This is a genomic window from Desulfotruncus alcoholivorax DSM 16058, assembly GCF_000430885.1.
Classification (GTDB): Bacteria; Bacillota; Desulfotomaculia; order Desulfotomaculales; family Desulfallaceae; genus Desulfotruncus; species Desulfotruncus alcoholivorax.
On the sequence record NZ_KE387267.1, the window covers coordinates 57,672 to 115,342 of the forward strand.

The window sequence follows — 57,671 nt, forward strand, 5'->3', positions numbered from 1 at the left end:
TTCGGTAATTTCCCCGAATAACAATTTGTTTACGGGGCAAATTGAAGCGCAATTGTCCTGGAGCCCCTGTCCAAAAATTTCATGGCACTTTTTGTTCACAATTGAGTTAACGCACCAGCCGGTGCATTGCTCGACAGCTTTATTGGCATACAGTAAAGTAAAATTGTTGTCAATAATGTAAATAGGCTCTACTATGCTGTCAAAAACAGAAAAACTTAGAGCGGTCATTGCTTACCCCCCAATAAGTATAACATTTTAATATTAAACATATTACGTAATTTTCCTTCATTTGTGCCCGAACTTTCAAATTTATCTGACAAGCATCATACCGGATAAAATATACAATTTCTAGCAATAATATATAGTAATAATAGTAACTACTCAGGAGTCAGGAATCAGAATGAGAAAACGGTTTATCGTCACGAAATATTATGAATTCCGACTGCTGAATTATGACTACCTTAATAGTAACCAATAATATTTTTACTGGAGGACCATAATGGAACTGTCAGGTGGAATTGCGAGTTTCATAACATTTATCCAGGTTTTCTTCGCTGTTATTATCGGATTGTACTTTTGGAATTTGCTTAAAGCCCAGCAGGGCAATAAGTCGGCGGTGGACCGGGAGTCACGCAAGGAATTGGAAAAACTGCAGGGATTGCGGCAGGTCTCTTTGACCGAGCCCTTGGCGGAAAAAACCAGACCCCATACCTTTGAAGAAATCATCGGGCAGGCGGAAGGACTGAAATCCCTGCGGGCGGCACTTTGCGGGCCCAACCCGCAGCACGTTATTGTGTACGGCCCGCCGGGGGTTGGGAAAACAGCCGCGGCACGGTTGGTGCTGGAAGAAGCCAGGAAGAACCCCGCCTCACCTTTTAAGGAAAAAGCGCGGTTTGTTGAAATTGATGCCACCACCGCCCGGTTTGACGAGCGGGGGATCGCCGATCCTCTGATTGGCTCTGTGCACGATCCGATATACCAGGGCGCAGGCCCCATGGGCATGGCGGGCATCCCCCAGCCCAAGTCCGGCGCTGTTACCAAGGCTCACGGCGGTATTCTCTTTATTGACGAAATCGGTGAACTGCATCCGATTCAAATGAATAAGCTGCTGAAGGTTATGGAGGATCGCAAGGTGCTGCTTGAAAGCGCCTATTACAGCTCGGAGGATGCTAACATACCCAGTCATATTCATGATATCTTTCAAAACGGGCTGCCTGCCGATTTTCGCCTGGTGGGCGCGACAACCAGAATGCCGGAAGATATTCCCCCGGCCATTAGGTCGCGCTGTTTGGAAATTTTTTTCCGGCAGCTGACGCCGGATGAGATAGAGCAAGTAGCGGTTAATGCAGCAAAAAAAATTGAATTCCCTTTGGAGCCGGAAGCGCTGGGAATTGTCAAAAAATATGCCGTCAACGGGCGCGAGGCGGTGAATATCATTCAGTTGGCGGCCGGCATTGTGATAACGGATGGCCGGAGTGAGATCAGGGCATCCGATGTTGAATGGGTGGTGAACAGCGGGCAATATGTTCCCCGGCCGGAAAAAAAGATCCCTTTAAAGCCCCAGGTGGGTTTGGTCAATGGCCTTGCAGTTTACGGGCCCAATATGGGCATGCTGCTGGAAATTGAAGTTGGTGCCATACCGGCCCCCAGAGGCCAGGGTAAAGTGGTGGTTACAGGGGTAGTGGATGAAGAGGAATTGGGGGGCCGCGGGAAAACCATTCGCCGCAAAAGTATGGCCCGGGGATCGGTCGAAAACGTGCTGACAGTGCTCAGACGTACCATGGATGTTGACCCGCGCGATTACGACCTGCACGTTAATTTTCCGGGCGGCGCCCCGGTGGACGGCCCCTCTGCAGGTGTAGCCGTTGCCACCGCGGTTTATTCGGCCATAACCGGTATTCCCGTCGATAATACGGTGGCGATGACCGGTGAAGTATCGATCCGTGGTTTGATCATGCCTGTGGGCGGCGTGGTGGCCAAAGTGGAGGCGGCCAAGCATGCCGGGGCACAAAAAGTTTACATTCCGTCGGACAACTACCAGGAAATTTTTAAGGATATGTCCGGTATCCGGGTAATTCCCTCGGATAGCCTGGCAGAGGTCATCAGGGGGGCGCTGTTGGCCGCCCCGGAAAAGAAACCGATGCCGGCCGATCAACGGGAGCCCGTTGGGCCGGGGGTTTTTGTTTCGGCGACAGGGGCACCGGCTGACATCTAATCAGAACTTTATGCATTGCGGAGTGGAACGCAGCGCCTTTGTTATTACGAGCGCAGCTCATTTGTCATTACGTATTTTTTTTTGTCAGGCGTACACAGCACTTTTGCATCGTGGTGTGTGCAACGAGTGATAATTGCTAGCGGATCAATCTTGATGAATACTTTGGCTAGATGAAAACCAGGTTCGGAAAAAACGGAAAAAGAGAGTTGAAACTACAAAAAACACGGGTTTTGCCTGTATTTCTCTGGATGCTCACATTTAACCGGTTTCCTTGTGGCTTGGGACTTATTGCTATGGTAGCACCCGTTGTGTTATGTTACAATAAACTAGTATCTGCACATGCAAGTGTTATAGCAATGGTTAAAACTTTCAACAAGGAGGTGCTTTATGAATCCGGTTCAAACACGGGTTTTACCTCTGTTGCCGTTAAGAGGTATTTTGGTTTTTCCCTATATGGTAATCCACCTTGATGTAGGCAGGGAAAAATCGGTTCAAGCTATAGAGGAAGCCATGATCAACGAAAGGGCAATCTTTTTGGCTACCCAAAAAGAAGCACAGACTGATGATCCTGGCGAGGAAGATATCTATAATGTCGGTACCGTGGCGGAAGTCAAGCAGTTGCTCAAGCTGCCCGGAGGAACCATCCGGGTGCTGGTTGAAGGCATCGCCAGGGCCGAGATTAAAGAATACGTCAGCAAAGAACCGTACTTTAAGGTTGAGATCAACCAGTATTCCGAGGAATTCGCCAAGAATCCCCAGATTGTGGCATTGATGCGTAATCTGGTTACACAGTTTGAGCAATATGTTAAGCTGAGCAAGAAAATTCCTCCCGAAACTGTTGTTACAGTTGTTAATTTAGAGGAGCCGGGCCGGCTGACGGATATCGTAGCTTCACACCTGACCCTGCGCATTGAGGATAAACAAGAAATCCTTGAAGCAATTGATATTGTTAAACGCCTGGAAAAACTCTGCGCTATTGTGGCCAGGGAACTTGAAATTGTGGAGCTGGAACGCAAGATTAATGTCCGTGTCCGCAAACAGATGGAAAAAACCCAAAAAGAATATTACCTGCGCGAGCAAATCAAGGCAATCCAGCGTGAATTGGGCGAAAAAGACGACCGCATGGCCGAGGGCGAGGAATTAAGAGAAAAAATAGCCAAAGCAAAACTGCCTAAAGAAGTTGAGGAAAAGGCATTAAAAGAGCTGGAACGGCTTGAAAAAATGCCCCCCATGGCCGCCGAGGCCGCTGTGGTCAGGAATTATTTGGACTGGCTGCTTGCTTTGCCGTGGTCCAAAGGCACCAGGGATCGTCTGGATATCAATGTGGCCGAAGCCATTCTGGATGAAGACCACTACGGGCTTAAAATAGTAAAGGAGCGCATTCTGGAATACCTTGCTATTCGCAAGCTGGCCAAGAAAATGAAGGGTCCCATACTTTGCTTTGTTGGGCCTCCCGGTGTCGGTAAAACATCGCTGGGCCGTTCTATCGCCCGCGCCCTGGAGCGCAAATTCGTCCGCATTTCCCTGGGAGGTGTGCGTGATGAGGCAGAAATCAGGGGACACCGGCGCACTTACGTTGGAGCCTTGCCCGGCAGGATTATCCAGGGCATGAAGACCGCCGGTTCTAAAAACCCGGTTTTCCTGTTGGATGAAATTGATAAAATGAGTATGGATTTCCGCGGCGACCCGTCTTCTGCTTTACTGGAGGTATTGGATCCCGAACAAAACAATACATTCAGTGATCATTTTATTGAGGCCCCGTATGATTTGAGCAATGTCATGTTTATTACCACCGCCAACGTGCAGCATAACATCCCCAGGCCGCTGCAGGACAGGATGGAAATTATCCATATCTCAGGTTATACGGAAGTTGAAAAAATTCAAATTGCATTGCGGCACTTGCTTCCTAAACAGATTAAAGAGCATGGCCTAAATGATAGCATGGTGCAGATATCAGAGAATACCATTAAGAGGGTAATCAGGGAATACACCAGAGAAAGCGGTGTCCGTAACCTGGAACGCAATATTGCCTCACTGTGCCGCAAGGCGGCCAAGCATATCGTTTCCGGTAAAGCTGATAAGGTTAAGATAACCGCACAAAACTTAGAACAGTATCTAGGTAAACCAAGGTTCCGCTACGGCATGGCCGAACTGGAAGACCAGGTCGGCGTGGCAACAGGTTTGGCCTGGACTGAAGTGGGCGGCGATACGCTGGCCATTGAAGTTACTATATACAAAGGCAATGGAAAGCTTACATTAACCGGTAAGCTCGGTGAAGTAATGAAAGAATCAGCTCAGGCCGGTTATAGTTACGTGAGAAGCAGGGCTGCCCAACTTGGCATTAAGGAAGAAATGTTCGAAAAATTTGATATCCACGTCCATGTTCCCGAAGGTGCGATTCCCAAGGATGGCCCATCCGCCGGGATTACCCTGGCCATAGCTCTGGCTTCAGCTTTAACCAACCGTGAGATCAGGCACGATGTGGCTATGACCGGTGAAATAACCTTGCGGGGACGGGTGCTGCCTATCGGCGGCCTAAAGGAAAAAATTCTGGCGGCTCACCGTGCCGGGATTAAGACTGTAATCTTTCCGGTTGATAATAAAAAGGACCTTGAAGAGATTCCGAATAACGTGAAAAAACAACTGGAACTAATACCGGTAGAACATATGGACGAAGTGCTCAAGATTGCCTTGCGGGAGTCAAAGTTTTCGCCCGAGCCGGCAATAATTGACCCGCCGCCGGAGGTCTCTTACGGGTCTGTGATGGAAACGGATAGGGGAACTGAGTTACCCAATGAAAATAACTACAGCTGATTTCGAAACAAGTGCAGTAAAATTAGAGCAATGTCCGGCCGGGGACTACCCTGAGGTGGCCCTGGCCGGTCGTTCCAATGTCGGAAAATCCAGCCTTTTAAACTCTTTGGTTAACCGCAAGCGTTTGGCCAGGACCAGTAATACGCCGGGCCGTACCCAACTGATTAATTTTTTCCTGATTAATGGCAGCTTTTATCTGGTTGATCTGCCAGGCTATGGGTTTGCAAAGGTGCCGGCCCGGGTCAAGGCCGAATGGGGCCAAATGGTTGAAGGCTACCTTTCCCAAAGAAAACAACTGCGCGGCGTTTTGCAATTAGTAGACGTCAGGCATGCTCCAACTGCTGATGACCTGCAAATGTATAACTGGCTGAAGTACTATGGTATTCCTACTGCCGTTGTGGCCACCAAGGCCGATAAAATTAGCAGGGGGCGCAGTGTGCAAAACCTTGCCGTAATCAGGAAAACCATATCTATCCGTGAGGAGGACCCGTTACTTCTTTTTTCCGCTGTTACGGGGCATGGAAAAGACGAGGTCTGGAAGGTAATTGGGGAATGGGTGCATATTGGAAGTTAGAGGTTGGAGGTTAGAAGCATTGTTGTTGTCATTCCGAGGAGCGAAGCGAAGTTGCAACCCCGGACCCCAAAGCTACAACCCCAAAGTAACATCGAGCACAAGATAGGGGCGGACAGGGTCGTCCCGGGCGGACAGGGTCGTCCCGGGCGGACAGGGTCGTCCGCCCCTACGATACTTTGGCAACCCTTTTTCATCCTGCTGGTAGAGCGCTAGAGGCATAGTGATCTGCTCTATTTAACTTGCAACTTCAAACTTCTGATTTTATCAGTGCCATTCAACATCAATAGCTTTATGCTGCCCGGGGGTTTCCTTGGGCATTTTTATTTCCAACACCCCGTTGCGGTAGCTTGCCTTTACGCCCTCGGGGCGTACTTTTGTAGGCAGGGTTATGCTCCGCTGAAACCTTCCGTAGAAACGCTCGGTGCGGTGGACTTTGTTTTCGTCTTTGATTTCATTGGTCCGGTTAATTATACCCGAGACAGCCAGGACGTTATCATGAATATTGATATTGATATCGTCTTTTTTTTCAACGCCTGGTATCTCACACAGGGCTACAACATCATTTTCGGTCTCGTAAACATCGATCCTTGGGCCACCGCTAAACTCTTCTCTGAAGCCGGTAAATATGGGAGAGAAGAACCTGTCCATTTCTCGCCTCATTAAATCTACAGCATGAAAAGGATCGTATGGAACCAGTGCCATAATTAATCATCTCCTTTTTTTCAATTTTCAATATGTTATTATCTCCAGCACAAAAATAAATATTTTATGATATGGTGAAAGAAAAAAGTAAAACAAATCGTCACAGGAACAGTGGATCGTAGCATTTTTGCCATTGCGAGCGCAGCGAAGCAATCTCAAAGTAAATTATTGGGGGACATTCCTCCGCCCCTAAAAAAACCAACCATAAAAAGAGGTGTGTTCCTTTCTATTAGTTAAGATCTAAAAAATTCTTTTGATTCTTCTTATTAACCAATTTCAACCAATTTTGCTCTTTTTCCTCTTTGGGAATATATTTAACCGTTTCTTTGGCGCCAAGCGAAAATCTATTGTCCACCGCTGCGGAGAATGTTGCAGTTGCCGGTAGCAGACCTGCAGTGTCTAACATTTTTTGTAACTCTTGAAAAAGGCTCTTTTCGAATACAGGATCTGGCTGCCACATTTTTATTTGGATATATTTTTTTAATACTTTACTGCGAACTTTTTTATCTATAGTTTTCAAATGGCTGTCTGCGGATCTGGTACATAATTCAGGTTCATGTTCCATCCAGAGCTGGGCTTTATAAACTGCGTTAACGAAGCCTTGAATCGCCCCTGGTTTTTGCTTTAGAATTTGGGGCCAAGCAGCGCACAGCACGGAGGGGTATCTCCCGATTTCCTCGCCTACAGATGCGGCGACGTACCCTGTGCCGTTTGCTTCGGCCATATATGCTTCAGGGCCTTTGAGCTGAATGTAAGATCCGCTGCCGGCTTTGAAGGCTCCAAGCCGCAAATCCAGCGGGATTCGGTTGTACAAGCTGAGGTCATGCATTGGCTGAAGTTCCTTTTGGCGCAGAATTTTTTCCAGCGCAAATCCCGAGCTGGTTTCCGGCGGAAAGGAAATTAAATTAAGGTCTTTGAGCTTACCCCAGGCAAAGGGCTCTTTTTTTCTGCCAAGCAAGAATGTGTCGTCTCTGGCGGCAATAACTGCAATTATTTTAGGCGCCGCCGGATTTAACGATTGCCGGTAAATATGTTCAACCGGATCGGTGAGGATCAAATCGGCGACACTTTTAGCGAATGGATCCGTGGCTGGTTGGTCCTTCCGGGAAATTATTTCTAATTTGATGCCTGCTTTAGTAAAGAAACCCTGGTCCATAGCAACATATATGGGAAGGTGCTGCAATGATTTTTCATTTTCCCAAACTTTAAGTACTGTAAGCTCTTTTCTATTCCAGCTCATTATTTTGCTAAAGGTGAAAGCGCCGCTGCCCAGCAGAACTACGGTTATAATAAGTAAAATTATTTGCCTTTTTCGGTTAAACATTTAATCACTCCTTGATAGACAAGGTTAAACTATATTATAGCTATTCACCTGTATAGAATTAATGACTTTAAATATAATAATAAACCAGTCTCAATAACCATATTATCTGCTGGGTACCTATTTTTTGCATATTATAAAATTTTCGCAGCAAAATATTGACAGTGTTAGATAAAAAAATTAATATAAGTGGTAGTCGCTATCAGCTGTGATGGGGAGTTTGACTGGTAACCGCGGCCTTAGAGAGGAAATGCCCGTGGCTGAAAGGCTTTCCGGTCGCGCCGGTCATTGTCGCCCCGAAGCTGCCGGAACGAACGGTCCGTTAACCGTTAGGCCTGTGCCGGGTAAGCCCGTTAAAGCTGTCAAGCGCCGTGCGAAATTTATTTCTTGCCGGAATTAAGGTGGTACCGCGGAAACTCCTTCCGTCCTTAAATACGGAAGGTTTTTTTATTTTTAAAAGGTATGTTAGGAGGAGAACAATATTATGGCTGAAAAATTTGACATGCCTACCACATATGACCCCCATGCCGTAGAGGGAAGATGGTATACATACTGGGAGGACGAAAAGTTTTTCCGGTCCACGGTGGACCCGGACAAAAAACCTTTCTGCATTGTGATTCCACCACCCAATGTTACCGGGCAGCTGCATATGGGACACGCTCTGGACAACACCCTGCAGGATATTTTAATTCGCTGGCGCCGCATGCAGGGTTACAACGCGCTCTGGCTGCCCGGCACAGACCATGCAGGAATTGCCACTCAGGCCAAGGTTGAAGAGCAGCTGCGCAACGAGGGCTTAAGCAAGTACGACTTGGGGCGGGAGAAATTTTTGGAACGGGTCTGGAAGTGGAAAGAGCAGTACGGTGGCCGTATTACCACCCAACTTCGCCGCCTGGGCGCTTCCTGTGACTGGGACAGGGAACGTTTTACCATGGATGAGGGCTGCTCCGAGGCGGTGTTGGAGGTTTTTATCCGCCTTTACGAGCAGGGCTTGATTTACCGTGATTATTACATTACCAATTGGTGCCCCCACTGCCAGACCACCATTAGCGACATTGAAGTGGAGCATAAAGATAAGCCGGGCCAGCTGTATTACATCAAGTATCCTGTAAAAGACAGCCCCGGTGAGTTTATTACCGTGGCTACCACCAGGCCCGAAACCATGCTGGGCGATACAGCGGTGGCGGTACACCCGGAAGATGAACGTTACCGGCATCTGGTCGGCAAAACTGCAGTTTTGCCGCTGTTGGAGCGGGAGATCCCAATAATTCCAGATGAATATGTCGATCCGGAATTCGGCACCGGTGCGGTAAAGATCACCCCTGCCCACGACCCCAATGACTTCGAGGTTGGCCGTCGTCATAACTTGCCCTCGGTTCAGGTAATAGATAAAGAGGCCAAAATGACCCGGGAGGCCGGCCAGAAGTATATGGGGTTGGACCGGTGGGAATGCCGCAAACGTATTGTAAAGGACTTGCAGGCCAGGGATTTGTTAATTAAAATCGACGACTTGTCTCACGCGGTGGGGCACTGCTATCGCTGTTCATCGGTCATTGAGCCCATGCTGTCCAAACAATGGTTTGTGCGCATGAAACCGCTGGCAGAACCGGCTATTGCAGCGGCTAGGGAAGGCAGGGTTCGGTTTGTGCCCGAACGTTTCACCAAGATTTACTTGAACTGGATGGAGAATATCAGGGACTGGTGCATCAGCCGCCAGCTTTGGTGGGGGCACCGTATTCCCGTTTATTACTGCCAGGACTGTGATGCGGTAATTGCCAGTAAAACACAGCCGGAAAAATGTGAAAAATGCGGCTCCACCCATTTCGAACAGGACCCCGATGTGCTGGACACCTGGTTCAGTTCCGGACTGTGGCCTTTTTCAACGCTGGGCTGGCCCCGGAAGACGTTGGACCTGGCATACTATTATCCCACTTCGGTGCTGGTTACCGGCAGAGATATCATTTTCTTCTGGGTTGCCAGGATGATTTTCAGCGGGCTGGCCTTTATGGACGAAGTGCCCTTCAAAGAAGTGTTTATCCACGGACTGGTGCTGGACGCCCTGGGCCGCAAGATGAGCAAGTCCCTGGGCAACGGCGTGGATCCCATAGATGTAATTGAAAGCCACGGGGCGGATAGCTTGAGATTTATGCTGGTTACCGGAAATACCCCGGGAAACGACCTGCGCTTCCATTTTGAGCGGCTGGACGGAGCCAGAAACTTTGCCAACAAGATTTGGAACGCCTCCCGCTTTGCATTGATGAATTTACAGGATTACAGGCCGGAAGCTGTTCCTGCCCCAGAACAGCTTACCCTGGCTGACCGTTGGATTATGAGCAGATTTCAGAGGGCGGTTAAGGAAAGCACAGGTTATCTTGAAAAATATGAATTGGGAGAAGCTGCGAGGGTACTATACGAATTTACGTGGAATGAGCTTTGCGACTGGTACATCGAGCTGGTGAAGCCAAGATTGTATGGTAAAACCAACCCCGCAGACAGGGAAGTTGCCCAGCATGTTTTGGCGGCTGTGCTTCGGGGTGCTCTGGAATTGCTGCACCCGATTATGCCTTTTATTACAGAAGATATTTGGCAGCGCTTACCGCACCGGGGACGTACGATCATGCGGGCCCCCTGGCCGGTTTTTAGAGAAAACCAGGTGGATAAAGCAGCTGAGGAACAGATGGAAATAATAATGGAGGTCACCAGGGGGATCAGGCAGATCCGCAGTGAGATGAACGTGCCTCCTGGCAAAAAGTCGAAAGCACTAATTGTTTCCGGGGTTGACAATATAAGAACAGTATTAATGGATAACCGTTCATACGTGGAAAGCCTGGCCAACTGTCAAGCAGAAGTGCTTTCCGTATTGGAGGAAAAGCCTGGGCAGGCGGCCACAGCGGTGGCTCAGGATATTCAGGTGTTTGTGCCGCTGCGCGGTTTGATCGACGTTGACAGGGAATTAGCCCGTTTAAACAAGGAACTGCAGGCTTTGGAAAAAGATCTGGGACGCGTGCAGGGCAAGTTAAATAACAGGGGCTTTTTAGATAAAGCTCCTGCCGAAGTGGTCGAGAAGGAGCGGGGCAAGGAAACCGAGCTTACTTCCAAGATAAACGCCATCAAGGAGCGGTTGGTTATGTTTGGGGCCTAGCAGAGAAAAATGAAGAATGTTTAAGGCACCATCACAAGTTTAGTGATGGTGCCTTAAATTTAATCTGACCTAGTTCTTGTTGCATTTTTTAATGCTGCTGCATTTGCTGCAAGATCCGGAGCATCTTAAAGCGATGAGAACCGGTTCGTAACATCTCGGGCAGCGGAAGGATTGTTTTATATTAAAGCTGTTTCCGCAACGGGTACACCGGTATTGTTGATTTTCCATGCTCATATCCCCTAAGTTATATTTGGGCTGTAATTGTTTTGTAAAAACGTTTGAAAAGCCTTGAAACTATGGCAATTAAACCAAAGAAAGCAAGTACAACGGCAATTCCCTCGGTATTGCTGGAACGACCAAATACATTAAGGACCTGGGCTACCAATCCTCCGACAAAAAATGCAATTACCCAGGTGGCGATCCACATGATAATAGCTTCTTTTCGGCCTCGTTCTTTAAAAAGCACCAGCACTGAAGCTATACATGGCACGAACAAGGTTAGAGTAACCAGGGCAACTAGAGTATCTCCGGGAGTCAGTGTCATATAGTTCAGCCCGGCGGCTCCGAAGTCGCGGCGCACAATGCCCATGATAAAAACTGTGGCTATTTCCGGAGGCAGTCTAAGCCAGCCCACAGTTACCGGAGCTAATAAATTTTGCAGGTAAACCAGGATTCCTGTGACCTGAAAAACGCTAATCAACAATGCGCCCAGGGCAAATAAAGGTGTTGCTTCCTTAACAAACATAAATGTTTTGCCGGTGGTTTTTTTCATTATATTCCCAATGCGGGGCGGGCGCAGTGCTGGTAAATCAATCAATAAATCAGCTGACCTGCCGGGAAGCACATTGTTCAAAACGGTGCCAACAGTTATCAATACAGCAAGAATAATAATTGCGTACAGGGCGGCGTATTGCGGGCCGATTCCCGCTAGCAGCCCCGTTATTACTCCCAGTTGAGCCGAGCATGGGATAACCAGGCCAAGGAGAAATATAGCTATTCTTCTTTCACGTTCCGAGCTTAAAAGGCGAGTGGTTATGCTGGCCATGGTCACACAGCCGAAGCCCAGGATTAGAGGTATAACCGCTCTGCCGTTTAACCCTATGCCGGTCAATACCCGGTCGACCAGGGTGGCGATGCGGGGAAGATAACCTGAGTCTTCAAAGATAGCCAGGAAGAAATAAAAACCTGCCACCAGCGGCAACAACAGCCCCAGCACGTAAGTGACGGTCATTGTCAGTATACCGAATTCGCCGGTTAAAATTTTGCCAAGAATACTGGTATTAGGAATAATCTGTCCTACAACATGCCTTACGGCCGGCTCATAAATTCCGGCCATTACAGTTCCTTCGGTAAAACCTACAATGTTTCCGGCAATATAAACACCTATGATTTTATACATTATCCAAAGGGCTGCTACAAGAATAGGGATACCGGTCAAAGGCATGATCATCAAACTTCCCAGTTTATTGCTAAAACCTGATTTCGAAGACGACTTTTGAATAACTTCTTCTATTACCTGATTAACTCTTTCCCTGCGGGCAAGGTATATTTCCTCCCTGCTGCTGCCCGGTTCCATTCCGTTGCGTGCCGAAACCGCCGGGTCGCCCTCCAACACCAGCAAGGCTTCCCCCTGGCTGCCCAATCTTTTCGTCAGGGGATCCAACTTTAAGCGAATCTCGTTGCATATGTTACCTATTCGGGCCAGATCGATGCCGCCCTTAACCTTATCAAGACCGGTTTTCTTAATTGCAACCGTTGGAATGACAGGTATCCCCAGTTCTTTACTCAATAAGTCTATATCGATGATAATTCCGTTTTTTTCTGCTTCATCAATCATGTTAAGAGCCATAATCACCGGCTTGCCGGAATCAATTATTTGCTGGGTCAGGAATAAATCTCTTTCCAGGTTCACTGCGTTTACAACGTTTATTACAATGTCTGCGGATAGAATGATATCCCGGGCTATGCGTTCTTCGTCATTAAAGGAAGAAATTCCATATACTCCCGGAGTATCGATCAGTACATTCTTTTCAAATTCGCCATATGAAATTTCAAGCGTTGTTCCAGGGTAATTTGAAACATCTACGTAAAGGCCGGTAAAATAATTGAAGAAAACTGACTTCCCGGCATTGGGGTTGCCAGCCAGTACAATTTTTTTGGCTCCCTCAGGGATATTCATTTGTATACCGCCTGTATGGCAATGAGTCACTTTGTACACCACCTTTCGGACTTCTAGTTTAATGCCACGTCAATTTTGTTGGCCAGATTTCTTCCTATGGCTATTTCTTGATTGTTTTTGCGCAGAACTATTGGTCCGGCCGGTACTTTTTCCTGACAGGTCACTACCGAACCTTCGGCGATGCCAAACCGTATAGCCTGAACACGGATTATTTCATCCAGTATTGAGATAATTTTAATCTGCTGTCCCTTCCTGACTTTGTCGAGAGTCATAATGCACACCTCCAATGAAAGTGATAATCCCTATCGCTGACCGGCTAAATTTATATCGATAATGATTATCAATTTCATTATATTTTGATGGATACCCCTTGTCAATAAATTTATTTTGTTTTGACCTTTACCAAAAGCCCATAGATGTATGTATGCAGCTTGATGGGTGTCAGCTTGTCCATTGATCATCCGTGAAGTTAAAAAGGTTAAAGGGAACCGCTATTCTAAACGGTTCCCTTTAACCTGCAATAGTCCACTTTTTGTCCTTTGCCCCGTAATACCCACCGTACCAGGGACCAACAAATCCACCGGAGATTGGGAAAATGATCTATTATTCTTTGCCAAATTTCCATATATCAGCAACTTTTTTCAGGTTTTCCGCGGTTATGGTTAATTCCTGGGCCACTGCTGCCGTTTCCTCACTGCTGGCCGCCGCTTGCTGGGCCACTGCTGATATTGACTGGGTGCTTGATAACATGCCTGAAGCTTGGACTGCCTGATCCTTGACGATTTTGGCGATATTACCGACCATGGCTTTTGTTTGGTCAAGGGCTTGGCTGATCTGTGCAAACAACTGCTCGGCCTCCTTTGAATGAGCTAAACCTGATTTAACAGCCAGAACTGTATCCGATACTGCATTTTGAATTTCATTGACAATTTGAGCCACTTCCTTGGTTGCCTTTTCCGAGTCTTCGGCCAGGCTCCGCACTTCTTCGGCCACAACCGCAAACCCTCTGCCGTGTTCACCGGCCCGGGCGGCCTCAATCGCAGCGTTTAATGCCAATAAGTTTGTCTGGGCCGCTATATTTTGAATAACATCCAGGAACTGCACAATTCGATTGGAACTTTGGCTTAAATGATCAAACTTCATTTCCAGCATAGTTATTTCATTTAATGCCTTTTGAATTGTTGAACTGCCACGAACTGTGGTATCTGCTGCGTTTCGGGCTGACTCATCAGCTTGTCCGGCCTGCTGGGCGCAGTGCTCAGACTGCTTGGACAGTTTTTCTATTGCTTCTAATAAACTGCTGACCTGCTCTGCCTGGTCCTGACTACCTGTGCTGACTTGCTCAGTGCTGGCTGTAATTTGCTCTGCTGCCCGGTCCAGGGTTAAGCTGGTGTCTTTGACCAGGGAAAACCACTTATGTACTCCTTTCAGTATTTTTCGAAAATTTCTTATTAATAAGTTAATTTCACCCCAGCCATAATTTTTGTCCTCAATATAACCGGTAAGGTCTCCCTGGATGGCCTTTTCGGTATTTTCCAGAACGTGTATTAAATCGCGCCGAAGTGGTGTTAAAAGGTTAAATATAACTACCGCTATTATTAATAATCCAGCCAGGCCACCGCCAGCAGCGCCCAAAAATGTTTTTCCGGCCAGCCACCAGCCGGCGCAGGCAAATAAAAGGGATATAGTGCCAAAAACTACAGATAATAAAGTCATTTGTGCACGGAAAGTGTTCATAGATGTCCCCTCCCCCTCCGCTGATTTTTTGGGTAATATTCCACAGAAAATTCAGAAATTCCTCCATGATAAAGTCAGAATTTTTATCGTCAGGTAATTTGATGCAAGGGTTTAGGAGATAAAATACAACTAACGTGTAAATGGAATTGATCTAAGCGTTAGTTTTTAAAAGACTGGGTTATATAAATAGGAAAAATAGCTTTGGTGTCGAATTGATCGAAATGACGGAGGTGTTCTAATTGTTGTACCAGGAAGCTATGGAATATTTACAGAACCTAACTAAATTTGGCATGAATTTTGGCCTGGGGAGAATAACCGAGTTGCTGCGCAGGTTGAATAACCCTCACCGGCATGTCAAGGTGATCCATGTTGGGGGTACTAACGGCAAAGGATCTACAACTGCTATGATTGCGCGCGTCCTTCAGGGCGCGGGTTGTCGGGTGGGGACTTTTACATCGCCGCATTTGCACTCCTTCACCGAAAGGTATCGGATTAACAACGAAGAAATTAAGCCCGAGCGGGTGGCCCGGTTGGTCAGCGTTCTACGACCCCACCTGGAGTCCATGGTTGAAGAGGGTTTTGAACACCCGACAGAATTTGAGGTCGGCACCGCTATGGCTTTTTGTTACTTTACAGAGGAGAAAGTCGACTACCTGGTACTTGAGGTGGGCCTGGGGGGAGCAATAGATTCCACCAATGTGGTAACCCCTATTTTGTCCATAATTACGAATGTTGCTATGGATCATATGGATTATCTTGGCTATACAATTTCAGAAATTGCCAGCGTAAAAGCAGGGATAATAAAACCAGGCGTACCCGTTGTCACTGCCTCGGACAAACCGGAAGCGCTGGAGATAATAGAAGCTGTATGCAGGGAAAAAGGTTGCCGCCTGGTCAGGGTTGGACGTGATGTATCCTGGTCTCGTGGGGGACATTCACTGCAGGGACAGTACTTTGATTACCGGGGCATAGCATGGGAAATGAAGGAATTATGGATTCCCTTCATGGGCAAACACCAGGTTATCAATGCTGTAACTGCTGTTGCCTCATTGGAGATTCTACAGCAGCAAGGGGTAAATATCGGAGAAGATGCTTTGCGGGAAGGTCTTGCAGCAACAATTTGGCCGGCACGCTTGGAACTTATAGGTAATAATCCGCCTGTGTTGGTGGATGCCGCTCACAATTATGACGGCGCCAGATGTTTGAGGCAAGCCCTGGACGAATACTTTCCTGATCAGCGGATTATCATGGTGCTTGGTATGCTGGGCGACAAGGAACGCTCCAAGGTGGTGGCGGAACTGGCACCAAGGGCCAGTCGTATTATTATTACAAAACCCAACAGCCCCCGGGCGGGAGACTGGATGCAGATGGCCGAAGAAGCACGCCATTATCTAAATAAAGTAGATACCATTGAAAATATTGAACAAGCTGTATTGTCAGCAATAAGCCAGGCAGGCAAGGGGGATATGGTCTGTGTGACCGGGTCTTTTTACATGGTTGCGGAAGCCCGGGAAGTGGTGATTAAGGAATTTTCCAGGTAGCGGCTTAATATTATTGACGTATTTTGTTTTTTACGGTAGACTTTAACGGAAATATGTTCCAGACATTACTAATATGGCAAATGAGGGATGAATTTCATTGCAGGATATTGCTATTTTAATTATCAGCCTGGGTATCATTCTTATTAGCGCAGGGTTTTTTACTAACGGGGTGGAATGGCTGGGCAAAAAGCTAAATTTATCCGAAGGAGCAGTGGGCAGCGTGCTGGCTGCTGTGGGAACAGCTCTGCCGGAAACCATCATTCCGCTAATTGCCATCCTTTTGGGGGTTGGAGAAGCATCTCGTGACATAGGAATCGGGGCCATCCTGGGAGCACCTTTTATGTTGGGAACACTGGCCTTGTTTCTCAGCGGGGGAGCTGTTTTAATGTTTCGCAACCGCAGGTCGGGCAATTACCCTAGAATTGAGCCCGACCCGGTCGTATTACAAAGGGATCTTTCTTTTTTCCTGGTGGTTTATAGCGTTGCTATAGCTACTTCCTTTTTGCCCCATACTTTAAAACTTATAGTGGCGGCGGGACTGGTAGGGGCCTATATATATTATGTCTATAAAACCTTTACCTGCAGCGATAGTGAAAAACAAGATGAGTGCCATATTGATCGCCTGTACCTGGCTCGCAAACATGAGGATCCACCGGGCGGCCGGGTGGTTTTGCAGGTTGTATTGGCCTTTGTGGGAATCATTGTTGGAGCCAAGTTTTTTGTTGACGGGATAGAGCATCTCTCAGCCAGCCTGGGGGCGTCACCGTTGGTTATAGCTCTTTTAATAGCACCTATAGCCACTGAGCTTCCGGAAAAGTTGAATAGCGTGATCTGGCTGTCCGGCAATAAAGACACACTTGCCCTGGGCAACATAACAGGCGCCATGGTTTTTCAAAGTTCGGTAATACCGGCAATCGGCATTGCCTTGACACCATGGCAATTGACTCCGGTAGCTTTACTTAGCGCAGTCCTGACGATTGTTTCGGCATTGGTAACGTATTTGTTGATGCGATATCGCGGCTATTTGGATAGCAGGGTTATAGTTTTCACCGGGGGAGCTTTTTACGGAGGCTATGTTTTGGCAATATTAGTTGGCATCGTGTAAGACTCCAAAAACGGAGGTGGAATCAGGTGAGGCCAAGTGAAAAACTTGAGTTTCTGCAAATCAAGCTGCCGCCTGCCCCGCGCCCGGTAGCCGCTTATGTGCCGGGCGTGCTGGTTGATGGCTGGATCTATGTTTCCGGCCAGCTTCCTTTCGTAGAAGGGGAATTGCAATACAAGGGGAAAGTCGGCCTTGATGTAACAGCGGAGCAGGGTTATGATGCAGCCCGGATATGTGCGTTAAATTGTCTGGCAGTTGCGGCGGACCTGGCCGGCAATATCGATCATATTGAGCGGGTGGTTAAGGTAACCGGCTTTGTTAACAGCGCCCAAGGTTTTACAGGGCAGCCGTCGGTAATCAACGGCGCCTCGGAACTTTTGGGGAATATTTTCGGGCAGGCGGGTGCCCATGCCAGGGCGGCGGTTGGAGTCAATGAATTGCCACTTAATGCACCGGTGGAAATTGAAATGGTTCTTAAAATAAGGTAGTGGAATTGTTTATTCCAGCAGCCAAACTTGAACCTCGATTGTGGTACAATATATTGGGGTGTTGGTATGTCCAAAGGATATAAGAGTTCAAAAAGCCCGTGGATATTGTTTCTACTTTTATTGGCCGGAGGCTTGGCCGGAAGTTCGCTATCCGGGACCCTGGCTAAATCGTTACCCTTTTTAGCGGCTACCAGTAATATTGGGTTAAAACCTGCGACCTTGGATTTGCATTTTTTAAGCATTACATTTGGCTTTAACGTGGCTCTGGGACCCGTTACCGCCTTGGGTTTGGTTCTGGGATATCTGGTTTATCGCAAGGTCTGAACTAATGGAGGTAGCCTAAATTGCCCGATATTTACCTGGCATCGTCATCACCGCGGCGCAAGGAGTTGCTGGACCGGATTAAACTGCCCCATCAAGTATTAAATATCGAAGTAAATGAAACACTGCTACCGGGTATTCCCCCGGCGGAGCAGGTGTTGACTCTATCCCGGCGAAAAGCAGCCGCAGCTGCTGAAAAACTTGATGCTGGTATAATTATTGCGGCAGACACTGTGGTTGCGCTGGACGAAGTGGTGCTGGGGAAGCCAAGAAACGCAGCTGAGGCTCTGGATATGCTGGAAAAGTTACAGGGCAAGGTCCATGCGGTGTTTTCAGGCATTACCTTGTTGGAAATACCAGGAAACAGGTTGCTTTCGGATTACGAGAGGACGGAAGTGTTTATGCGCCGTGCCGGCCGGGCCGAATTGGAAAGGTATGTGGCCACAGGTGAGCCCATGGATAAAGCCGGCGCCTACGGCATTCAAGGCCTGGCAGCTGTATTTGTCACTGAAATAAAAGGTTGTTATTATAACGTGGTTGGCTTACCGGTTTCCAAACTGGTAATGATGCTGGAAGAGTTTGACATTGATGTAACCGCGTGCTGGGGGTAGAATGGGTTTGGATTCGCAGGATTACCGGGTTACAATTAAGGAAATGCCTGCGGAATTGAGACCGCGGGAAAGGCTCCTTAAGGAGGGGCCGCAATTATTATCGGATATAGAACTATTGGCAATTATGCTGCGCACGGGCAGCAGCGGCTTCAGCGCAGTGGAACTTGCCACGGCATTACTGGGCCGCTTTGGTGGTTTAAAACAATTGCTTGATGTTTCTACAGAGGAACTTAATGAATTTAAGGGCATAGGACCGGCCAAGGTGGCACAAATCAGGGCTGCTTTGGAATTGGGCCGGCGGGTGGCGATTGCCACAGCCTGGGACAGGCCTGCCATTAAGTCGCCGGAAAACGCAGCCGCGCTGGTGATGGAAGAAATGCGGCACCTTGACCGGGAGCACTTTTGGGCTTTATTGCTTAATACCAAAAATCAAGTTCTCTCCAAGGAAATTATTTCCATAGGAACGCTTAACTCTTCAGCAATTCACCCCAGAGAACTTTATAAAGCTGCCATAAGGCGCAGTGCAGCAGGGGTGATTCTTGTCCATAATCACCCCAGCGGGGACCCGACACCCAGTCTGCAGGATATTGAGGTAACAAAGCGTTTAATTGAGGCGGGTAATATTATTGGCATCAATGTCTTAGATCACTTGGTAATTGGAGATAATAAGTTCGTTAGCTTCAAAGCCAGGGGCTTAATGTGAATATTCGCTTAGAGAGGAGTCCGGCAAATGGCATTGGGATTTATATCAAAAGATATGGGAATTGACCTGGGAACGGCCAACTCCCTGGTTTACGTTAAAAGCAAGGGAATAGTGCTTAGAGAACCTTCTGTTGTAGCGATTCAACGTGATAATGGCCAGGTACTGGCGGTGGGTGAAGAAGCCAAACAGATGATTGGCCGAACCCCGGGCAATATTATAGCCATAAGACCTATGAAGGATGGCGTTATAGCCGATTTCGACGTTACTCAGAGTATGATCAAATATTTTATCAGCAAGGCGCTGCGCAAACGCACTTTCTTAATCAGGCCCAGAGTTGTTGTTTCGGTACCTTCAGGCGTAACTGCTGTGGAAGAACGGGCGGTAAGGGAAGCTGCCTTACAGGCCGGAGCCCGGGAAGCTTATCTAATTGAGGAACCGATGGCTGCTTCAATTGGCGCCGGTTTGCCTGTACACGAACCCACCGGCAATATGATTGTGGATATCGGCGGGGGCACCACCGAAGTGGCGGTAATCTCCCTGGGGGGCATTGTAACCAGCCGCTCCATCCGCATAGCCGGGGATGAAATGGATGACGCTATTATTCAGCATGTGAAAAAAACCTATAATTTAATGATTGGGGAGCGTACGGCTGAGGAAATAAAAATTGAAATTGGAACTGCTTACCTTTCCAAAACCGTTGAGAAATATGAGGTTCGGGGTCGTGACCTGGTTAGCGGGCTGCCGAAGACAATAGAGATTACCTCGGAAGAGATTTATAAGGCGTTATCAGAGCCGGTCTCCAGCATTTTGGAGGCGATAAAAAATACTCTGGAACTAACCCCGCCTGAACTGGCTGCTGATATAATGGACCGGGGCATTGTTATGGCCGGAGGGGGTTCGCTGCTGCGGGGACTGGATCGTTTGGTCAGCGAACAGACAGGAATGCCGGTGCATTTGGCGGACGATCCTCTGCTGGCTGTTGCATACGGCACAGGCCGTGTCCTTGAGAATATCGATATTTTGCGTAAGGTGTTGATCCAGCCAAAAAAATTAGCTTAAAGATTAAGGTGTGAGTATTGGCGTGTCCCGTATATCAGGCGGAAAAAAACTAATCTTTTTAGGAATTATAGTCATAATATTGTTAGCGGGCCTGCATTTTACTGCCGGGAATATGTCCAAGCTGACCCCGCTGGCATCCGCTACCCGTGATCTTCTGGCACCGGTCCAAAAGCTGGCCACGATCGCGGGACGTAAAACAATCAATTTCATATCCTTTCCGGTAAAATTAATTAATGTGGCTAATCGGAACGAAAAGCTTGAAGCCAAAGTCAGCGAACTGGAAGGAAAGCTTTCTCAATACCAAGAGACTCAGCAAGAAAACGCGCGCCTAAAAAAGTTGCTGGATTTTAAAAACAGCGCCGCATCCCAAATGTCTACATTGACAGCTGCAGTAATCGCCAGGGACAACGATAACTGGTTTGGCAGCATAATTGTCGATGCCGGCTCAAAGGACGGCATTAAGCGGGATATGGCTGTAATTACACCTGCAGGACTGGTTGGGAGGGTAATAAAAGTTTCGTCGGCTACAGCCGAGGTTCTGCTGATTACAGATCCCAGAAGTGGGGTGGGTTGCCTGGTTCAGGAAACCAGGGCGCCGGGAGTTGTTGAAGGCGTGGCCGGTTCGCGGGGTGCCCTGCATATGGTGCACATACCTCCTGATATGGCGCCCAATAAGGGCGATAAAATTATAACTTCGGGATTTGGCAGTATTTATCCCAAGGGGATACCTATTGGAACCGTGCTGGAAACTCAAAAAGAAAAGTCTGGCCTTTTCAAAATGGCGTCGATTAAGCCATTTGTGGATTTTAACCGGTTGGAGGAGGTATTGATTATTACATCGGCCCATCCGGGCGGGGAATAAATCCCGGAGGTGTTAATATTTGCGTTCTCTTATTTTCTTGCTACTTGTGCTTGGAGCGCTGATTATTCAATCAACAGTCCTACATTTTATTTCAATTTTCGGCGTTATACCGGACCTCGTGCTTGTACTGGCTATTTTAAACGGCTTCCTCCGTGGTACCAAGGAGGGGGCTTTTTTGGGTTTTGTAGCGGGAATCCTACAAGACCTGGTAAGCGGGGGGTATTTTGGTGTCAATGCAATTACTAAAATGTTGGCAGGTTACTTGGCCGGGCTTGGCGAAGGAAGGTTATACCGGGAAAACCGGTTTATTGCCGCTGGTTTAACCTGGTTATGCACATTTTTATCAGAATTGGTTTACTACCTGTTGCTGTATATGGTTGATGTTCATGTCTCGGCTATGCCGGCCATATTCCAAATTATTTTACCCGTAAGTTTGTACAATGCGGTGGCAGTTCTTATTATTTATGGTTTCTACTATCGTTCCGACCGGAGCGGCATGCTCAGCGAAGGCGAATAAGGATATTCCGGATAGAAGGGATAGTAGTTAAATGAAAAAAAAGATAATTGAATTTAAAATGAAATTTGTATTGGGCGGCGTATTCCTGGTATTATTGGTTCTTATTGCCAGAATCTCCTTCATGCAGCTGGTGCAAACTGAACAGTTTCGTACACTGGCCCGCAACAATTATATCCGTATTGTTCCGATCTTTGCTCCAAGGGGAGAAATTTTTGACCGCAATGGTGAGAAAATTGTTACCAACCGGCCTATTTATACTGTTTCTATCAATGATCTTAATTTCGAGGGGACAACCTACCGCTTATATTTAAACCGTGTTGGCGCCGACACTGTGCAAATGGCGGATACGCTGTCCTGGGTTTTAGCTGGTGATGATGAAACGGTAGCTTATTTTGAACAGGTCAGCGGTAATAAAGTTGCTGATTTTGCCAGAGAAAACGGCATTGATGATATTACTAAGGAAAAAGATAAAGAAAAAGTTTATACCATCAAGAAGAAATTCATTGAAGAAGCTATCAAAGAACGGGCCAAGGAACAGAAAAGCTTGCTTGAACAAGGCGAAAAATTGGAAATGGCGGTTGTTTACAACCCTTCCACGGCAGCTGAATTGCGACGGCAAAATCTTGCCCAATTCGGTGTTACCATGGAAAAAAAGACGGATACATTGAGCAGGCTTGTTGCTATGTTAGCCCAGGCAAATATTTTAAAAGACCAGTCTGTTTACCAAAAGGAAGCCGAGGTTCGCGCGCAGATCAGGGAGAATAGGGTGAACCGTCCTTACGAACCGGTTATGGTAGCCGAGGATGTGCCTTTTAACGTTGTCGTGGCACTCAGAGAAAAACAGATGGAATTGCCGGGAGTTATAGTTGATGTACAGCCCGTGCGGGAGTACCCGCACGGGGAGCTGCTTACCCACGTGCTGGGCTATGTACAAAGCATTAAGAAAGAGCAATATGAGCAGCATAAAGATGAAGGCTATTTAATCAATGACCTTTATGGTCAGAACGGTCTTGAATACGTTTACGAAAAACAGCTGCGGGGTGAACACGGCGCCAGGCAGATGGAAGTAGACGCGCGCGGCCGCCCGGTTCGCGACCTGGGATTAAAGCCCGCCGTACCAGGTGACGACCTTGTTTTGACTGTTGACCTGGATTTACAAAAGGCAACGGAGCAAGCACTGGCGGAGGGAACCGCGCGGGCTCGGAAAGCCGGGTTTGGTTTATCCCGTGCCGGAGCGGCAATAGTTATGGATGTACGTACCGGGGCCATTCTGGCCATGGCCAGTTACCCTTCTTATAACCCGGGGATATTCACCGGGGGGCTTTCCGCTGCCCAGTGGCAGGATTTACAGCAGTCCGGGGCGCTTTTAAACAGGGCTATTTCGGCGACTTATGCGCCGGGGTCGACATTTAAAATGGTTACTGCAGCTGCCATACTGCAAAATCACATTGCGGACCCCACGTATAAGATAGCGGATCCGGGTTATTACAAGCTGGGCCAGGGTATATTCAAGGATTGGAAGCCGGGCGGCCACGGCCTTGTGGACTTGCGCAAGGCATTGGAACAATCCTGTGATACTTATTTTTATCAATTTGGCCGGGCGGCCGGAGTCAATAACATTGCCCGTGCCGCCAAGGAATTTGGTCTTGGCGGGAAGACCGGGATCAACCTGCCGGGTGAGATGAGCGGCAGGGTGCCGACTCCGGAATGGAAGTACGAAATGGTTAAAAACATGCTGATTAACTATAACGGTGATTTCTCCCGGGTTAGAGAACTGGACAAAATGATCGATGCAGCTAAAGACGAAAGCCGCAAGCAGGAATTAACTCAAGAGAGGGACAAAGAACTGGAAAAACAGTTAAAGAAGCATGAGTGGGATTTAAACTGGCAGCAGTTTGAAACGGTTAATATGGCCATTGGGCAGGGCGACAATACCTATACCCCATTGCAGTTGGTTTCTTACGTTGCCGCCATTGCCAACGGTGGAACACTATATACCCCCTTTGTGGTGGAACGGGTTATCTCGCCCCAGGGTAAAGTTATTCAAGAGAATTCACCTAAAGTAAGGCATAAAGTTGATGTCGATCCCAAAAACCTGGAAATAATCCGCGAAGGCATGCACATGGTGACGCTTCCGCCAACAGGGACTGCTTCAGGGGTATTCAACGGGTTTAATCACTCTGCTGCCGCAAAAACCGGTACTGCCGAAGTGTTGGATGCTCATGGTAATAAAAAAGGCAACCACGCGCTGTTTGTCTCCTTTACTCCATACGAGAAGCCTGAAATTGCCGTAGTTGTAGTCCTTGAGTATGGTAATTCCGGAAGCGGCTATGCCGGACCCATTGCCAGGCAAATCATGGACGCTTATTATGCGGAAAAAGATGGGGTGAAAAAAAACGATCGACAAATACAGTCACTTGATCAGCCGGCCGGGCCGGGAACATATACTGATCCGGTTATTCCCGATTACCCGTCTGTATGGCCGGAGGCAAACAAGCAGGGGAAAAAGACGACCATGCCGGATAATGAGAAATTGCGGTATTATAGTAACCAGCACCGCGCAATAACGCAGCCCGCTAGCCAATCTCCCGCCAAGGTGGGCAGAGTTCCCCCAACTCCGCCTGCCGGGCAAGGGGGGCAGCAGCTGCCTATTAATAAACCGCCTGCTGAACAGCAACAACCGCAACAGCCTACTCAGCAGCCACCTTTGCAGGGAAATGGGCAGAATCAACCTCCCCAGACTCCCGAACAGCCTGGAACTACTGAGCTGCAGGGCGGTGCCAGGGGCTGACAGCAGCAATAGTAAATCGAGATATAAACGGGGTAAAAAACCCGTTTATTTTTTTGCCTTTTAGCAGGATTTGGTTATTAACCGTAGAAATGTATAACAGACAATACCGGTTAAGTTAGGGGAGGGGTAACAGCGGTGGCTCCTTATTGGGCTGGTGGGAATTTGGTGCATTTCCCCGGTAAAGGGGGAGGAGATCCGGAAGATTTGGCCGACGAAAATACGATCTTGGTGCAGCGCACCCTGCGTTCCGGCCAGTCAATAAGTTATGACGGCAATATCGTAATTGTTGGTGATGTTAACCCCGGTGCTGAAGTTGTCGCGTCCGGCAATGTTGTTGTTATGGGTTATCTGCGCGGAGTAGTGCATGCCGGGGCCGGGGGAGACGAAAACGCTGCGGTATATGCTTATCGCCTGCAGCCTACTCAGCTGCGTATTGCCAACCACATTACCCGGGCCCCGGACGGAGAAGAAACCGGATCGAAAGACCCTGAGGTAGCCAGGGTAAAGGACGGAATTGTCGTGATCGAAGCCTTTCAATTTGGACCGGAAAGACAAAGATAATTTTTTGCGTCTTTGTAATGCATAAAAGGAGGAAATTAGATTAATGGGTGAAGTAATAGTTGTTACTTCAGGTAAAGGGGGCGTGGGTAAAACCACAACCACTGCAAACTTGGGTGCCGGTTTGGCTTCTTTGAATAACCGGGTATGTTTAATAGATGCTGATATTGGACTCCGTAACTTGGACGTGGTCATGGGTTTAGAAAACCGGATTGTTTATGACCTGGTTGACGTTACCAGCGGCAATTGTCCCTATAAAAAGGCATTGATAAAAGACAAGCGCTTTGAGAATCTATACCTGCTTCCGGCCGCGCAAACCAAGGACAAAACTGCTGTAAATCCCGATCAAATGCGGGTTCTGTGCGATGAGATGAGAGATGAGTACGATTACATCATTGTTGATTGTCCTGCGGGAATTGAGCAGGGATTTCGCAACGCCATTGCGGGGGCCAACCAGGCTATTGTAGTAACCACACCAGAGGTATCAGCAGTGCGGGATGCGGATAGGATTATCGGCCTTCTGGAGAAGGAAGACTTGCGTGAGCCGAAGCTTATTATTAACCGTATGCGCTACCATATGGTAAAGCATGGGGATATGATGAGTATTGACGATATTATTGAAATACTTGCTGTTGATTTGCTCGGAGTAGTTCCAGAAGATGAGTTGGTAGTTATTAGCACCAACCGGGGTGAAATGGTGGTAATTAACAATAATTCCAAATCCGGCCAGGCATATCGCAACATAGTACGGCGGATTAAGGGTGAAAACGTGCCCATGATGGATTTGGAAGATAGCGGCTTTATGAAAAAACTGCGCCGTATGATAGGCCTCAAATGAAGGGGAAAGGAGGAGGCGTGATGCTCGATTTCCTGAATAAGATTTTTGGCCGGGATAACTCTCCAAGTCGTACCGTAGCCAAAGAGAGACTGCGTCTTGTGTTGGTCCACGATCGGGTAGGAGTTTCGCCGCAGTTGCTGCAATCGCTAAAAACCGATTTAATTCAAGTTATTAACAATTATATGGAAATTGACGAAGAGGCTTTGGAAGTTTCGCTGGACAGCAGCGAAAACCAGGTAGCCTTGGTTGCCAATATACCCGTCAGGAAAATGAAGAGGAAATTCCAAACCGAAACCGCCTGAACACTCTGTCATTGCGAGGATTGAAACGACGAGGCTATCTCATGCTTGGGAAAGGGGACACACCTCTTCGAGAATGCCCCCAATAATCTTTTGTTGCGCTCTCAGTGACAGCATGAAAAAACTTGTAAAAGCCGGCAGTTCATTTTACCGGCTTTTTTTGTTGCGCTTCCTGATATATAATTTAATACGTATGTTATATTAAAATAACTACTTAGGAGACAGGAGTCAGAAGACAGAAGTCAGAAGTCAGTATAAGTACGACGGTTTATCATCATGTAGTATTCCGTATTCTGACTCCTGAATTCTGAATACCCAGTAGCATTTTACATTTGGGCATGCCGTAGAAAGCGCGGTGAACGTAGATGAGCAATAAGCGGTTGATAAAAAACATGGATTTTACCCTGATAGGGGTAACAGCCATTATCATAATTTACAGCTTGATAGTTATTGGCAGTGCCAGTACTGACTATGGCTGGTGGATGCGTCTTGGCCTTGATATGAACAAGCTGCAGGAAGCCAGTGTTTTCCAAAGACTTCTCTGGATGAAAAAAGAATTTGTTTATAAACAATTGATTTGGGTATTAATTGGTACCTGTGCAGCAATGGCAGTGGTTTATATTCCTTATGAGGACTGGCGCAAATACACCAAACACCTCTATGTAATCAATATACTAATGCTTGGGGCGGTTCTGGTTCTGGGACACACTGCTATGGGCGCACAACGCTGGATTAACATAGGTCCCTTTGTTTTTCAGCCTTCGGAATTCTCCAAACTTATAATTATTATTGTTTTAGCTGATTTTTTAGCAAACAAAGAGGGTAAACTTAGGAACTTGAAGGATCTGCTGCCTTGTTTTATTTATGTTGGTATACCTATGATTTTGATTCTGTTGCAACCGGACCTTGGGACATCACTTGTTTTCACCGCTATTTTATTTGGAATGTTGTTTATTGCCAGCAGCAGGCCGCTTCTTGTGACGGGATTGTTTAGCGGCGGCCTTGCGGCTGTAATTGGATTGGTTTGGTCTCATCTCAGGTTTGGAACCTGGATTCCACTTCATGACTATCAGCTAAAAAGGCTAATCATCTTTCTGGACCCCTGGTCTGATATTCAGGGGGCGGGTTACCATGTAATCCAATCTCAGATTGCCATTGGCTCCAGCGGTCTATGGGGTAAGGGTCTGCTGAGGGGGACGCAAAGTTTTTTAGAGTTTCTTCCTATTAGGCATACCGATTTTATTTTTTCTGTTTTAGCAGAAGAATTTGGTTTCCTGGGAGCTTTTCTGCTGCTGTGTTTGTTTGCAGTATTTCTCTACCGGGGAGTGCGCATAGCTGCAGAGTCCAAAGATTTATATGGCACGTTGCTTGCCGTTGGGATCATCAGCATGTTTGCTTTTCAGATATTGGTTAATATTGGGATGACTATTGCAATAATGCCTGTCACCGGGCTGCCGCTGCCATTGTTTAGTTACGGAGGAAGCAGTATGATGACCAATCTTGCTGCTATTGGGGCTTTGCTCAATATTTATTTGCGCAGGCAGAAAAATATTTTTTAAAGTGGTTAAGGCCGGTGGTCCCCGCTGCTGGGACATCAATAAGTTGGGGACATTTTACATGGGGACATTCCTTCGAAGGAGGTGTGTTCCCTTTCCTTTTTTACGTTTTTTTATGTCCATTACGTATCTTAGACGGAACTTTTACACACCATAAAATTATTAATTGTGCGTAAATACCGGAGGATAAAAAGAATGGATAATGAAAGCGTTGTGCGCCAGGTGGCGAGCAAAGAAATAAATTGGTACGGTTCAATTGGGCTTCCACCCTTAACAGAACGCGTAAATGTGCTGGCCAGGGTGGAAAAAGTTGTTCCCATATTATTGGATAATTCTGTATTAAGAATTGACGCTTTAGTTAAAATGTTTGCCGTTATCCTTGAAAACAGCGCGTTTGAGGCAGCTTCCGCAAATAAAAAACTGGATAAGGATATTGAAACCAGCAGTTTTATTCAGCTTCGTAATGTTAACGACTTTAATAAAATAGTATCCCTGCACCACGAAATTACAGTGGACAAAGTAAGTGTCAGAATGGAACGAGTTTCAGCGGTAGGTACTCTCTCAATAAGGGTTACCTATTTAGGCTATGTAATGCTGGAAGGTATGGTTGGCGAATTTCCCAAGAATGAACCGGTGCGGGATGCGCTGATTAATGTTAAGGATATTAATGATGGCCGTATTTTACAAACGGCAACAACGGGAAGCGACGGTAAATATTACGTAAAGGATCTTAAACCGGGCACTTACCGGGTTGCAGTTGAGGCAGAAGGCTTTGAAGGGGACGAAAAGGTGGCCCTGGTTATGCTGCGCGATCAGGTAAATTTTGTATTGTACCGCTTATAAAGCTTGTCATATATGTCCATCCCCTTAAATATAAATATCTTACAGCACCAATTTGTTTGAGGGGGGAAGAAATTGAAATGGGGCAAAATACCCCGGGTTGGGGTGCGAAAAAAAATTGGTAAAGATGAATGGGCTGAATATTATCAATCGATTCATGGGTACCGGCCAATAGCGCCGGCAAAGCGCAAACGAGGCAGTAGTGGCTGGTTCCGGGTTATATCGGTGCTGGTGATTCTGGCTGTGCTGGTGATCGCCCGCCAGTTTCCCCACCCTGCCGGTGAACAAGTGCGGGAAAATCTGCGTTATCTTTTAACCGCTGAATGGAATTTCCGCCCGGTACTGGACAAGTCCATGCAGCTTGCTGCCCAACTAGTTAACTGGGACAACCCTGTAGTCAACAGCCCGCCCGGGTTGGACGGTGTTTCACAGCCTGTAACGGGAGATAAGCTTGATAATTCGGAAATCAGTGTGCCGGTTTCAGGAAAGGTAATCAGGAAATACGGCTGGTCCAAGTCTTCCATCGATGACCTGGAAAGATTTCACTCCGGTATCGACATAAGCGCACCGGCTGGCTCAAGTGTATCTGCCGCCCTGGACGGAAGGGTTACCAAGGTAGGCAAAGATGGCTCGCTGGGACAATATATCACTATTGATCACGGCAATGGAACATATACCCTCTATGGGGGGGTAACTGATGTAATGGTGGTTGAAGGAGAAGATGTCAAAGCCGGCCAGGAAATTGCCGTGGTAGGCGAGGGGGACGTTGACGGCGGAGGGTTGCACTTCGAACTGAGAGAGAACGGCAAACTTATTGATCCCCTAACCCGGCTGCAATCCAGCAATAAAAATTAGCGGGGTTCTTGATTATGCGAATAGGGCGCTTATTTGGAATTGAACTCTATGTAAACCCTTTTTTCCTGGCTTTGCTGGCGCTGTTTTTCGTGGCCGGGGTGCTCGGCAGGGGACTGGTTGCCTTTGGGGTGGTGTTTATTCATGAAATGGCTCATGCCCTGACCGCCAGGCAGCTGGGAGTTTCATTAGATGAGGTGGAGCTTTTGCCTTTTGGGGGGGTGGCCCGGGCAAGTTCCGAGCTGGCGGTTAATCCCGTCCGGGAAGCATATATAGCGGCTGCCGGGCCGGCAAGCAATTTTGCTATGTTTGCTCTGGGCGTGGCGATGAAAAATTACGGGTTTTGGCATCCCGGCCTGGGCCCGTTTTTTTTGCAGTGCAACCTGATGGTGGCTTTGGTTAACCTGCTTCCCGCCCTGCCTCTGGACGGGGGCCGGATATACCGGGCCTTTCTGGCGGGTAAAATAGGCATCCGGGAAGCAACTTACCGTGCCGCGGGGATGGGGCAATTAATCGGTTTGGCTATAACCATAGCCGGGATAACTGGCATGTGGCTCGGTTATTGTGGATTGGATATTCCCGTAACCGCCCTGTTTATTTTGTACGCCTCTACCCGTGAGCGAAGGGCCGCACCATTTTTGTTCATGCAGCTGATCAGGCATAAGCAGGAGGAGCTTTCCAGGGAAGGGTTTTTGCCCGCTGCCCACCTGGTTGCAGTAGAGAGTATGCCACTGGGACAATTGATTCGCCCATTTGTTCCCCGCAGCTTTCACCTTATCACTGTACTGGACAACCACTACCGCTATCGGGGCATGGTAACGGAAACAGCGGTAATTGGTGCGCTTTTGGAAAAGGGTGCCGATACTCCGGTAGGTGCCCTGGTGGAAGGAAAGTAATTAAAAAGGCAGTGTGGCGCACTCCAAAATAGGATAAAATAATATAAAGGGTTGATTTTTAATGTAATAAATGGTATTTAAACATCAGGAGTCAGAAGCCGGGAATTAGCATAAGAGAACGGTTTATCGTCTCGCAGTACTTTAATTCCGGCTACTGAATTCTGAATACCTGAATAGTAAACATCAGGGTAAAATTTTGGAGGAATTTCGACATGAGTATGGACAAAAAAATAGAAAAGGCTTTGCGGCGTGTGCAAAAGCCTGGCCGGTATGCCGGCGGCGAATGGAACGCTGTGCGTAAGGATTGGGTTAGCACCGACTTGAAGATGGCCTTTGCCTTTCCTGACGTATATGAAGTTGGTATGAGCCACCTGGGCCTGCAGATATTATATGGTTTGGTAAACAGGCGGGACGACGCACTGATGGAAAGGGTGTTCGCACCCTGGCCGGACATGGAGGAACAATTGCGCAAGATGGGCCTGCCTTTATTTAGCCTTGAATCCCGCAGACCGTTGCGGGATTTTGATATTGTAGGTTTTACACTGCAGTATGAATTAAGTTTTACCAATATCCTGAATATGCTGGATCTGGGCGAAATACCCTTGCGGTCAGCGGATCGCCTGGCAGAAGAATACCCACTGGTTGTTGCGGGTGGGCCGTGCGCTTTTAACCCTGAACCCATTGCCGCGTTTATAGACGCTTTTGTTATTGGTGAAGGCGAGGAGGCGATTAACGACCTGCTGGATACTTATCACCAGTGGCGTATGCAGGGTGAAAATAAAAAGCAATTGCTGTTAAGGCTGGCAGAAATCGACGGAATTTACGTGCCATCCCTCTATGAGGTGCAGTATAATGAAAAGGGAGAGGTTAAATCAATAACGGCGAAAGCCGGTGGTGTGCCCGCTGTGGTCAAGAAGAGGGCAGTGGACAACCTTAATGCCGTGTTTTACCCAACCCGGCAGATAGTGCCGGCAATTGAAGCTGTGCACGACCGGGCCATGCTTGAAGTGCAGCGCGGCTGTACCAGAGGTTGTCGTTTTTGTCAGGCTGGCGTTATTTATCGCCCGGTCCGGGAGAAGGATCCGGAAACATTGCTTCAACAAGCCCGGGAAACGCTTGCTTGCACCGGTTGGGGGGAAATATCGCTGACTTCGCTAAGTACCTCTGATTACTCTCAGGTGCGGCCTTTGATAGAAGAGCTGACCAAAAGGCACAGCGCTGACAGGATTAATGTATCACTGCCGTCCTTAAGGGTTGACGCTTTTTCAGTGGACCTGGCCAAGGAAGTGCAAAAGGTGCGCCGGTCCAGCCTTACCTTTGCTCCCGAGGCCGGCACGCAGCGGCTAAGGGATGTAATCAACAAAGGCGTAACTGAAAACGATTTAATGGAAGCGGTAACGTCAGCCTTCCGTGGAGGCTGGCAGGCTATCAAGCTATATTTTATGATTGGTCTCCCTACTGAGACAGGTGAAGATTTGGAGGGTATTGCTAAATTGGCGCGCCGGGTTCTGGAGAGAGGACGAGAAATTGTCAAATCCAAGGGCAGACTTAAAGTAACTGTAAGTGTATCCTCTTTTGTGCCCAAGTCTCATACCGTGTTTCAGTGGGAACCCCAGGATAGCATGGAAGAGCTCCGGCGTAAACAGGAATTTTTACGTCGTGAACTACGCGGGCGAGGGCTGTTTTTTAACTGGCATGACCCTGAGGGCAGCTTCTTGGAGGCTGTTTTATCCCGGGGAGACAGGCGACTATGCGATGCCATTGAGGCTGCTTGGCGTAAAGGGTGCCGCTTTGACGGCTGGTCGGAATTTTTTAACCTGGACAGATGGCTGGCGGCCTTTGACGAAGTTGGAATTGATCCTGAAAAATATGCCTACCGCCGCTATGATTATAATGATACTTTGCCCTGGGACCATATTGGCGCCGGGGTTAATAAGAAATTTTTAGCGCGTGATCACCGCCGGGCGATGGCCGGGGAAAAAACTCCTGACTGCCGCGGCGGGAAGTGCCCGGGGTGCGGCCTCTGCCCCAGCCTTGAGATCAAGCCGCGCCTGGCAGGGGGTGAAACCATTGCCCCGGTACAGGATGTTTTACAGTAAAAAGGGACCGGCCAGGTTCAATTCACACCTTGACATGGTGCGAACCCTGGAACGGTCAATGCGCAGGGCGGGTTTGCCCATTGCTTATTCAGAGGGGTTTAATCCCCACCCGCGTTTTAGTTTTGCCGCACCTCTTCCGGTTGGAGTGGAAGGTTTGGCTGAGCCTTTTGATGTAGAAATGTTGGAGCCTGTTGAAAATAACGTAATTGAAGAGAAATTAAATGCAGTACTGCCTGACGGGATCAGGGTGCACGGGGTGGCCACCGTGCCCGATAATGAGCCCTCGCTAATGAGTGTACTGGACAGGGCAAAATATATAGTGCACATAGATGAGGAAGATCTACCGTTTGAGTTGCCGGACAGCGCGGTGGAGGATTTTTTGAGCCTGGAGCATGTGGAAGTGTTACGTAAGGACAAATTGCGTGATATTAGGCCAGGGATTTTAAAAATTCAGAAAGTACAAGGAGATAGCGGCTTGACTTTAAACCTGGAACTGAAGGCAGGAAGCGTTATAAACATAAGGCCGGAGGATGCGCTTGACGCCCTGTTTAAAAACGCTGGAATAGAAACTGATAAAGAAGATTTTCAAATAACCAGGACGGCCCTGTCAACGTGAGCATATAATTGGGGATCCATCATTGTTTGCAGTGAAACTTTCGTGGCAATCCCATGCTCATAGGAAAGGGGACACACCTCCTCTTGGGGGCATGGTTTTGGGGTCGGAGGTATGTCCCTAAATTACGCTTTGCTTTTGCTCGAAATGGCAAAAGCAAAGCGGTTGCAATGTCCGGTTGTACTTAATGTTTTACTGTATGATTGAGAGGAAAAAGCATGTTTAAGGAAATTCTGATCAATGTTGGAGAAGAAGAAACCAGGGTGGCCGTTCTAGAAAACAAGGTGCTGGTGGAAATGTTTATAGAGCGATCACCGAATCAACGACTTGTTGGCAATATTTTCAAGGGCAGAGTGGAAAACGTGCTGCCCGGTATGCAGGCTGCCTTTGTGGATATCGGCCTGGAGAAAAACGCTTTTCTTTATGTTGAAGACGCAATTCCTTCCCGCAATGTGGATTCAGGTCAAAACCAGGGTGATTCAACCCTGGGCACCAACATTTGCGACATTTTAAAGCAAGGTCAGGAGCTAATTGTGCAGATCGTTAAAGAGCCCATTGGCACCAAAGGGGCTCGCGTCACAACCCATATTACCCTGCCGGGACGCTATCTGGTGTTGATGCCGACCGTGGATTATATTGGTATTTCCAGGCGCATTGAGGACGAAAAGGAGAGAGATCGTTTAAGGGAACTGGCCGCCAGGGTTAAGCCGGAGGGCATGGGTGTGATTGTTCGCACCGTGGCCGGGGGTGTGGATGAAGATGAACTTGTATTTGATGCCACCATGCTGACCGGATTATGGCGTAAAATCATCAACCGTTCAAACCACGGCCCTGTTCCCAACCTGCTGCACCGTGACCTGGAACTTATCCAGCGTATTTTGAGGGATATTTTTACTGAGGATGTAGACCGGTTAAGTATAGATTCCCGCTATGAGTATGAGAAAATAATTGATCTGTTGGATATTTTGGGGCCCCGCCTTAAAGTAAAGGTTTTTTTGGAAGAAAGAATCAATCTGTTTATAGAAAATAATATTGATGCCGAATTGGAAAAGGCGCTAAAACGAAAAGTATGGCTCAAGTGTGGAGGCTATATCGTAATTGACCAGGCCGAAGCACTAACTGCCATTGATGTTAACACCGGTAAATACGTTGGCAGCACCAACTTGGAGGACACGGTATTAAAAACCAATCTTGAGGCAGCGGTTGAAATAGCACGACAGCTACGGCTGCGAAATATTGGCGGAATAATCATAGTTGACTTTATTGATATGACCAGAGAAGAACACCGGCGGCAGGTACTTGATGTGCTGGAAGAGGAAATACGCAAAGACAAAACCAAGACTAACATTTTAGGTATTACTCAACTCGGTTTGGTGGAAATGACCCGGAAGAAAGTCCGGCCCAGCCTGGCTGAGGTGCTGCAAAAGGCCTGCCCTTATTGCGACGGGCGGGGTAAGGTTTTGTCGGAAGAAACAGTTGGCATAAGTATTAAACAGCAAATTCACCAAATGGCCAAGCAAACCGCGGCGGAGACCATTCTGGTAGAAGCTAACCCGTTGGTGGCCGCAAGGCTGATTGGCAGTGGAGGTGCCAACCTGCGTGATTTAGAGGCGCGTATTGGTAAAAATTTGTATATCAGAGGTTCAGCCGAACATCATATTGAGTCGGTTTCCATGCGCCCCCTCTATGACCAGGACGACATTCAGGCCCAAACTTTGCCGGTTAAACCAGGGCAGGTACTGGAGGTTAGGGTCGAGGAACCCCATGCTAACAATTACAACGATGGAATTGCCAGGGTCAATGGTTTCATACTTGACATAGAAGGAGCAGGATCACTTGTTGGAGAGACCGTACCCGTTGAGGTGAGCAAGGTTTTTAGGACTTATGCCAAGGCCAGACTGATTCAGGCATGATTAGCCCGGTGAGAAGCATTGGGGACATTGGGGAAGGTATACTTGACAAAAACCTTCGTTATGATAGAATAACTTATTGTAGGCTACAAAAGTACCGCTCGTGACGGGTTGTAAATGGTTTATCCTACCCGAATCCCGGCGAGTCCTAAGCAAAAGGGGGAAACTTATATTGTACGCTATAATTGAAACCGGTGGCAAGCAATACCGTGTGTCTGAGGGTGACACCATTTTTATTGAAAAACTGCCTGTAGATGCTGGTGAAACTTATGAGGTTAAAAAGGTCCTGGCCGTGGAAAAGGATGGAACGCTTAAAGTCGGCAATCCAGTGATTGACGGCGCCAGCGTTACACTGAAGGTTGAAAAGCACGGCAGAGATAAAAAGATTATTGTTTTCAAATACAAGCCCAAGAAGAATTACCGGCGTAAAAAAGGCCACCGTCAGTCCTTTACCAGGGTTGTGGTGGAAAAAATACAGGCCTGATTGACGGAGGTGAGATATAGATGGCACATAAGAAAGGTGTAGGTAGTTCCCGCAACGGTCGCGATTCCAAGCCAAAGATGTTGGGGGTTAAGCGTGGCGACGGTCAGTTTGTTACCGCAGGCAGCATTCTGGTACGCCAGAGGGGCACCCGCATTCATCCCGGCCGCAATGTCGGCCGCGGAGGAGACGATACATTGTTTGCCTTGGTGGACGGCATTGTGTCATTCCAAACCAGGGGTAAAGATAAAAAAATGGTCACTATTAAAGAAGTTGAGAAGACCGCTGCCCTATAAATATAATACGGTCAATGCTGGCCCAGGGTTAAACACCCTGGGTTTTCTACTGTCACGGCATCGCTGTGCTTATATTTAACTGAAGCCTTGGTCTCGGACTTTCAAATAAATCATAATTTGACACAATGACCATATCTACAGTGGGGACGCCTCTTGTGCTTCTGTTGTCGCGGTAGCGCATTTATGCAGGCGTCTTTTCCTTTCCTCTTTTCGATCATTATATACAGTAATTATATACAGCAATTTGCGGCCAGGCAATTATGCCAACTTTTGGACTTTTTTAACTTGGCTGCAACATTATAGCTTCGGAGTGCTATAGCAAGTCTAAGAAGAGCTTAACTATTTGAAAAAGGTTAGTGGATGGTGAATGTGTTTAATGTTAACTACATGTAATTATATTATTTGCGGTTTATTTAATTTCACAAATACTGTTGGGCGCTTGATATTGCCTGTGGGCCGCTAAAAATGCCGGTTGAGTTGTTAAAGTCAAGGTTGAGAAGGATTTTTGCTTGTTATTGCGATATTAAATATTGTGGAGGTGTTTTTTGTGCGTTACACACCAAAATCGGAACTTTACCGGCGGGTGCAAAGGTTGCAAATCTTGCTGCAAAAGCAAAATATTGACGGTGCCTTGATTGTCCAGAACGCCGACCTTTTTTATTTTACGGGAACGGTTCAGCAAGCGCATCTTTACATTCCTGTCGACGGCGAACCGGTGCTTGCGGTAAAGAAGAATTACGAGCGGGCGAAGCGGGAGTCCGCCCTGGAAAATGTTATCCCCTTGGATAACCTCAAAGACCTGGCGAAAATGATGCCGGACCGGGGCCAAGGTGGAAACCGCCGCATTGGCCTTGAGCTGGATGTCCTACCGGTAAACCTCTTTGGGCGCTATCAAAGAATGTTTCAGCCGGCGGAATTTGTTGATATAAGCATGTCAATTCGTACAGTCCGGGCGGTCAAGTCGAATTATGAAATAAGCTTAATCCGGGAGGCGGCAAAGTTAAACCAAAAGCTTTTTGCCGCTGTCCCTGAATTCTTGGAGGAAGGCGTCAGTGAGGTGGAACTGGCCGGAAAGCTGGAGGCGGTATACAGGCGGGAGGGGCACCAGTGCTACGTAAGAACCCGCGCTTTTAATATGGAGCTGGCTTATGGCCACCTGATGTCTGGTTGGAGCCTTGGAGTACCCAGCGCCGCTCCCGGCCCAACCGGCGGATTTGGCCTGAACCCTTCCTTTTCACAGAGCGCCGGTAAAAAACCAATTGCCAGGAATGAACCTGTAATTGTAGATTACGTGGGAGTAATAGACGGTTATATGGTGGACCAGGCCAGGGTTTTTTGTATTGGGGATCTGCCTGCAAAATTTAAGGAAGCTCACCATGCAGCGTTGGAAATACAGCAAATGATTGTAGAACGCGGCAAACCGGGGACCGTATGCGGAGAACTTTATGACCTGGCGTTGCAAAGGGCCAACGCCGGCGGCTTTGGCGATTATTTTATGGGTTATCCCGACCCGGTGCCATTTGTGGGGCACGGCGTGGGAATAGAACTGGACGAGCTGCCTGTTATTGCCCGCGGGGTTACGGCGAAATTAGAAGCAGGTATGGTTTTCGCCCTTGAACCCAAATTTGTTTTTCCAGACGGCGCGGCAGGGATTGAAAACACTTTTGTGGTAACGGAGCGGGGATTAGAGAACTTAACCGCCGGGTGTGGCGACGCTATAATCTATCTGTGAACCAGGAAGCTCCCGCCTCCTAGCGAAGCATGGCAGTCTGAGATTGGTGGCCTAATTATTTAAAATAAGGGCAGGAAATTATTCCAAACTGTCGAAAGTTTGTCAAAGCTAATTAACCGGGAGGAAGTAATGGATACCGATAAAATGTTGGAATTAATTTCCATCCAGCGTCACGACTTTTTAAACCATCTACAGGTCATATCTGGCTTGCTGCAATTAAAAAAGGAAGAACGGGCCAGGGAATATATTTATGAAATCGGACAGGATATTAAGAGATTAAGCAAGATATCCCATTTGAAAGATCCCGAGGCAGCGGCAGCTTTTTTAATAGGGCATAACCACGCCAATAGCGTTCAGGTTGCAGTTAATTATGACGTGCAGACGGACCTGGCGGAATGTGATGTTCCCGGATCCATAACCGGGTCAGTTCTAATCCAGTTGCTGGAATATATCTTGCACCATCTTGCTCCGCCTGAAGTGGCCGAACGGGAATTAAACATTGATCTTAAGGCGGTAGAAGGCGGGTTTCAGTGTGTTTTTCGTTTTGCCGGCTCTGGAGCTGTAAATGGCGAAGCCTGGAATGAATTATCCCGGGTTTTAAACAAAAAACTTGCGCCCTATGCTGGCGGGCTGGAAAGAATGGCCAATGGCTCCCATCAAACAGTCAAGTTATTTTTACCTGCCATTGACGCCTGAATCGTGGTCTTTGTGTAAATAATAAATATAAGGTAACTGCTTGGGAATCAGGAATCGGGAGTCAGCATAAGAGAACGGTTTCGCGTTGCGTAGAATTCTGAATTCTGACTACTGACTACTGAATACAAAATAAAAATAGGTGAGTGGATATGTTTTACGATAGAGTAAAAATTTACGTTAAGGGGGGCGACGGTGGAAACGGCTGCGTTGCTTTCCGGCGCGAGAAATATGTGCCAGAAGGCGGTCCCTGGGGCGGGGATGGCGGCAAGGGAGCCGATGTGATTTTAAAAGGCGATGGCGGTCTGCGCACCCTGGTGGATTTCCGTTACCAGCGACATTATAAGGGTATGCGGGGTCAGCATGGCCGGGGTAAAAACATGCATGGCCGCTGGGCCGACGACCTTGTAATGCGGGTGCCGCTGGGCACGGTGGTAAGAGATGAGAAAACGGGCTTTGTGCTGGGTGATATAGTCGCAGAGGGACAGGAACTAGTTGTAGCCAGAGGGGGCCGCGGTGGCAGGGGAAATTCCCGTTTTGCCGGCCCCAATAACAAAGCTCCCAGTATGGCTGAGAAAGGTGAGCCCGGCGAGGAGCGCTGGCTGGTTTTGGAATTGAAATTACTCGCAGATGTAGGCCTGGTTGGTTACCCCAATGCCGGTAAGTCTACATTAATATCGAGAGTATCAGCCGCGCGGCCCAAGATTGCCGATTACCCGTTTACCACTCTGACTCCTAATCTTGGAGTGGTTAGCATGGGAGAGGGCAGGTCTTTTATTATGGCCGATATTCCCGGCTTAATTGAAGGGGCTCACGGCGGAGCCGGGCTGGGTCACGAATTCTTACGCCATGTGGAACGCACCAGGCTGATAGTGCATGTTCTGGATACAGCAGGCACTGAGGGAAGGGACCCGCTGGAGGATTTTAAGGTCATTAGTCGTGAATTAGAGCTTTATAATCAAGACCTGGCTGCCAGGCCGCTGGTTATTGCGGCCAATAAGATGGATCTGCCAGGCAGCGAGGAAAACCTGATACGTTTAAAAGCTGCCCTTGGAGAAAAATATGAAATATTTCCCATATCTGCAGTAACAGGCGCCGGAGTGCCTAACTTAATTAATCGTGTCTATGAATTGCTGGAAGAGCTTCCGGTTCAACCCCTTCACGATACAAAGGAGCAAGAATTCGTGCATGCGTCCGAGCCGCGCTTTACGATCACCAGACAGGACGGGGAGCTGGTGGTGACCGGGCGGGAGATTGAGAAACACGTTGCCATGACCGATTTGGAGAACGAGGAGGCGCTGGACCGGCTGCAGCGGATCATTGGTTTAATGGGCCTGGAACAGGCTTTGCGGGACTGCGGGGCAAAAAACGGCGATACGGTGCGAATCGGGAACTTCACTTTTGATTATGTGGATTTTTAACGGAGAAACAAAATGGAAAAAAGGGTTTTTGGCCGGATCCAAAGGATCGTGGTAAAAATAGGATCAAGCTCGCTTACTTACCCTACCGGTAAGCTGAATATTGAACAAATTGAGCAGCTGGTCCGGCAGCTGGCCGACCTTCATAACAGGGGAATGGATGTGTTGCTGGTAACCTCCGGGGCCGTGGGCGCCGGTGTGGGAAAATTGGGCCTGTCCAAGCGCCCCCGTACAATACCCGAGAAACAGGCGGCGGCCTCGGTGGGACAGGGCATGCTATTGCACATGTATGAAAAAATCTTTGCCGAGTATGGTGTTGTGGTGGGGCAAGTGCTGTTGACCCGGGAGGATTTTGCAGACCGGCGCCGGTTTTTAAATGCGCGCAATACTCTGCAAACTATGTTGGGCTTTAACATTATACCGGTAATTAACGAGAATGATACCGTCGCCGTGGACGAAATCAAGCTGGGAGATAATGATACCCTCTCGGCCATGGTGGGTGGGTTGGTGGACGCTGATCTTTTAGTGCTGCTTTCCGACGTGGACGGTTTGTATGACGGCAAGCCCGGGACACCGGGGTCCAATATAATTCAAGAAGTCAGAGAAATAAATAATCAAATTGAGAGCCTGGCCGGGGGTGCGGGTTCAGCAGTGGGGACAGGGGGCATGATTACTAAAATACATGCTGCCCGCGTGGCTATGCATTCAGGGTTGGTTACCATTATTGCCAGGGCCTCTGAAAAAGACATTATCCGCAGGCTTGTTGCCGGAGAGCCGGTGGGGACGGTATTTTGGCCTTCGGTAAAACTGGTTAATAAAAAAAGGTGGATCGCCTTTGGAGCAACTGTTTGCGGTCGTATCCATATTGATGGGGGTGCCGCCAGGGCCATTCAGAACAATGGCAGAAGTTTACTGCCATCAGGAATTACAGGGGTTGAAGGTGACTTTGACATAGGTAACACTGTCAGTATTATTTCACCCGACGGCAAGGAAATAGCCAGGGGGATTGTTAACTACACAGCCGCTGAGGTGGATCGAATCAAGGGGAAAAAGACCGCTGATATAGAACACATATTGGGGTACAAGGATTTCGACGAAGTCATTCACCGTGACAATATGGCTCTGGAATAAGGAGGTTTTATCAATGGTGGAACACCAGGTCATTGCCAAAGCGCAAAAAGCAAAGGAAGCTGCCCGTAAAATGGCGTATATCCCAGCCGACGCAAAAAATCAGGCCTTGTTGGCCATGGCAGACAGCCTTGTGAAGCATGCAGAAGAAATATTAAAGGCCAACGAGGTGGATATTGCGGCAGCACGGGAAAAAGGGCTTTCTACTGCTCTGATCGACCGGTTATTGCTAACACCCGCAAGAATCAAAGATATGGCGGAAGGGCTCAGGGTAGTGGTTTCCCTGCCCGACCCGGTGGGCGAGGTGGAAAGCATGTGGACCCGGCCTAACGGTTTGCAAGTTGGCCGCATCAGGGTGCCGCTTGGGGTTATAGGCATTATCTATGAAGCCCGCCCAAACGTTACGGTAGACGCTGCCGGGCTTTGCCTTAAGGCCGGTAATGCGGTAATTTTGCGGGGCGGTTCCGAAGCCATCAATTCCAATAAAGCTATCACCGGCGTAATAGCCGGGGCCGCCATTGGTGCGGGTATGCCGCAAGGTGCAGTTAGTTTAATCGAAATCACCGATAGGGCAGCGGTTAATGTTATGCTTAAACTAAATGAGTATATTGATGTAATTATCCCCAGGGGCGGTGCCGGTCTTATTCAAACCGTTGTTAAAAACGCCACTGTTCCGGTTATTGAAACGGGTGTGGGGAACTGCCACGTTTATGTAGATAAATTTGCTGATTTGGCTATGGCCAAACAAATTGTTATTAATGCCAAATGTCACAGGCCGGGTGTTTGTAACGCGGCAGAATCTTTGCTGGTCCACCGGGATATTGCACAAGATTTTCTGCCTGGTATACTAAGTGCCCTCAAAGAGGCGGGGGTGGAAGTGCGAGGGTGCGATCGAACCAGGGCGATTGGCGAATGGGTTAAACCGGCTACAGAAGAAGATTACGCTGCAGAGTTTCTGGACCTGATTATTTCAGTCAAGGTTGTGGGTAGCATGGATGAGGCGCTGGACCATATCTATAAGTATGGTACCCGTCATTCCGAGGCAATTGTTACAGAGAGCTATTCACGTGGTCTGCGCTTTTTGCGCGAGGTGGACGCTGCGGCGGTATATATCAACGCTTCAACCAGGTTTACAGACGGCTACCAGTTTGGGTTCGGGGCAGAAATTGGCATCAGCACCCAGAAATTGCACGCCCGGGGACCTATGGGCCTAAAAGAATTGACCACAACCAAGTTTATCATTTTCGGTACCGGCCAGGTGCGGAGTTGAACTAAAGTAGCAAAAAAATGTTGATTAATGCTGTAAAAACAATTAAAATGGGATACGGGGTCAGTTGATGGATAAAGCTACCAGCAAGGGGCGTACAAAAAGGATTGGGCTGATGGGTGGGACGTTTGATCCTATTCATCACGGGCACCTCGTGGCAGCGGAAGAGGCCCGCTTTGAATTCGGGCTGGGAAAAGTTATTTTTATTCCTGCCGGCATACCACCGCACAAAACCAGGAAAGATATTTCCCTTCCCGCGCACAGGCTGGAAATGACCGGCAGGGCAGTGGCATCCAACCCGTTTTTTACTGTTTCCGACCTGGAAATAAAAAGAGAAGGCCGTTCGTATACAATAGATACAGTTCAGGAAATGCGACGTTTATTCCCCGGCAACGATTTGTTCTTTATCACCGGCGCCGATGCGGTATTGGAAATCCTCACCTGGAGAAATGTAATCGGGCTGCTCGAAATTTGCTCCTTTATTGCTGCCACACGCCCCGGGTTTAAACTTGAAAGCCTAAATAAAAGTTTAAGCCATCTCAGCCACCAACAGCTTTCAAAAATTAAAACGCTGGAGGTTCCTGCTCTGGCCATTTCTTCCACCGACATTAGAAAACGGGTGCAGGAAGGCCGGCCGGTAAAATATTTATTGCCAGAAAAGGTTGAGGAATACATTTATTTAAATCGTTTGTATAAATGATAGCATGGGTGGCAAAAGTTGCCCGTGTATTTTTGCATTATGCATATTTCTTTTGCAAATAATACAAACACAGCAAGAAACGCATCAATGGAAAGAGGTGATCTGGTGGCTAGAACTTTATATGTGGGAAATCTGCCGTGGGCGACTAAAGCCGAAGACCTGGCTGATGCTTTTTCAAGATACGGGGAAGTTCTTGATAGCCGTATAATTACTGACAAGCAGACGGGGCGCTCACGCGGTTTTGGTTTTGTAGAGGTTAGGGACGAAGATGCTGACGGAATGATAGAAGCATTGAATGGCTCTGATTTTGGTGGTAGGGTAATTACCGTCAACGAAGCCAGGGCCAGAGAATCGCAAATGTAAAATCAACCTCCTTAAAGGAGGTTTTCTTTTATATTTCGAATTAAAGGAATGTTGCAAGGAGATATAAAATTGGATTTTAAGTTTTATTTGGATCGCTTACAGGGTATTCTTAGTAATAAAAGGTTTGAGCACTCCTTTAACACCAGCAACATCGCGGTTAAATTGGCTGAAATGTACTGTGCAGACCGGGAAAAAGCCGGGATTGCCGGGCTTTTGCATGACTGCGCCAGGGATTATGGAGCAAAAGAATTATTGGCAATGGCGGAAAATCATAATCTGCCAATAGATGATATTGAACAGGAGATGCCGGTGTTATTGCACGCCAAGCTTGGCGCGGCCCTGGCCAAACAGGAGTTTGGCGTGGATGATGCCCAAGTCCTGAAGGCTATCGCACTGCATACACTGGGTGAGCCGGAAATGGGCTTGCTGGCTAAAATTGTGTATGTAGCAGATAAAATTGAGCCGGGACGACGGTTCACCGGTGTGGAATCGTTGCGGAAAACAGCTTTTGAGGACCTGGACAGGGCTGTGCTCCAATCGCTGGATATGACAATTGAACTGTCAATTCAATCGGCAGAGCCAATTCATCCGGGGGCAGTTGCAACTCGCAACTGGCTGTTGCGAAAAATAAAGTTACCAGTTAAAACTGCAGAAATTTAGATGAAAACGTATTGTTTTTCACTTAAAAGCAGGAACTATTTGTATTGCGGGCGAATAAAAATATAACCAAGAAAAGGGGGATTGCTTGTTGATAACTGATCCACAAGAATTGGTACGGCTTGCCGTTGAAGCGGCGGAGGAGAAAAAAGCTATTAATATTACTGTGCTTAACATAGGTAAAGTTTCCGTGATCGCGGACTATTTTATCATCTGCAGCAGTAGGTCACCTATACACGCCCGGGCAATTGCCGAAGAAATCGGGGATCGGTTGAAACAAAAAGGCATTATGAAACAGCGCATTGAAGGTTACCAAACGGGGCGCTGGATTTTACTTGACTACGGCTCTGTGGTTGTGCATATTTTCCATGAAGAGGATCGCAGCTTTTATAATTTGGAACGCTTATGGGGTGATGCCCCTGTAATTGAAGCACGTAGCCTATAAAAATAATATTTTGCGTTGACTTTATAAACCGGTTATTTTATAATAATCTCCAGTTGAATTATGGAAGCTACAGTGAAGGGGAGCAGTAACCCGTATGCACTCACAGAGAGCCGCCGGTTGGTGCGAGGCGGTGGGGAACTTGGGTGAACTCGCCCCGGAGTTGGCCGGAAGAAGATCTGGTATTCCGGCCCGGTGTATGCCGTTATCTACATTGAGTGGTTAAAGTCATGGGGATGTAGCTCAGTTGGGAGAGCGCTTGAATGGCATTCAAGAGGTCAGGGGTTCGATTCCCCTCATCTCCACCATTATGGCTTTATCAATTAGGGTGGTACCACGGGTGAACCTCTCGTCCCTAGACAGGGACGGGAGGTTTTGTTTTTTATACATTTTTATCATTTCGGGAAGGAGTTGCGGTCTTGAAACAAAACGGTCAGATCACAATAGGAGATTTGCTTGACCGCTCGGCGGGCAGATACCCGCAAAACGAAGCGGTGGTGTATCCGGAAAAAAATATCAGATATACTTACCGCCAGTTCCAGCATGAGTGCAACAAGGTGGCCAAGGGCTTAATGGCCCTGGGCATCAAAAGGGGAGAGCATATAGCTATTCTTGCCCCTAACATTCAGGAGTGGGTAATCACCCAGTTTGCCAGCGCCAAAATGGGTGCGGTTCTGGTAACGGTTAATACAAATTATAAACTTTTTGAATTGGAATACCTGCTGCGGCACTCAGACGCAACAACCTTAATTTTTTCCAGTGGCGTCAAGGATTCCAATTATTTGGATATGGTATATGAGCTTTGCCCTGAACTTAAAAACAGTATGCCTGGAAGACTTAACAGCAAAAAGCTTCCCATGCTGCGGAATTTAGTTTATATTGGAGACGATCCTAGGCCCGGCTTATTTTCCTGGGATGAAATGGTTACTCTTGGCGAGGGAATCTCCGACCAGGAGCTGACGGCCCGGCAGGCTTCCCTTGATCCCGGAGATGTTGTTAATATGCAGTATACTTCAGGCACTACCGGCTTTCCCAAAGGTGTTATGCTTACTCACAACAACCTGGTGGGGAATGCAGTCAGTATCGGCCAGTGCATGAACTTTTCGCCCGATGACCGGCTGTGCATTCCGGTGCCGCTGTTTCATTGTTTTGGCTGCGTGCTGGGAACCCTGACCTGCGTTACTTCAACTGCCACCATGGTAATGATGGAAAGCTTCAACCCCTTAAAGGTATTGGAGGCGGTTGAACAGGAAAGGTGCACCGCGCTGCACGGCGTGCCAACCATGTTTATAACTGAGCTGGAAGTTTTGGAGAGGCAGCCATTTGATACCTCATCCCTGCGCACCGGCATTATGGCCGGGGCACCATGTCCGATTGAGGTTATGAAAGCTGTAGTAGAAAAAATGAACATGCGTGAAATTGTTATTACTTATGGCCAGACTGAAGCCGCACCGGGTATCACTATGACCAGGGTTGATGATCCGCTGGAAGTTAGGGTTTCAACTGTTGGCAAAGCTTTAGAGGGTATTGAGGTCAAAGTGGTAGATCCCGTGGATGGCAGTGAATTACCCCCTGGCAGCCAGGGAGAAGTGTGCGCAAGAGGCTATAACGTGATGAAGGGTTATTACAAAATGCCGGAAGCAACCGCTGCCGCCATTGACCGGGATGGATGGCTTCATACGGGAGATCTTGGTATTATGGATGAAAGTGGTTACCTGCGTATTACCGGCCGGATTAAGGACATGATCATCAGGGGCGGGGAGAACATTTATCCCCGCGAAGTTGAGGAATTCCTGTATACCCACCCGATGGTTAAAGATGTGCAGGTTGTGGGCGTGCCCAGCAAGAAATATGGTGAGGAAGTTATGGCTTTCATTCAGCTCAAAGAAGGAGCGGAGGTTACAGAAGAAGAAATCAAAAAGTACTGCGCCGGTAAAATTGCCAGGTATAAAATACCCTCCTATATCAAATTTGTTTCAGCTTATCCGACTACAGCCAACGGTAAAGTGCAAAAATTTAAGCTGCGGGAAATGGCGATAAAAAACCTTATTATTGACGATGACATGTTGGGTACGGCTTAAAAGTGTCCGGTTCTGGAAAGAATTATGATAATTGCATTGAATGTTTGTAACTATTCAGCATGTGTAACTGCTTGGGAGACAGGAGTCAGAAGACGGAATGAAAGAACCGGGCTCATGGTATTCTGACTGCTGAATTCTGACTCCTGGCTACGGAATAGTAATGAATATTATGCCGGCGCACCTGTTTTAATTTTATTCAAGCGGGAAGCCGGTTTCATTATTGAAGGAGGAAGCTATGAAGGGTCGCTACGATTTTAAAGAAATTGAAGCAAAATGCCAAAAAGCGTGGTCTGAACAGGATTTATATTCCGTGCCCGATTTTAGCGATCGGCCCAAATATTATTGTCTGGAGATGTTTCCTTATCCCTCCGGGAAACTGCATATGGGTCATGTGCGCAACTACTCCATAGGAGATGTGCTGGCCAGATTTAAAACAATGCAGGGCTTTAACGTATTGCATCCCATGGGCTGGGATGCTTTCGGCCTGCCTGCCGAAAACGCCGCCATCAAACATGGTGCTTTGCACCCTGCCCAGTGGACTTATGATAATATTGACGCCATGCGCACCCAGCTTAAACAACTGGGTATCAGCTATGACTGGAACCGGGAGGTGGCAACCTGCCATCCCGGTTATTATAAATGGACTCAATGGTTGTTCCTGCAGCTATACAAGCAGGGACTGGCTTATAAGAAAAAAGCTGCTGTGAACTGGTGTCCTTCCTGCGCCACAGTGCTGGCAAATGAGCAGGTTAAAGAGGGAACCTGCGAACGCTGTAAGAGCGATGTGCAGAAAAGAGAACTGGAACAGTGGTTCTTTAAAATCACTGATTACGCGGACAGGTTACTTGAAGATCTTGATAAACTTGAGGGTTGGCCCGATAAAGTAAAAATTATGCAGGAAAACTGGATCGGCCGCAGCGAAGGCGCTGAGATCACCTTCGCCGTGGATGGTATGAATGAGAGCATGACCGTGTTTACCACCAGGCCGGATACTGTTTTCGGGGTGACTTACATGGTGCTGGCCCCCGAGCACCCCCTGGTGGAAAAGCTGATTGAGGGTAAGGAGCAGGCTGGGAAAATCAGGGACTTTGTAAAAACAGTGCGCAACCAAAGCGAAATCACCAGGACTTCAACGGAAGCTGAAAAAATAGGCCTGTTTACCGGGGCATATTGCATTAACCCGGTGAATGATGAAAAAGTTCCTATCCTGGTGGCGAATTATGTTTTAATGGAATACGGGACCGGTGCAGTTATGGGTGTGCCGGCCCACGACCAGAGGGACTTCGAATTTGCCCGCAAATATAATCTGCCCATCAGGATAGTGATCCAGCCGGAAGGAGCGGAATTAGACCCTGATACAATGACTGAAGCTTATGACGGAGAAGGATTAATGGTTAATTCCGGTGCATTCAACGGTACCCCTAATCGCGATGGGATAGCGGCGGTTACCCGTTTCCTGGAGCAAAAGGGATTGGGTCGGGGAAGAGTTAATTACAGGTTACGGGATTGGCTGATCTCCAGGCAGAGATATTGGGGGGCTCCCATTCCTATTGTCTACTGTGATAAATGCGGTGTGGTGCCGGTGCCCGAAGAGCATTTACCCGTAATGCTGCCAATGGATGTGGCCTTTCAGCCGACCGGCCGCTCGCCGCTGGAAGACCACCCCGGGTTTGTTAATACGAGCTGCCCCAACTGTGGCGGTAAAGCCCGGCGGGAAACCGACACCATGGATACTTTTATGTGTTCCTCCTGGTATTACTATCGTTATACCAGCCCCAGGGATGAAGACAACGCCTGGGATCATGATAAGGTTCGGAACTGGCTGCCGGTGGACCAGTACATCGGCGGTGTTGAACACGCAATACTGCACCTGCTTTACAGCAGATTCTTTACCAAGGTGCTTAAAGATATTAATTTAATTGACAACGATGAGCCCTTTACCAACCTGCTGACCCAGGGCATGGTGCTCAAAGACGGCGCCAAGATGAGCAAATCCAAGGGCAACGTGGTGAGCCCTGAAGATATTGTTGCCGCTTACGGGGCTGATACCGCCCGCCTGTTCATTCTGTTTGCCTCGCCTCCGGAGCGTGACTTGGAATGGAGCGACCAGGGGGTCGAGGGCTGCTATCGCTTCCTGAACCGGGTCTGGCGCCTGGTGGAACCGCTTGGTGACTCTCTTTCGGGCAACAACATTAACCGTCCGGCTACATTCGTTGGCATCAACAGGGATATGCGCCGGGTTACCCACCATACCGTTAAGAAAGTTACCGAGGATATTGACAAGCGCTTCAATTTCAACACAGCTGTAAGCGCGATCATGGAACTGGTCAACGCCATGTACCAGTTCCGGGAAGTCCCCGAAACCGACCGCGAGCCGTGGGTCATGAAAGAGGCTGTAGACTCGCTGCTGCTGCTTTTAGCGCCTTTTGCCCCCCATATAACCGAGGAGTTATGGGCAAAAACGGGACATCAAGGCAGTATTCACGCCCAGCCCTGGCCAGCGTTTGACCCCGAGGCTATTGTGGAAGATGAAATCACTATCGTGATTCAAATTAACGGAAAGGTCCGGGACCGGATGCTGGTGCCGGCCGAAATTGAGGCGGAAGCCATGAAGGAACTGGTAATGGGGCAAAACCGGGTAAAAGAGCTGACAGAAGGCAAGAAAGTGGTAAAAGTGATTGCGGTACCGGGTAAGCTGGTAAATATCGTGGTAAAGTAAGAGTAACGGTCATTGCCGCGCTGCGCCTGCAAAGGCCAAAGTTATGCGAGTTTAACGGCAAAAGCATTATGCCCGTAATAAAAAGGCACTGCAATACCGGTGCCTTTTTATTTTTTTTCAGGATGAGTACTGCAGTGTAATTTAAAGGTAGCGGAGCCATGGGGACGGTTCGGGCGTCCCCGAAGCGTAGCGAAGGGCCGAAGGGATTACGATGGACCGTCCCCGTGGCGCCGGCACCGGATTAGGAAGTTACATCTTTTAAAGTTTTGGACCATGTATCAGGTTGGACCTGGCGGAGCTTTCTGTTGCCAACCACTAAGTCAATACCGGGCACATCACTTTTTTTCAGCACACCTGGGCCGTTGGAACGTATCATCTTATAATAAGCCATAACATGGCTGCTGCCGATGTTGCTATCTACCTCGGTGCAAAAAATCCAAAGTACTTGAGGTAATTTAATAATTGTTTTAGGTGTGATCATGGCGCCGGCCAGCTGTCGTATCTCCTCCTGGAGGTTGACCGGTTTGCTGGTGTAATTGCCTTCAAAAACATCCAACAGCGTGGTTTGCTTACCGTTCATCTGTATCTGTCCCAGTGTATTGCTGACATCGACCAACGCCTGCTGGTCGATGTTGATGAATGCTCCTATTGATGTGCCGAATAATTCTTCCATACGGTCAATTAATTTTTGTTGCCCGTATTTTTTATAATAATCGTCAACGGTTAATAATTGGCGGCCGCTGGTAAGCCGGGTGTACCGGGGCACCGAAATAATGCCGATGGGACCTTGTGGGTCCGGAAAAAAAGTCAGGTTTACCGCTTTTAGTTTTGAACCGTCAGTCCATAGGATAATAATGCTGTCGGGCGTTTTATTGTTGGGTGCGGCTGTTGCGGCGGAAGTAGGTAATAAACAGGCAGCGATCAGCACCGGGAGAATAAACAAAGCTGCTCTATTACGCATAATGAATTCCTTTCAATTTGGTATAAAAATAACTAAATGTTATATTTTCCAAATTCGTTCATAAAATACAAGCAACTTTTAGAATTAAAAATAAAATTCCGTAGGAGGATTGGTACTGAAACTTTTTATGCAGTGTCCCTTGGAAGAGCGGAAAAGGTCACGGTATAACTGTTCGAAGTCTTCCTTGGACAGACAGATATATCCGTCTGTATTGGCGAGATAGCCGTTGACTATCAGGTTGAAGAACACGTTACGTTTGGTGATCTTAACCATGGAAAGCTCATATTGATTTAAAGGCAGGTTAATCACGTCCCCAGCATTAATTTACTTAAAAAATATATTATCATATTCTCTTGACAGGGGGTATTAGCAGGTATATACTTGAAAAAGGCTTTAATATGCTAAATAGATAACGAGATAAAGCAACAGGGGGAAACCTTAACATGTCAGATCGAGTGCTTAGACTGGGGCTGCCGAAAGGCAGCTTACAGGAATCAACATTTCAGCTGTTCAAACGGGCCGGGTTCAATATTTCGGTCCGCAGCCGGTCATACTTTCCTTCCATTGATGACCCTGAAATAGAGGTTGTACTGATGCGGGCCCAGGAAATACCCCGCTATGTTAATGAAGGGGTTTTGGATGCCGGGCTCAGCGGCCTGGACTGGATCCTGGAAAACGAAGCCGATGTGGTGGAAGTTGCCGATTTAAATTATTCCAAGCAGACCACCAACCCCATCCGGGTTGTCATTGCTGTGGCTGAAAACAGCAATATCAATAATGTGCAGGATTTGCAAGGGAAACGCATCGCCACCGAATTGGTCCGGCTTACTCGTAACTACCTGGCCAAAAACAACGTTACAGCCAACGTTGAATTTAGTTATGGGGCAACTGAGGTTAAAGTGCCTCATCTGGTGGATGCCATAGTTGATATTACGGAAACCGGAAGTTCGTTAAGAGCCAATAAACTGAAAATAATTGACACTATTTTGGTTTCCACCACCCGCCTGCACGCCAATAAACAGGCCTGGGAAAACCCTTTTATCAAAGAAAAACTGAAAAACCTGGCTGTTTTGCTGGAAGGGGCACTGCGTGCGGATTCCAAAGTCGGCTTAAAAATGAATTTACCAAAAAGCAAGCTGGAAGACGTGCTGGCGATACTGCCTGCCATGAAGCATCCCACGGTTTCACAGCTAATCAACAGCGACTGGCTGGCCGTTGAAGTGGTGCTGCCGGAAAAACAGGTCCGCGACTTAATTCCGGCCTTGCGCAAGGCCGGTGCCCAGGATATCATCGAGTATCCCTTAAACAAGGTTATCCCTTGAAACTATGATCAAGCGTTCTTTCCCTCTGTTCCGGGGTTGTGCTATAAAGCTGGCATCGGATGGATTGGTCAATAGGGGGCTAAACAAAATGATCCTGGGATTAGGTAAAAAGAAAAAAACCGTGAAGGAACTACGGAAAAACCTGGGGCTCACCGCCAAAGAACTGGCCGAAATAACGAAAGTTGGTACAATTGATATTTTAAAAATCGACGGTTTGAAACTTGGAGATGTGCCGGAGCCTTTACGAACAATAATTTCTCCGGTATTAATGGGGAATTATATGGATAAAATCCCCTGGTAGAATGATCAGGTTTTTTGTTGGGTCATAACCGGAGGGCTGGAACCGGCATGTTGGATGACCCGCCGGTCATGTCAAGAAGTGGGAGTTTTCAAGACATTATCGCTAAAAATATGTTTTGAAGACATTATCGCTAAAAATATGTTTTGTGCAAGGAATATGCATGGATATGTAGAATTGGATAATATTATCACCGGGTGCAGGCATAATGAGCCCGGTGATTTTTTTATGAATTCACCAGTCCAGACATGCAGCGTGTCAGTGCTTATGCCTGGTTCCCGGGCTACACCGGCGGCGGGATTTCCTCTTTCCTTAACACGATTGAACGCCATTATCCTGTATTTTTTATCGAACGCCCTTATTTAGGGCGCCTCTGATAGTTTATTGTATCACACCTTTTGAGTGTACATAAAATTGCGGTAAGGTCAGATGTACCTTGAAACCATTACCTGGAAGGGATGATGAAGTTTGGATGTCAGTTATCAACAACTCGTGTACGGGGCTCTATTGCATGATATCGGAAAGTTGGTTCAGCGGGCCGGTCCGGGGGAGGGGAGCCATGGAGACAGGGGGGCGGAATTTGTAAGCGATGAGCTTGTGGGAGATGAATGGCGGGAAGTTGTGGAGTGCGTCCGGTATCATCACGCCGAAGCGCTAAAAAAAGCGAAACTGGCGAACAGCAGCCTGGCCTATATTATTTATGAAGCGGATAATATTGCTGCCGGAGCTGACAGGAGGAAAAGAGATGCAGCGACAGAGCAGAGTCTTTTCCGTAGGGATATGCCCCTTTACAGCATATTTAATGTCTTTAAGTATGACGGTTCTATTTCGGAAACAGTATTTCCCTTAAAAACAATAGAAGAATCCGGACAGATCAACTTCTCGGAGGAAACGAGCCGTGTTGAAATATCACCACAAAAATACTCAAACTTATTTCAGGTCTTTAAAAAGGGCTTCCGGAAACTGAGGACAGGCAGTGATTCTCTCGAATCTCTGCTTAAATTACTGGAAGTGTGTTTGGTAAACGTGCCCTCCAGCACCAGCACCAAAGAGATGCCGGATATATCGTTATATAACCACAGTAAAATTACAGCAATGATTGCCGGATGTCTTTACTATTACTTTGCTGAAGGAGGAATCAAGAACTATAGGGAGCTGTGCTTTGACCAGCCGGAAAAACTAAGACAAGAAAAAACCATGCTCCTGGTCTCCGGAGATATGTCCGGAATTCAGAATTTTATCTATACCATATCAAGCAAGGGGGCTTTGAAATCCCTGCGGGGACGTTCCTTTTACCTGGAAATATTCTTGGAGCATGTGATAGATGAAATCTTGGAGTTGTGTGGTCTCTGCCGGGCTAATTTGCTTTATTCCGGGGGAGGGCATTTTTATCTGGTCCTTCCCCATACGGAAGCGGCCAGGGTAGTTTTAGAAACGGCCAAAGAACGGGTAAACAGTTGGCTGATGGGGATGTACTCCACGGAACTTTATCTGGAAATCTCTTATATTGAGGCCAGCGCCCATGAGTTGGCCAACGGGTTTAACCATGAAGAAAGGTCGGACAATTTCTTAGGTAATTTATTCCGCCGGGCAGCGAGGGCAAATTCCAGGGGAAAACTGCAGCGGTATTCGCACAAGCAGTTGGAGGAATTGATTGATCCCGACAGTCAATTAAACAGCCAGTTGGAAGCGGGTAGAGAGTGCTCAGTTTGTGGATCTTCCCGTCACCAGTTAGCTGCCAAAGACGACAATCTGCTCTGCAGCAACTGCCTGGCACTATTTAACGCAGGTGATAAACTGGCCAGAATGATGGGCGGCGAAGAGGAACGCCCCGTAATTGTAGTCAGGTCGGAAGATGATGAAAAGAATGGACTCCCCCTGCCATCTGTTAAACAAGGACAGGTTTACCTCTCCTTTGCTGGAATAAACGAAGCTCAAAAACTGCTGCGCCAAGGCCAAGCTCGCCGGGTATATTCCATCAACAGTCTTTTGACGGGAAAGAACTATATGACCAATCTTTGGGCCGGTACTTACAGTGCGGCAAGCAGTGGAGAGGGACTGGTTGATTTTGCCACCTTGGCCCAAAGAAGCTGCGGAATAAAGCGGATTGGCGTTTTGAGGGCTGATGTGGATAACTTGGGCCGGGCCTTTATTAAAGGATTTGTATTTCCGAACGGTAAGCCGGACCGGTACAGATATGTCTCACTTTCCCGCAATGCTTCCCTATCTTACAACCTGTCCATTTTTTTTAAATACGAAATTAATAAAATCTGCTGCGGTAAATTGGGAACTCTTAATCCCTTTAAACTGCCGGGAAAAACGGAAGGACCCGGCGCGGAAAAAAACGTGGTTATTGTGTATGCAGGCGGCGATGACGTATTCATTGTCGGTGCCTGGGATGATGTGCTGGAACTGGCGGTTGACCTGCACCAAGCATTCAAGAAATTCACCAACGGTAAAATGACCTTGTCCGCCGGGGTTGGAATTTTTCACGATTCCTTTCCAATAAGCCAGATGGCACAATTAACCGGGCATCTGGAACAATCAGCAAAGTCCGGCACCAAAAATCAAATTGCCCTGTTTGGCCCGGAAATCAATGGCCAGGAGGGAAAACAGGAGAAATACACCTTTAAGCATATTTATCAATGGGATGATTTTACAGGGAAAGTATGCGGCGAAAAGTTGGGCGGGCTCTTGGAATGGTTTAGCATCGGCGAGGACAACACAGAGCCGGGCAAATTGAACTGCGGCATGTCCAGGCTGTACAAGCTGCTCCAGCTTTTTAGGGGTATAGAAGAAGGTTGGGATAAAGATGACCGAATCGAATTGGCCCGCCTGGCCTATGTTTTAGGCAGGATGGAGCCTTCAGGCAAAAATAAGGAACTTTTGGGCGGGGTCTACCTTGAGATGAAGCGGGCCATATATCAATGGGCCTTATCGGCAAAGGACCGGAAAGAGTTGATCACAGCGCTTACCATTTTAATTTATCTCAATCGCAAAGGGGAGGACGACCATGAATAAGGAATACGTGGATAAAGCCAAGAAAGTGGTGGAAAGCCTTAAAAACGATCAAGGTAAAATCAGTCTGACCACCAGCCAGATACGTAAATTTTTGGCCGGGGTCAATGCTGTTAAAAACAAACTGCAAATTTACGAGTCGCAAGGGCTGATCCGGGAAGACAGACTGCACGAAGACATTTTAAGGGATATTCAAGCATTAAAAGTAAAATTGATTTATCAATGCGGTAGGGAGCCAAAGATTGTAAAACCCTTCGCCGAAAAAGCGGAATTAATCAAAGAAATTGACGCTATCAAAACCAGCGTCAGTAAATTCCGTAATTTTGCCGCATATATCGAAGCTATTGTTGCTTATCACAAATTTGAGGGAGGTAGAGACTGATGAGTAATATCAATGGACTACTCGGTAAATTAATATTTGAAGGTAAACTTTGCCTAAAGACCGGGTTGCATATTGGCGCTTCCAAAGATTTTTCATCCATTGGCGCTGTTGATGCGGTGGTGGTCCGTGATCCCCTGACCAGGAGACCCTATATTCCCGGAAGCAGCCTCAAAGGGAAAATGCGCTACCTTTTGGCCCGGATTTACGCGCGGGAAGGGCGGTTGAAGGATATTAAGGAAGAAAACCGGCAGCTTTTACGCCTTTTCGGCAGCAGCGGTGACAAATTAGTTCTTTCCCGGCTCCAGTTTTATGACCTGTTTATGACCGGCGAGAGCGCCGGGCGCCTGGAAAAAATGGATACCGACTTGTATTTGACCGAAATCAAATTTGAAAATACCATCAGTCGTTTGACTGCCATAGCTAATCCCCGTCAGCTGGAGCGGGTGCCGGCGGGAGCTGAATTTGATTTCAAGCTGGTTTATAACGTGGAAAATCTTGAGGAATTGGAGGAGGATATGAGGCACCTGGGCTATGGGACTTATATGCTTCAGGACGATTATATCGGGGGGCACGGCAGCAGGGGATACGGCCGGATAGAATTGTCGGAAATAACAATCAAGTATAAAGACTACGCCCGGGTTTTGGGTAAAGAGACAATGGATATTAAAACCCGGGCGGAACAAGCCTTCAAGGAAGGCAGAAACGGCGTGGTAGCATGATGAAATACTATATTTACAAATTGAAGTTTTTAACGCCGGTGCGTTTTGGCAGCAGTAGCGCCGGGGCAGGGCTGGCACAGAGCAAAATATCCTGCCATGCTGACACTCTTTTTAGCGCCCTTGGCCAGGAATGGATAAATATTTACGGTAACAGGGGGTTTAATGAATTTATTGAGGCCGCCCGGAACAACCGGTTGCTGATTTCAGATTTGTACCCCTGGCATGACCTGGAACTTTATCTGCCCAAACCGGTCCTGCCCCCATTATTTCAACAGGATGTCGATGATGAGGGAAAAACGGATAAAAAGTTGATGAAGCAACTGGCTTATATTCCTGTGAGTAAGTTCCGGGCATATATTGATTTTCTCCGGGACGGGGTGGAACTGCCCTGGAACTCGGGGCATGAAGGCTTTGCTTATGAAGTGCTTCTTTACCGGGCCAATATAGTACGGGAGATTGAAACTATGCCTTACCTGGTTTCAGCCTATCGTTTCGTGGGAACAGGCGGCTTATATTTTATTCTGCAATCATCCGAATTCTGGCGGGAAAAATTTGACATTGTCATTGAAAGCCTGGGACTTTCCGGTATCGGCGGCAAAAGGAGCAGCGGATTGGGCAAGTTTGAACTGGCGGAGGAATCCTTTGAGATAGGACTTTATGATAGTGACTGTATTTTGGAGGAAATGCTGAAGGAAGACGGGGGAGTCTATATGTCCTTGTCAGTGCTGGCCCCTGCGCAGGACGACCTGGCCGTCATCAAGCAGGGTAAATCGTACTATTCCCTGATCAGAAGAACCGGTTTCGTGGCTTCCCCGGTTTATGCCGGTACCCAGCTGAAAAGAAAACCGGTGGTGATGTTTGATGCCGGGTCCTGTTTTCCGGCAAAAATCAAAGGACGGATATTGGACGTTTCAGATAACGGCGGGCATCCGGTCTACCGTTACGGTAAAGGCATGTATCTGGGGGTGAAAATGTGAACCCTGGCGGGAGAACCACTTATCGTTTGAAGCTGCAAGTTATAACGCCCCTTTTTGTGGGCGGGGGGGACAGTGTGAACCTAACCAGGATCAACTACGCTTATGTGCCTGAAGAAAAAAAGGTTTATGTATTGGACGAGCGCAAGTGGATTAATTATTTACTTAATGCAAATCTGCTCGATGATTATGAAGAATACATCCAGCAAGTGGCAGGTACAAGAAAAGGCGGAGCAGATATATATAAATGGTTTCAAGATAAAGAGCGGCGCGTTAGAGCCAGGGCGGGGTCAGTATTCAACCAGGTCAGCTCGGCTGTTTATTCCACTGCCGGTCATCCTGATTTTAAAACCAATGATATTCACGGCTTTATCAAGAATTCGGCCGGTCTTCCTTATATACCGGGCAGCAGCATCAAGGGTGCTTTGCGCACGGCGGTGCTGGCCTCTCATCTCCAAAAAAATGCCGCCGGCAACAAACGATATCTTGATGAATTGGAAAAAATTTTGGCAGACGGCAGCAGGGATAAAAAGGATAAAAAGAAAAACATTGAAAGACTGAGCCGGAAAATAGAGGAAAATTTATTGGATTACCGGAAGCAAATTGACGACAGTTCGCTGGTTTTTAAAGGTATGTCCGGCATATCCGTCAGCGATTCCACACCATTCTCATTGGAAAACCTGATTCTTGTAAAGAAAAGGGATTTATCACTTGTCGACGGCAAGTTGAAGGGGGATGGGTACAGTAGAGGAACATTGCCGCTTTACAGGGAATGTGCCAGGCCGGGCACAGAGGTGGAATTTACGTTGACTATTGATGACTTCAAGATAAATAAAGCATATGGAATCAAGACCTTTAATGATATTGCAGGTGTGTTGCA

The 57,671-nt window shown here is 47.7% G+C and carries 53 protein-coding genes and 1 tRNA gene (2 of these 54 cut by a window edge); 46 read left to right on the forward strand and 8 right to left on the reverse strand.

Annotated features, from left to right (window positions below):
- Nucleotides 1-228, reverse strand: the beginning of a protein-coding gene (locus H569_RS21580) for a PAS domain S-box protein (protein WP_051273763.1). Its footprint begins 1,449 nt before the window's first position; the window shows 228 of its 1,677 coding nt (coding positions 1-228); its start codon is at nucleotides 226-228; the stop codon falls past the left edge of the window.
- Nucleotides 229-499: 271 nt separating this feature from the next.
- Between H569_RS21580 and lonB the strand changes: the two genes are divergently transcribed.
- From lonB to yihA, 3 genes are all read left to right on the forward strand, one after another.
- Complete coding sequence (gene lonB / locus H569_RS21050) at nucleotides 500-2,215, forward strand: ATP-dependent protease LonB (protein ID WP_169726487.1); 1,716 nt, start codon at nucleotides 500-502, stop codon at nucleotides 2,213-2,215.
- Between the two features lie 387 nt (nucleotides 2,216-2,602).
- Nucleotides 2,603-5,029 carry an endopeptidase La gene (lon, locus tag H569_RS0118360; protein ID WP_027366166.1) on the forward strand — a complete coding sequence of 809 codons (2,427 nt, stop codon included), beginning with the start codon at nucleotides 2,603-2,605 and terminating at the stop codon, nucleotides 5,027-5,029.
- A complete protein-coding gene (gene yihA / locus H569_RS0118365) occupies nucleotides 5,010-5,603 on the forward strand; it encodes a ribosome biogenesis GTP-binding protein YihA/YsxC (RefSeq protein ID WP_027366167.1) in 594 nt (197 codons plus the stop codon). Before lon ends, yihA begins: the two co-directional genes overlap by 20 nt.
- A gap of 264 nt (nucleotides 5,604-5,867) precedes the next feature.
- On the opposite strand, the gene H569_RS0118375 is transcribed toward yihA, so the two are convergent.
- Together H569_RS0118375 and H569_RS0118380 are read right to left on the reverse strand one after the other, a co-directional pair.
- The gene (locus tag H569_RS0118375) at nucleotides 5,868-6,305 is read right to left on the reverse strand and encodes an Hsp20/alpha crystallin family protein (RefSeq protein WP_027366169.1); all 438 of its coding nucleotides are present in this window, start codon (nucleotides 6,303-6,305) and stop codon (nucleotides 5,868-5,870) included.
- A gap of 229 nt (nucleotides 6,306-6,534) precedes the next feature.
- A complete protein-coding gene (locus tag H569_RS0118380; RefSeq protein ID WP_027366170.1) occupies nucleotides 6,535-7,629 on the reverse strand; it encodes an ABC transporter substrate-binding protein in 1,095 nt (364 codons plus the stop codon).
- 217 nt (nucleotides 7,630-7,846) lie between these two features.
- On the opposite strand from H569_RS0118380, the gene H569_RS0118385 reads away from it, so the two are divergent.
- Nucleotides 7,847-8,026, forward strand: a complete 180-nt coding sequence (locus H569_RS0118385; RefSeq protein ID WP_027366171.1) for a hypothetical protein — start codon at nucleotides 7,847-7,849, stop codon at nucleotides 8,024-8,026.
- Between the two features lie 84 nt (nucleotides 8,027-8,110).
- Nucleotides 8,111-10,768, forward strand: coding sequence for a valine--tRNA ligase (locus H569_RS0118390; RefSeq protein WP_027366172.1), 2,658 nt, complete (start codon nucleotides 8,111-8,113; stop codon nucleotides 10,766-10,768).
- A 244-nt stretch (nucleotides 10,769-11,012) separates the two neighbouring features.
- On the opposite strand, the gene feoB is transcribed toward H569_RS0118390, so the two are convergent.
- The 3 genes from feoB to H569_RS21055 form a co-directional block, all read right to left on the reverse strand.
- Entirely contained in the window at nucleotides 11,013-12,947 is a 1,935-nt protein-coding gene (gene feoB, locus H569_RS0118395; protein ID WP_238492602.1) for a ferrous iron transport protein B, read from the reverse strand.
- Between the two features lie 53 nt (nucleotides 12,948-13,000).
- On the reverse strand, nucleotides 13,001-13,219 hold the full coding sequence (locus tag H569_RS0118400) for a FeoA family protein (protein WP_027366174.1): 219 nt from the start codon (nucleotides 13,217-13,219) through the stop codon (nucleotides 13,001-13,003).
- Between the two features lie 331 nt (nucleotides 13,220-13,550).
- A complete protein-coding gene (locus H569_RS21055) occupies nucleotides 13,551-14,684 on the reverse strand; it encodes a methyl-accepting chemotaxis protein (protein ID WP_027366175.1) in 1,134 nt (377 codons plus the stop codon).
- Between the two features lie 239 nt (nucleotides 14,685-14,923).
- Between H569_RS21055 and H569_RS0118410 the strand changes: the two genes are divergently transcribed.
- From H569_RS0118410 to leuS, 34 genes are all read left to right on the forward strand, one after another.
- Nucleotides 14,924-16,225 carry a bifunctional folylpolyglutamate synthase/dihydrofolate synthase gene (locus H569_RS0118410; RefSeq protein WP_027366176.1) on the forward strand — a complete coding sequence of 434 codons (1,302 nt, stop codon included), beginning with the start codon at nucleotides 14,924-14,926 and terminating at the stop codon, nucleotides 16,223-16,225.
- A gap of 97 nt (nucleotides 16,226-16,322) precedes the next feature.
- Nucleotides 16,323-17,330, forward strand: a complete 1,008-nt coding sequence (locus tag H569_RS0118415) for a sodium:calcium antiporter (RefSeq protein WP_027366177.1) — start codon at nucleotides 16,323-16,325, stop codon at nucleotides 17,328-17,330.
- Nucleotides 17,331-17,356: 26 nt separating this feature from the next.
- Nucleotides 17,357-17,815, forward strand: a complete 459-nt coding sequence (locus H569_RS0118420; protein ID WP_027366178.1) for a RidA family protein — start codon at nucleotides 17,357-17,359, stop codon at nucleotides 17,813-17,815.
- A 66-nt stretch (nucleotides 17,816-17,881) separates the two neighbouring features.
- Complete coding sequence (locus tag H569_RS0118425) at nucleotides 17,882-18,139, forward strand: DUF4321 domain-containing protein (protein ID WP_027366179.1); 258 nt, start codon at nucleotides 17,882-17,884, stop codon at nucleotides 18,137-18,139.
- Between the two features lie 20 nt (nucleotides 18,140-18,159).
- Nucleotides 18,160-18,747, forward strand: a complete 588-nt coding sequence (locus H569_RS0118430; protein WP_027366180.1) for a Maf family protein — start codon at nucleotides 18,160-18,162, stop codon at nucleotides 18,745-18,747.
- A 1-nt stretch (nucleotide 18,748) separates the two neighbouring features.
- Nucleotides 18,749-19,450, forward strand: coding sequence for a RadC family protein (radC, locus tag H569_RS0118435; RefSeq protein ID WP_034631390.1), 702 nt, complete (start codon nucleotides 18,749-18,751; stop codon nucleotides 19,448-19,450).
- A gap of 27 nt (nucleotides 19,451-19,477) precedes the next feature.
- Complete coding sequence (locus H569_RS0118440; RefSeq protein ID WP_027366182.1) at nucleotides 19,478-20,509, forward strand: rod shape-determining protein; 1,032 nt, start codon at nucleotides 19,478-19,480, stop codon at nucleotides 20,507-20,509.
- 22 nt (nucleotides 20,510-20,531) lie between these two features.
- Nucleotides 20,532-21,371 (forward strand): rod shape-determining protein MreC, encoded by an 840-nt coding sequence (mreC, locus tag H569_RS0118445; RefSeq protein ID WP_034631392.1) that lies wholly within the window; start codon nucleotides 20,532-20,534, stop codon nucleotides 21,369-21,371.
- A gap of 19 nt (nucleotides 21,372-21,390) precedes the next feature.
- Complete coding sequence (gene mreD, locus H569_RS0118450; RefSeq protein WP_027366184.1) at nucleotides 21,391-21,888, forward strand: rod shape-determining protein MreD; 498 nt, start codon at nucleotides 21,391-21,393, stop codon at nucleotides 21,886-21,888.
- Between the two features lie 31 nt (nucleotides 21,889-21,919).
- Nucleotides 21,920-24,679 carry a penicillin-binding protein 2 gene (locus H569_RS21585; protein WP_051273765.1) on the forward strand — a complete coding sequence of 920 codons (2,760 nt, stop codon included), beginning with the start codon at nucleotides 21,920-21,922 and terminating at the stop codon, nucleotides 24,677-24,679.
- Nucleotides 24,680-24,814: 135 nt separating this feature from the next.
- Nucleotides 24,815-25,240, forward strand: coding sequence for a septum site-determining protein MinC (minC, locus tag H569_RS0118460; RefSeq protein ID WP_081411114.1), 426 nt, complete (start codon nucleotides 24,815-24,817; stop codon nucleotides 25,238-25,240).
- 43 nt (nucleotides 25,241-25,283) lie between these two features.
- Complete coding sequence (minD, locus tag H569_RS0118465) at nucleotides 25,284-26,075, forward strand: septum site-determining protein MinD (protein WP_027366186.1); 792 nt, start codon at nucleotides 25,284-25,286, stop codon at nucleotides 26,073-26,075.
- Between the two features lie 20 nt (nucleotides 26,076-26,095).
- Nucleotides 26,096-26,377 (forward strand): cell division topological specificity factor MinE, encoded by a 282-nt coding sequence (gene minE / locus H569_RS0118470; protein ID WP_027366187.1) that lies wholly within the window; start codon nucleotides 26,096-26,098, stop codon nucleotides 26,375-26,377.
- A gap of 362 nt (nucleotides 26,378-26,739) precedes the next feature.
- A complete protein-coding gene (rodA, locus tag H569_RS0118475) occupies nucleotides 26,740-27,933 on the forward strand; it encodes a rod shape-determining protein RodA (protein WP_027366188.1) in 1,194 nt (397 codons plus the stop codon).
- Nucleotides 27,934-28,125: 192 nt separating this feature from the next.
- Nucleotides 28,126-28,773 carry a carboxypeptidase-like regulatory domain-containing protein gene (locus H569_RS0118480; RefSeq protein ID WP_027366189.1) on the forward strand — a complete coding sequence of 216 codons (648 nt, stop codon included), beginning with the start codon at nucleotides 28,126-28,128 and terminating at the stop codon, nucleotides 28,771-28,773.
- A 72-nt stretch (nucleotides 28,774-28,845) separates the two neighbouring features.
- Nucleotides 28,846-29,625, forward strand: coding sequence for a M23 family metallopeptidase (locus H569_RS21590; protein ID WP_051273766.1), 780 nt, complete (start codon nucleotides 28,846-28,848; stop codon nucleotides 29,623-29,625).
- 14 nt (nucleotides 29,626-29,639) lie between these two features.
- Complete coding sequence (locus H569_RS0118490; RefSeq protein ID WP_027366190.1) at nucleotides 29,640-30,518, forward strand: site-2 protease family protein; 879 nt, start codon at nucleotides 29,640-29,642, stop codon at nucleotides 30,516-30,518.
- A gap of 218 nt (nucleotides 30,519-30,736) precedes the next feature.
- Nucleotides 30,737-32,617: a TIGR03960 family B12-binding radical SAM protein gene (locus tag H569_RS0118495; protein WP_027366191.1), complete on the forward strand. Its 1,881-nt coding sequence runs from the start codon at nucleotides 30,737-30,739 to the stop codon at nucleotides 32,615-32,617.
- Nucleotides 32,589-33,233 carry a TIGR03936 family radical SAM-associated protein gene (locus H569_RS21070; protein WP_051273767.1) on the forward strand — a complete coding sequence of 215 codons (645 nt, stop codon included), beginning with the start codon at nucleotides 32,589-32,591 and terminating at the stop codon, nucleotides 33,231-33,233. Before H569_RS0118495 ends, H569_RS21070 begins: the two co-directional genes overlap by 29 nt.
- A gap of 215 nt (nucleotides 33,234-33,448) precedes the next feature.
- Nucleotides 33,449-35,143, forward strand: coding sequence for an Rne/Rng family ribonuclease (locus tag H569_RS0118505; protein ID WP_027366192.1), 1,695 nt, complete (start codon nucleotides 33,449-33,451; stop codon nucleotides 35,141-35,143).
- Between the two features lie 169 nt (nucleotides 35,144-35,312).
- Nucleotides 35,313-35,624, forward strand: a complete 312-nt coding sequence (rplU, locus tag H569_RS0118510) for a 50S ribosomal protein L21 (protein WP_027366193.1) — start codon at nucleotides 35,313-35,315, stop codon at nucleotides 35,622-35,624.
- Between the two features lie 20 nt (nucleotides 35,625-35,644).
- Nucleotides 35,645-35,917 carry a 50S ribosomal protein L27 gene (gene rpmA / locus H569_RS0118515; RefSeq protein WP_027366194.1) on the forward strand — a complete coding sequence of 91 codons (273 nt, stop codon included), beginning with the start codon at nucleotides 35,645-35,647 and terminating at the stop codon, nucleotides 35,915-35,917.
- A gap of 547 nt (nucleotides 35,918-36,464) precedes the next feature.
- Nucleotides 36,465-37,649 carry a M24 family metallopeptidase gene (locus tag H569_RS0118520; protein ID WP_027366195.1) on the forward strand — a complete coding sequence of 395 codons (1,185 nt, stop codon included), beginning with the start codon at nucleotides 36,465-36,467 and terminating at the stop codon, nucleotides 37,647-37,649.
- A gap of 129 nt (nucleotides 37,650-37,778) precedes the next feature.
- Nucleotides 37,779-38,345: a Spo0B domain-containing protein gene (locus tag H569_RS21075; protein WP_051273768.1), complete on the forward strand. Its 567-nt coding sequence runs from the start codon at nucleotides 37,779-37,781 to the stop codon at nucleotides 38,343-38,345.
- Between the two features lie 149 nt (nucleotides 38,346-38,494).
- Nucleotides 38,495-39,763: a GTPase ObgE gene (obgE, locus tag H569_RS0118530; protein WP_027366196.1), complete on the forward strand. Its 1,269-nt coding sequence runs from the start codon at nucleotides 38,495-38,497 to the stop codon at nucleotides 39,761-39,763.
- A 12-nt stretch (nucleotides 39,764-39,775) separates the two neighbouring features.
- On the forward strand, nucleotides 39,776-40,891 hold the full coding sequence (gene proB / locus H569_RS0118535) for a glutamate 5-kinase (RefSeq protein ID WP_027366197.1): 1,116 nt from the start codon (nucleotides 39,776-39,778) through the stop codon (nucleotides 40,889-40,891).
- A 13-nt stretch (nucleotides 40,892-40,904) separates the two neighbouring features.
- Nucleotides 40,905-42,158, forward strand: a complete 1,254-nt coding sequence (locus tag H569_RS0118540) for a glutamate-5-semialdehyde dehydrogenase (protein ID WP_027366198.1) — start codon at nucleotides 40,905-40,907, stop codon at nucleotides 42,156-42,158.
- A 67-nt stretch (nucleotides 42,159-42,225) separates the two neighbouring features.
- The gene (gene nadD, locus H569_RS0118545) at nucleotides 42,226-42,855 is read left to right on the forward strand and encodes a nicotinate-nucleotide adenylyltransferase (RefSeq protein WP_027366199.1); all 630 of its coding nucleotides are present in this window, start codon (nucleotides 42,226-42,228) and stop codon (nucleotides 42,853-42,855) included.
- A 105-nt stretch (nucleotides 42,856-42,960) separates the two neighbouring features.
- Nucleotides 42,961-43,218 (forward strand): RNA recognition motif domain-containing protein, encoded by a 258-nt coding sequence (locus H569_RS0118550; RefSeq protein ID WP_027366200.1) that lies wholly within the window; start codon nucleotides 42,961-42,963, stop codon nucleotides 43,216-43,218.
- Between the two features lie 69 nt (nucleotides 43,219-43,287).
- Complete coding sequence (gene yqeK / locus H569_RS0118555) at nucleotides 43,288-43,878, forward strand: bis(5'-nucleosyl)-tetraphosphatase (symmetrical) YqeK (protein ID WP_027366201.1); 591 nt, start codon at nucleotides 43,288-43,290, stop codon at nucleotides 43,876-43,878.
- 88 nt (nucleotides 43,879-43,966) lie between these two features.
- Nucleotides 43,967-44,320 carry a ribosome silencing factor gene (gene rsfS / locus H569_RS0118560; RefSeq protein WP_034631396.1) on the forward strand — a complete coding sequence of 118 codons (354 nt, stop codon included), beginning with the start codon at nucleotides 43,967-43,969 and terminating at the stop codon, nucleotides 44,318-44,320.
- A gap of 229 nt (nucleotides 44,321-44,549) precedes the next feature.
- Nucleotides 44,550-44,625, forward strand: a tRNA-Ala gene (locus H569_RS0118565).
- A 111-nt stretch (nucleotides 44,626-44,736) separates the two neighbouring features.
- Complete coding sequence (locus tag H569_RS0118570; RefSeq protein ID WP_027366203.1) at nucleotides 44,737-46,398, forward strand: AMP-binding protein; 1,662 nt, start codon at nucleotides 44,737-44,739, stop codon at nucleotides 46,396-46,398.
- A gap of 235 nt (nucleotides 46,399-46,633) precedes the next feature.
- The gene (leuS, locus tag H569_RS0118575; RefSeq protein WP_027366204.1) at nucleotides 46,634-49,117 is read left to right on the forward strand and encodes a leucine--tRNA ligase; all 2,484 of its coding nucleotides are present in this window, start codon (nucleotides 46,634-46,636) and stop codon (nucleotides 49,115-49,117) included.
- Nucleotides 49,118-49,358: 241 nt separating this feature from the next.
- Here the strand turns inward: leuS and H569_RS21595 are convergent, their stop codons facing one another.
- Nucleotides 49,359-50,078: an LCP family protein gene (locus H569_RS21595; RefSeq protein WP_027366205.1), complete on the reverse strand. Its 720-nt coding sequence runs from the start codon at nucleotides 50,076-50,078 to the stop codon at nucleotides 49,359-49,361.
- An 84-nt stretch (nucleotides 50,079-50,162) separates the two neighbouring features.
- The gene (locus tag H569_RS22850) at nucleotides 50,163-50,387 is read right to left on the reverse strand and encodes a hypothetical protein (RefSeq protein ID WP_169726488.1); all 225 of its coding nucleotides are present in this window, start codon (nucleotides 50,385-50,387) and stop codon (nucleotides 50,163-50,165) included.
- Between the two features lie 134 nt (nucleotides 50,388-50,521).
- On the opposite strand from H569_RS22850, the gene hisG reads away from it, so the two are divergent.
- The 7 genes from hisG to csm5 all read left to right on the forward strand — a co-directional run.
- Complete coding sequence (hisG, locus tag H569_RS0118585; RefSeq protein ID WP_027366206.1) at nucleotides 50,522-51,400, forward strand: ATP phosphoribosyltransferase; 879 nt, start codon at nucleotides 50,522-50,524, stop codon at nucleotides 51,398-51,400.
- An 88-nt stretch (nucleotides 51,401-51,488) separates the two neighbouring features.
- Complete coding sequence (locus tag H569_RS0118590) at nucleotides 51,489-51,701, forward strand: hypothetical protein (protein ID WP_027366207.1); 213 nt, start codon at nucleotides 51,489-51,491, stop codon at nucleotides 51,699-51,701.
- A 465-nt stretch (nucleotides 51,702-52,166) separates the two neighbouring features.
- The gene (cas10, locus tag H569_RS0118600; protein WP_027366209.1) at nucleotides 52,167-54,719 is read left to right on the forward strand and encodes a type III-A CRISPR-associated protein Cas10/Csm1; all 2,553 of its coding nucleotides are present in this window, start codon (nucleotides 52,167-52,169) and stop codon (nucleotides 54,717-54,719) included.
- Nucleotides 54,712-55,098, forward strand: coding sequence for a type III-A CRISPR-associated protein Csm2 (gene csm2 / locus H569_RS0118605; protein ID WP_027366210.1), 387 nt, complete (start codon nucleotides 54,712-54,714; stop codon nucleotides 55,096-55,098). Before cas10 ends, csm2 begins: the two co-directional genes overlap by 8 nt.
- Nucleotides 55,098-55,817, forward strand: a complete 720-nt coding sequence (gene csm3 / locus H569_RS21085; RefSeq protein ID WP_034631399.1) for a type III-A CRISPR-associated RAMP protein Csm3 — start codon at nucleotides 55,098-55,100, stop codon at nucleotides 55,815-55,817. Before csm2 ends, csm3 begins: the two co-directional genes overlap by 1 nt.
- Nucleotides 55,814-56,794: a type III-A CRISPR-associated RAMP protein Csm4 gene (gene csm4 / locus H569_RS0118615; RefSeq protein WP_081411115.1), complete on the forward strand. Its 981-nt coding sequence runs from the start codon at nucleotides 55,814-55,816 to the stop codon at nucleotides 56,792-56,794. The genes csm3 and csm4 overlap by 4 nt, the downstream gene beginning before the upstream one ends.
- Nucleotides 56,791-57,671, forward strand: partial view of a type III-A CRISPR-associated RAMP protein Csm5 gene (csm5, locus tag H569_RS21090; RefSeq protein WP_034631402.1) — the 5' portion only. 337 nt of this gene lie beyond the right edge of the window; 881 of the gene's 1,218 nt are visible here — the first part of the coding sequence; the start codon lies at nucleotides 56,791-56,793; its stop codon lies beyond the right edge, outside the window. The genes csm4 and csm5 overlap by 4 nt, the downstream gene beginning before the upstream one ends.

Bases quoted from the DNA above. Each gene is read 5' to 3' on its own strand.
- lonB (WP_169726487.1), top strand. From the start codon at position 500: ATGGAACTGTCAGGTGGAATTGCGAGTTTCATAACATTTATCCAGGTT.
- lon (WP_027366166.1), top strand. From the start codon at position 2,603: ATGAATCCGGTTCAAACACGGGTTTTACCTCTGTTGCCGTTAAGAGGT.
- yihA (WP_027366167.1), top strand. From the start codon at position 5,010: ATGAAAATAACTACAGCTGATTTCGAAACAAGTGCAGTAAAATTAGAG.
- H569_RS0118375 (WP_027366169.1), bottom strand. From the start codon at position 6,305: ATGGCACTGGTTCCATACGATCCTTTTCATGCTGTAGATTTAATGAGG.
- H569_RS0118380 (WP_027366170.1), bottom strand. From the start codon at position 7,629: ATGTTTAACCGAAAAAGGCAAATAATTTTACTTATTATAACCGTAGTT.
- H569_RS0118390 (WP_027366172.1), top strand. From the start codon at position 8,111: ATGGCTGAAAAATTTGACATGCCTACCACATATGACCCCCATGCCGTA.
- feoB (WP_238492602.1), bottom strand. From the start codon at position 12,947: ATGAATATCCCTGAGGGAGCCAAAAAAATTGTACTGGCTGGCAACCCC.
- H569_RS0118400 (WP_027366174.1), bottom strand. From the start codon at position 13,219: ATGACTCTCGACAAAGTCAGGAAGGGACAGCAGATTAAAATTATCTCA.
- H569_RS21055 (WP_027366175.1), bottom strand. From the start codon at position 14,684: ATGAACACTTTCCGTGCACAAATGACTTTATTATCTGTAGTTTTTGGC.
- H569_RS0118425 (WP_027366179.1), top strand. From the start codon at position 17,882: ATGTCCAAAGGATATAAGAGTTCAAAAAGCCCGTGGATATTGTTTCTA.
- radC (WP_034631390.1), top strand. From the start codon at position 18,749: ATGGGTTTGGATTCGCAGGATTACCGGGTTACAATTAAGGAAATGCCT.
- H569_RS0118440 (WP_027366182.1), top strand. From the start codon at position 19,478: ATGGCATTGGGATTTATATCAAAAGATATGGGAATTGACCTGGGAACG.
- H569_RS21585 (WP_051273765.1), top strand. From the start codon at position 21,920: ATGAAAAAAAAGATAATTGAATTTAAAATGAAATTTGTATTGGGCGGC.
- minD (WP_027366186.1), top strand. From the start codon at position 25,284: ATGGGTGAAGTAATAGTTGTTACTTCAGGTAAAGGGGGCGTGGGTAAA.
- minE (WP_027366187.1), top strand. From the start codon at position 26,096: ATGCTCGATTTCCTGAATAAGATTTTTGGCCGGGATAACTCTCCAAGT.
- rodA (WP_027366188.1), top strand. From the start codon at position 26,740: ATGAGCAATAAGCGGTTGATAAAAAACATGGATTTTACCCTGATAGGG.
- H569_RS0118480 (WP_027366189.1), top strand. From the start codon at position 28,126: ATGGATAATGAAAGCGTTGTGCGCCAGGTGGCGAGCAAAGAAATAAAT.
- H569_RS0118490 (WP_027366190.1), top strand. From the start codon at position 29,640: ATGCGAATAGGGCGCTTATTTGGAATTGAACTCTATGTAAACCCTTTT.
- H569_RS0118495 (WP_027366191.1), top strand. From the start codon at position 30,737: ATGGACAAAAAAATAGAAAAGGCTTTGCGGCGTGTGCAAAAGCCTGGC.
- H569_RS0118505 (WP_027366192.1), top strand. From the start codon at position 33,449: ATGTTTAAGGAAATTCTGATCAATGTTGGAGAAGAAGAAACCAGGGTG.
- rpmA (WP_027366194.1), top strand. From the start codon at position 35,645: ATGGCACATAAGAAAGGTGTAGGTAGTTCCCGCAACGGTCGCGATTCC.
- H569_RS21075 (WP_051273768.1), top strand. From the start codon at position 37,779: ATGGATACCGATAAAATGTTGGAATTAATTTCCATCCAGCGTCACGAC.
- obgE (WP_027366196.1), top strand. From the start codon at position 38,495: ATGTTTTACGATAGAGTAAAAATTTACGTTAAGGGGGGCGACGGTGGA.
- proB (WP_027366197.1), top strand. From the start codon at position 39,776: ATGGAAAAAAGGGTTTTTGGCCGGATCCAAAGGATCGTGGTAAAAATA.
- H569_RS0118540 (WP_027366198.1), top strand. From the start codon at position 40,905: ATGGTGGAACACCAGGTCATTGCCAAAGCGCAAAAAGCAAAGGAAGCT.
- nadD (WP_027366199.1), top strand. From the start codon at position 42,226: ATGGATAAAGCTACCAGCAAGGGGCGTACAAAAAGGATTGGGCTGATG.
- leuS (WP_027366204.1), top strand. From the start codon at position 46,634: ATGAAGGGTCGCTACGATTTTAAAGAAATTGAAGCAAAATGCCAAAAA.
- H569_RS21595 (WP_027366205.1), bottom strand. From the start codon at position 50,078: ATGCGTAATAGAGCAGCTTTGTTTATTCTCCCGGTGCTGATCGCTGCC.
- hisG (WP_027366206.1), top strand. From the start codon at position 50,522: ATGTCAGATCGAGTGCTTAGACTGGGGCTGCCGAAAGGCAGCTTACAG.
- H569_RS0118590 (WP_027366207.1), top strand. From the start codon at position 51,489: ATGATCCTGGGATTAGGTAAAAAGAAAAAAACCGTGAAGGAACTACGG.
- csm2 (WP_027366210.1), top strand. From the start codon at position 54,712: ATGAATAAGGAATACGTGGATAAAGCCAAGAAAGTGGTGGAAAGCCTT.
- csm3 (WP_034631399.1), top strand. From the start codon at position 55,098: ATGAGTAATATCAATGGACTACTCGGTAAATTAATATTTGAAGGTAAA.
- csm4 (WP_081411115.1), top strand. From the start codon at position 55,814: ATGATGAAATACTATATTTACAAATTGAAGTTTTTAACGCCGGTGCGT.